Origin of the sequence: Ensifer sp. ENS11 (assembly GCF_014851895.1) — a bacterium.
Taxonomy (GTDB): Bacteria; Pseudomonadota; Alphaproteobacteria; order Rhizobiales; family Rhizobiaceae; genus Ensifer; species Ensifer canadensis.
Map to the genome: position 1 here is coordinate 1 of NZ_JACVAN010000008.1, position 57,453 is coordinate 57,453.

The 57,453-nt window shown below is 62.4% G+C and carries 51 protein-coding genes, 1 tRNA gene and 1 pseudogene (1 of these 53 only partly in view); 33 read left to right on the forward strand and 20 right to left on the reverse strand.

From position 1 onward, the window contains the following. Positions 1 to 358: 358 nt before the first annotated feature. Entirely contained in the window at positions 359 to 1,303 is a 945-nt protein-coding gene (locus IB264_RS16775) for a LysR family transcriptional regulator (RefSeq protein WP_025424977.1), read from the reverse strand. A 236-nt stretch (positions 1,304 to 1,539) separates the two neighbouring features. On the opposite strand from IB264_RS16775, the gene IB264_RS16780 reads away from it, so the two are divergent. The 7 genes from IB264_RS16780 (at position 1,540) to IB264_RS16810 (ending at position 9,063) form a co-directional block, all read left to right on the forward strand. Next, positions 1,540 to 2,745: an ABC transporter substrate-binding protein gene (locus IB264_RS16780; RefSeq protein ID WP_025424978.1), complete on the forward strand. Its 1,206-nt coding sequence runs from the start codon at positions 1,540 to 1,542 to the stop codon at positions 2,743 to 2,745. A 14-nt stretch (positions 2,746 to 2,759) separates the two neighbouring features. After that, the gene (locus IB264_RS16785) at positions 2,760 to 3,542 is read left to right on the forward strand and encodes an ABC transporter ATP-binding protein (RefSeq protein WP_025424979.1); all 783 of its coding nucleotides are present in this window, start codon (positions 2,760 to 2,762) and stop codon (positions 3,540 to 3,542) included. 1 nt (position 3,543) lies between these two features. Continuing rightward, positions 3,544 to 4,245 (forward strand): ABC transporter ATP-binding protein, encoded by a 702-nt coding sequence (locus tag IB264_RS16790; RefSeq protein WP_025424980.1) that lies wholly within the window; start codon positions 3,544 to 3,546, stop codon positions 4,243 to 4,245. A gap of 3 nt (positions 4,246 to 4,248) precedes the next feature. Then, on the forward strand, positions 4,249 to 5,136 hold the full coding sequence (locus tag IB264_RS16795; protein WP_192433863.1) for a branched-chain amino acid ABC transporter permease: 888 nt from the start codon (positions 4,249 to 4,251) through the stop codon (positions 5,134 to 5,136). 1 nt (position 5,137) lies between these two features. Next, the gene (locus IB264_RS16800) at positions 5,138 to 6,124 is read left to right on the forward strand and encodes a branched-chain amino acid ABC transporter permease (RefSeq protein ID WP_107027569.1); all 987 of its coding nucleotides are present in this window, start codon (positions 5,138 to 5,140) and stop codon (positions 6,122 to 6,124) included. A gap of 161 nt (positions 6,125 to 6,285) precedes the next feature. Next, positions 6,286 to 7,881, forward strand: a complete 1,596-nt coding sequence (locus tag IB264_RS16805) for a GMC family oxidoreductase (protein ID WP_025424983.1) — start codon at positions 6,286 to 6,288, stop codon at positions 7,879 to 7,881. A gap of 141 nt (positions 7,882 to 8,022) precedes the next feature. Beyond that, positions 8,023 to 9,063, forward strand: a complete 1,041-nt coding sequence (locus IB264_RS16810) for a Tim44 domain-containing protein (RefSeq protein ID WP_025424984.1) — start codon at positions 8,023 to 8,025, stop codon at positions 9,061 to 9,063. A 153-nt stretch (positions 9,064 to 9,216) separates the two neighbouring features. On the opposite strand, the gene IB264_RS16815 is transcribed toward IB264_RS16810, so the two are convergent. Continuing rightward, entirely contained in the window at positions 9,217 to 10,134 is a 918-nt protein-coding gene (locus IB264_RS16815) for a LysR family transcriptional regulator (protein ID WP_025424985.1), read from the reverse strand. Between the two features lie 89 nt (positions 10,135 to 10,223). On the opposite strand from IB264_RS16815, the pseudogene IB264_RS16820 reads away from it, so the two are divergent. The 9 genes and pseudogenes from IB264_RS16820 (at position 10,224) to IB264_RS16860 (ending at position 19,536) form a co-directional block, all read left to right on the forward strand. Next, a pseudogene (locus tag IB264_RS16820) lies at positions 10,224 to 10,704 on the forward strand (DMT family transporter). 262 nt (positions 10,705 to 10,966) lie between these two features. Next, entirely contained in the window at positions 10,967 to 12,172 is a 1,206-nt protein-coding gene (locus tag IB264_RS16825; RefSeq protein WP_057218335.1) for an MFS transporter, read from the forward strand. Positions 12,173 to 12,277: 105 nt separating this feature from the next. After that, entirely contained in the window at positions 12,278 to 13,756 is a 1,479-nt protein-coding gene (locus IB264_RS16830) for an aldehyde dehydrogenase family protein (protein ID WP_025424987.1), read from the forward strand. A 135-nt stretch (positions 13,757 to 13,891) separates the two neighbouring features. Further along, positions 13,892 to 14,812 (forward strand): polyphosphate kinase 2, encoded by a 921-nt coding sequence (gene ppk2 / locus IB264_RS16835; RefSeq protein ID WP_025424988.1) that lies wholly within the window; start codon positions 13,892 to 13,894, stop codon positions 14,810 to 14,812. A gap of 109 nt (positions 14,813 to 14,921) precedes the next feature. Further along, on the forward strand, positions 14,922 to 15,764 hold the full coding sequence (locus tag IB264_RS16840; RefSeq protein WP_025424989.1) for a MurR/RpiR family transcriptional regulator: 843 nt from the start codon (positions 14,922 to 14,924) through the stop codon (positions 15,762 to 15,764). A 327-nt stretch (positions 15,765 to 16,091) separates the two neighbouring features. Then, on the forward strand, positions 16,092 to 17,555 hold the full coding sequence (locus IB264_RS16845; protein ID WP_057210807.1) for an MFS transporter: 1,464 nt from the start codon (positions 16,092 to 16,094) through the stop codon (positions 17,553 to 17,555). Then, positions 17,552 to 18,211, forward strand: coding sequence for an aspartate/glutamate racemase family protein (locus IB264_RS16850; protein ID WP_057210809.1), 660 nt, complete (start codon positions 17,552 to 17,554; stop codon positions 18,209 to 18,211). Before IB264_RS16845 ends, IB264_RS16850 begins: the two co-directional genes overlap by 4 nt. A 187-nt stretch (positions 18,212 to 18,398) precedes the next feature. Further along, positions 18,399 to 18,989: an ankyrin repeat domain-containing protein gene (locus IB264_RS16855; RefSeq protein WP_025424990.1), complete on the forward strand. Its 591-nt coding sequence runs from the start codon at positions 18,399 to 18,401 to the stop codon at positions 18,987 to 18,989. Between the two features lie 115 nt (positions 18,990 to 19,104). Continuing rightward, positions 19,105 to 19,536: a YHS domain-containing (seleno)protein gene (locus IB264_RS16860; RefSeq protein ID WP_107027573.1), complete on the forward strand. Its 432-nt coding sequence runs from the start codon at positions 19,105 to 19,107 to the stop codon at positions 19,534 to 19,536. A gap of 11 nt (positions 19,537 to 19,547) precedes the next feature. Here the strand turns inward: IB264_RS16860 and IB264_RS16865 are convergent, their stop codons facing one another. Further along, a complete protein-coding gene (locus tag IB264_RS16865; RefSeq protein ID WP_025424992.1) occupies positions 19,548 to 21,764 on the reverse strand; it encodes an adenylate/guanylate cyclase domain-containing protein in 2,217 nt (738 codons plus the stop codon). 39 nt (positions 21,765 to 21,803) lie between these two features. Continuing rightward, positions 21,804 to 21,938, reverse strand: coding sequence for a hypothetical protein (locus tag IB264_RS35155; protein WP_255569867.1), 135 nt, complete (start codon positions 21,936 to 21,938; stop codon positions 21,804 to 21,806). An 80-nt stretch (positions 21,939 to 22,018) separates the two neighbouring features. On the opposite strand from IB264_RS35155, the gene IB264_RS16870 reads away from it, so the two are divergent. After that, positions 22,019 to 23,413, forward strand: coding sequence for a DUF1254 domain-containing protein (locus IB264_RS16870; RefSeq protein ID WP_057210812.1), 1,395 nt, complete (start codon positions 22,019 to 22,021; stop codon positions 23,411 to 23,413). 18 nt (positions 23,414 to 23,431) lie between these two features. Further along, the gene (locus IB264_RS16875) at positions 23,432 to 24,457 is read left to right on the forward strand and encodes a DUF1254 domain-containing protein (protein WP_025424994.1); all 1,026 of its coding nucleotides are present in this window, start codon (positions 23,432 to 23,434) and stop codon (positions 24,455 to 24,457) included. Between the two features lie 147 nt (positions 24,458 to 24,604). Here the strand turns inward: IB264_RS16875 and IB264_RS16880 are convergent, their stop codons facing one another. The 8 genes from IB264_RS16880 to IB264_RS16915 form a co-directional block, all read right to left on the reverse strand. After that, entirely contained in the window at positions 24,605 to 24,829 is a 225-nt protein-coding gene (locus tag IB264_RS16880) for a hypothetical protein (protein WP_025424995.1), read from the reverse strand. Positions 24,830 to 24,886: 57 nt separating this feature from the next. Next, entirely contained in the window at positions 24,887 to 25,123 is a 237-nt protein-coding gene (gene rpsU / locus IB264_RS16885) for a 30S ribosomal protein S21 (protein WP_025424996.1), read from the reverse strand. Between the two features lie 55 nt (positions 25,124 to 25,178). Then, positions 25,179 to 25,463: a hypothetical protein gene (locus tag IB264_RS16890; protein ID WP_025424997.1), complete on the reverse strand. Its 285-nt coding sequence runs from the start codon at positions 25,461 to 25,463 to the stop codon at positions 25,179 to 25,181. A gap of 124 nt (positions 25,464 to 25,587) precedes the next feature. After that, on the reverse strand, positions 25,588 to 25,797 hold the full coding sequence (locus tag IB264_RS16895; protein WP_025424998.1) for a cold-shock protein: 210 nt from the start codon (positions 25,795 to 25,797) through the stop codon (positions 25,588 to 25,590). Between the two features lie 518 nt (positions 25,798 to 26,315). Continuing rightward, positions 26,316 to 30,089: a methionine synthase gene (metH, locus tag IB264_RS16900; protein ID WP_025424999.1), complete on the reverse strand. Its 3,774-nt coding sequence runs from the start codon at positions 30,087 to 30,089 to the stop codon at positions 26,316 to 26,318. A gap of 349 nt (positions 30,090 to 30,438) precedes the next feature. Further along, on the reverse strand, positions 30,439 to 31,602 hold the full coding sequence (locus tag IB264_RS16905) for an AGE family epimerase/isomerase (RefSeq protein ID WP_025425000.1): 1,164 nt from the start codon (positions 31,600 to 31,602) through the stop codon (positions 30,439 to 30,441). Positions 31,603 to 31,606: 4 nt separating this feature from the next. After that, complete coding sequence (locus IB264_RS16910) at positions 31,607 to 32,101, reverse strand: heme-degrading domain-containing protein (protein WP_025425001.1); 495 nt, start codon at positions 32,099 to 32,101, stop codon at positions 31,607 to 31,609. Positions 32,102 to 32,112: 11 nt separating this feature from the next. Next, positions 32,113 to 33,009: an ROK family protein gene (locus IB264_RS16915; protein ID WP_025425002.1), complete on the reverse strand. Its 897-nt coding sequence runs from the start codon at positions 33,007 to 33,009 to the stop codon at positions 32,113 to 32,115. A gap of 264 nt (positions 33,010 to 33,273) precedes the next feature. On the opposite strand from IB264_RS16915, the gene IB264_RS16920 reads away from it, so the two are divergent. The 8 genes from IB264_RS16920 (at position 33,274) to IB264_RS16955 (ending at position 39,999) form a co-directional block, all read left to right on the forward strand. Then, positions 33,274 to 33,350 (forward strand) — tRNA-Arg (locus tag IB264_RS16920). A 91-nt stretch (positions 33,351 to 33,441) separates the two neighbouring features. Next, positions 33,442 to 33,942 carry a GNAT family N-acetyltransferase gene (locus tag IB264_RS16925; protein WP_025425003.1) on the forward strand — a complete coding sequence of 167 codons (501 nt, stop codon included), beginning with the start codon at positions 33,442 to 33,444 and terminating at the stop codon, positions 33,940 to 33,942. A 103-nt stretch (positions 33,943 to 34,045) separates the two neighbouring features. Further along, complete coding sequence (locus IB264_RS16930) at positions 34,046 to 34,465, forward strand: BA14K family protein (RefSeq protein WP_038576546.1); 420 nt, start codon at positions 34,046 to 34,048, stop codon at positions 34,463 to 34,465. 328 nt (positions 34,466 to 34,793) lie between these two features. Beyond that, a complete protein-coding gene (locus tag IB264_RS16935) occupies positions 34,794 to 36,323 on the forward strand; it encodes an ABC transporter substrate-binding protein (protein WP_025425005.1) in 1,530 nt (509 codons plus the stop codon). 114 nt (positions 36,324 to 36,437) lie between these two features. After that, on the forward strand, positions 36,438 to 37,379 hold the full coding sequence (locus IB264_RS16940) for an ABC transporter permease (RefSeq protein ID WP_025425006.1): 942 nt from the start codon (positions 36,438 to 36,440) through the stop codon (positions 37,377 to 37,379). Continuing rightward, the gene (locus tag IB264_RS16945; RefSeq protein ID WP_025425007.1) at positions 37,379 to 38,248 is read left to right on the forward strand and encodes an ABC transporter permease; all 870 of its coding nucleotides are present in this window, start codon (positions 37,379 to 37,381) and stop codon (positions 38,246 to 38,248) included. The genes IB264_RS16940 and IB264_RS16945 overlap by 1 nt, the downstream gene beginning before the upstream one ends. Positions 38,249 to 38,251: 3 nt before the next feature. After that, on the forward strand, positions 38,252 to 39,463 hold the full coding sequence (locus tag IB264_RS16950) for an amidohydrolase/deacetylase family metallohydrolase (protein ID WP_025425008.1): 1,212 nt from the start codon (positions 38,252 to 38,254) through the stop codon (positions 39,461 to 39,463). Positions 39,464 to 39,507: 44 nt separating this feature from the next. After that, positions 39,508 to 39,999, forward strand: a complete 492-nt coding sequence (locus IB264_RS16955) for a RidA family protein (protein ID WP_025425009.1) — start codon at positions 39,508 to 39,510, stop codon at positions 39,997 to 39,999. Positions 40,000 to 40,018: 19 nt separating this feature from the next. Here IB264_RS16955 and IB264_RS16960 read toward each other — a convergent pair whose 3' ends face one another. Then, positions 40,019 to 40,798 (reverse strand): IclR family transcriptional regulator, encoded by a 780-nt coding sequence (locus IB264_RS16960; RefSeq protein ID WP_051509186.1) that lies wholly within the window; start codon positions 40,796 to 40,798, stop codon positions 40,019 to 40,021. A 230-nt stretch (positions 40,799 to 41,028) separates the two neighbouring features. On the opposite strand from IB264_RS16960, the gene IB264_RS16965 reads away from it, so the two are divergent. Together IB264_RS16965 and IB264_RS16970 are read left to right on the forward strand one after the other, a co-directional pair. After that, entirely contained in the window at positions 41,029 to 42,228 is a 1,200-nt protein-coding gene (locus IB264_RS16965) for an aminotransferase class V-fold PLP-dependent enzyme (protein ID WP_025425011.1), read from the forward strand. Between the two features lie 44 nt (positions 42,229 to 42,272). Next, on the forward strand, positions 42,273 to 44,102 hold the full coding sequence (locus tag IB264_RS16970; RefSeq protein WP_025425012.1) for an ABC transporter ATP-binding protein: 1,830 nt from the start codon (positions 42,273 to 42,275) through the stop codon (positions 44,100 to 44,102). A gap of 25 nt (positions 44,103 to 44,127) precedes the next feature. Here the strand turns inward: IB264_RS16970 and IB264_RS16975 are convergent, their stop codons facing one another. From IB264_RS16975 to IB264_RS16985, 3 genes are all read right to left on the reverse strand, one after another. Next, positions 44,128 to 44,496: a VOC family protein gene (locus IB264_RS16975; protein WP_025425013.1), complete on the reverse strand. Its 369-nt coding sequence runs from the start codon at positions 44,494 to 44,496 to the stop codon at positions 44,128 to 44,130. A gap of 158 nt (positions 44,497 to 44,654) precedes the next feature. Then, positions 44,655 to 44,816 (reverse strand): Thivi_2564 family membrane protein, encoded by a 162-nt coding sequence (locus IB264_RS16980; RefSeq protein WP_107027568.1) that lies wholly within the window; start codon positions 44,814 to 44,816, stop codon positions 44,655 to 44,657. 227 nt (positions 44,817 to 45,043) lie between these two features. Next, on the reverse strand, positions 45,044 to 45,769 hold the full coding sequence (locus IB264_RS16985) for an META domain-containing protein (RefSeq protein ID WP_025425014.1): 726 nt from the start codon (positions 45,767 to 45,769) through the stop codon (positions 45,044 to 45,046). A gap of 252 nt (positions 45,770 to 46,021) precedes the next feature. On the opposite strand from IB264_RS16985, the gene dxr reads away from it, so the two are divergent. Further along, on the forward strand, positions 46,022 to 47,197 hold the full coding sequence (gene dxr / locus IB264_RS16990) for a 1-deoxy-D-xylulose-5-phosphate reductoisomerase (protein WP_025425015.1): 1,176 nt from the start codon (positions 46,022 to 46,024) through the stop codon (positions 47,195 to 47,197). Positions 47,198 to 47,299: 102 nt separating this feature from the next. Here dxr and hemA read toward each other — a convergent pair whose 3' ends face one another. The 4 genes from hemA to IB264_RS17010 all read right to left on the reverse strand — a co-directional run bounded on the left by hemA (position 47,300) and on the right by IB264_RS17010 (position 52,473). Further along, on the reverse strand, positions 47,300 to 48,514 hold the full coding sequence (gene hemA / locus IB264_RS16995) for a 5-aminolevulinate synthase (protein ID WP_025425016.1): 1,215 nt from the start codon (positions 48,512 to 48,514) through the stop codon (positions 47,300 to 47,302). Between the two features lie 225 nt (positions 48,515 to 48,739). Beyond that, positions 48,740 to 49,537: a xanthine dehydrogenase family protein subunit M gene (locus tag IB264_RS17000; protein ID WP_025425017.1), complete on the reverse strand. Its 798-nt coding sequence runs from the start codon at positions 49,535 to 49,537 to the stop codon at positions 48,740 to 48,742. 15 nt (positions 49,538 to 49,552) lie between these two features. Beyond that, positions 49,553 to 51,901: a xanthine dehydrogenase family protein molybdopterin-binding subunit gene (locus tag IB264_RS17005; protein ID WP_025425018.1), complete on the reverse strand. Its 2,349-nt coding sequence runs from the start codon at positions 51,899 to 51,901 to the stop codon at positions 49,553 to 49,555. Between the two features lie 83 nt (positions 51,902 to 51,984). Further along, the gene (locus IB264_RS17010; RefSeq protein ID WP_025425019.1) at positions 51,985 to 52,473 is read right to left on the reverse strand and encodes a (2Fe-2S)-binding protein; all 489 of its coding nucleotides are present in this window, start codon (positions 52,471 to 52,473) and stop codon (positions 51,985 to 51,987) included. 432 nt (positions 52,474 to 52,905) lie between these two features. On the opposite strand from IB264_RS17010, the gene IB264_RS17015 reads away from it, so the two are divergent. From IB264_RS17015 to IB264_RS17030, 4 genes are all read left to right on the forward strand, one after another. Then, entirely contained in the window at positions 52,906 to 53,163 is a 258-nt protein-coding gene (locus IB264_RS17015) for a glycine zipper domain-containing protein (RefSeq protein ID WP_025425020.1), read from the forward strand. Positions 53,164 to 53,399: 236 nt separating this feature from the next. Next, positions 53,400 to 54,629, forward strand: a complete 1,230-nt coding sequence (locus IB264_RS17020; RefSeq protein ID WP_025425021.1) for an MFS transporter — start codon at positions 53,400 to 53,402, stop codon at positions 54,627 to 54,629. Between the two features lie 278 nt (positions 54,630 to 54,907). Further along, positions 54,908 to 56,821 carry an autotransporter assembly complex family protein gene (locus IB264_RS17025; protein ID WP_025425022.1) on the forward strand — a complete coding sequence of 638 codons (1,914 nt, stop codon included), beginning with the start codon at positions 54,908 to 54,910 and terminating at the stop codon, positions 56,819 to 56,821. Positions 56,822 to 56,934: 113 nt separating this feature from the next. Continuing rightward, on the forward strand, positions 56,935 to 57,453 hold the 5' end (the start) of the coding sequence (locus IB264_RS17030; protein ID WP_025425023.1) for a translocation/assembly module TamB domain-containing protein. 3,657 nt of this gene lie beyond the right edge of the window; only the first 519 of its 4,176 coding nucleotides appear in the window; its start codon is at positions 56,935 to 56,937; its stop codon lies beyond the right edge, outside the window.

Consider the following 57,453-nt stretch of genomic DNA (forward strand, 5'->3'; position numbering starts at 1 on the left):
GTCAAAAAACAGACGGTCAAACCGTCAAAACTTCCCGCCGAAACTCGCGTCCCGACCAATCAGCATCCGCCAATCAAGGAAACCTTAAAACGAAGGACATCGTCGCCAGCAGCGCCGCCGCCCTCGTTCAGTGATCGGGCTTATAGACCCCACTCACCGAACACGTCAACAGGCATTCGCAAAAAATCGACAAGATCGAACAACACATTGAAAATACAAACGAATTGGAAGCGAGAGTTATCAACAGCCCGCTCCGCATCACCAGACCAGCAAAACCAAAACCAGAATCATTGGCCAATCGGTCAAAAAGCGTTGCCAAGAGCCAGGGAACCGCGGAAGGGATCTGGCCGGCAGCCGATTATGGCCGCAGCGCCAGACCACCTGGCACCACCGCCAACACTCGCTCGCGGCTGAAACACCCCCGGTTCTCCCGCACGATCTGCGTCAGAAACTCGCGCACCGCCCTCACCCGCGGCACGGCAATCAAGTCGCGGTGGCAGATCATCCAATAGGTCCGCTTCAACTCGATCTCGTCGGGCAGCACGATCTCAATGTCCTTTTCGTCGCGCGCCATAAAATGCGGCAGCACACAGAGGCCAAGCCCTTGGCGTACGGCCTTCAGCTGCGTGAGGATGCTGGAACTCTGAAAATGCGCCCTGAGGCCCGGCTGGATCTCGCCGAGATAATCGAGCCCGGGCGCGAAGATCATGTCTTCGATGTAACCCACGAAACGATGGGCAGCGAGATCGTTGCGGCTCCTGATCGGCGGATGACTGGCGAGATAGCTGCGGGAACCATAGACATGCAGCGTATAGGGTGTCAGCACCTCTGAATGGTAAGGGCCGGCCTTTGGCGCCGTCAGCGCCACCGACAGATCCGCCTCCTTGCGCGACAGCGACATGATCTGCTGGATCGCCACCAGCTCCAGCGAAATGTTGGGGTAGGTCGCGGCGAAGCTCGAAAGCCTGTCCGACAGGAAGAAGTTACCGAAACCTTCGAGTGTGCTCAGCCTGACGACGCCGCGCTGCGCCGTCAGGCCGTCGCTGATATCGAGCTGCAGCTGCTCGGTCTCGCGCTCGATGCGCTCGGCGGTCTCGACGAACCGCTGGCCGATCGCCGTCAGCACGTAGCCGCGCGGATTGCGCTCGAACAGCTTGACCTTGAGCGCAAATTCCAGCCGGTCGATCCGACGGGAAACCGTCGCGTGGCTGGTGCGCAACCGCCTTGCCGCGGTCGACAATTGCCCGGTGCGGGCGACCGCCAGAAAGAACTGCAGGTCGTCCCAGGTGAAGTTCGGATTCATCTCGCTGCCCCCATCTGTTCGAAAATGAACAGACCCTGTTTGCAATTTACGGGCAGCAGCGCTTGCGTCCAAGCGAATTTTTCCGGATTGTATCGTCGGAGCCGACATCTGAGGAGCATGTCTGGCCAAATTTGAACAGAACGGGACCGATGGTCCGGCAACGCCATGCGCTTGCCGGAGCCGAGCGGGATTTCGCATGGTTTGTGCCGGACTGATGACCCTTGGAGGAGGACACGATGACGAAGAAACTGCTTACCGCATTTGCCATGATGCTTGCCAGCAGCACCGCGGCGCTCGCCGATGCATCCGACGGCAAGGTCAAGATCGGCATCTTGAACGACCAGTCCGGCGTCTATGCCGATTTCGGCGGCAAATCCTCCTACGAGGCAGCGCTGATGGCGGTCGAGGATTTCGGCGGCAAGGTTCTGGGTGTGCCGGTGGAAGTGATTACCGCCGACCACCAGAACAAGGCCGACATCGCCTCCAACATCGCCCGGCAATGGTACGACACCGAGCAGGTCGACAGCATCATGGAGCTGACGAGTTCTTCGGTCGGCCTCGCCGTCCAGGCACTGTCGAAGGAAAAGAAGAAGATCACCATCAATACCGGCGCTGCCACCACAGAGCTTACCGGCAAGCAATGCTCGCCCTATGGTTTCCACTGGGCCTATGACACCCATGCGCTTGCGGTCGGCACCGGTGGCGCGCTGGTCAAGCAGGGCGGCGACAGCTGGTTCTTCCTGACCGCCGACTACGCCTTCGGTTACTCGCTCGAGGAAAACACCGGCAACTACGTCAAGGAAAACGGCGGCACCGTCGTCGGCTCGGTTCGCCATCCGCTGGCGACCACCGACTTCTCATCCTTCCTGTTGCAGGCGCAGTCTTCCGGCGCCAAGGTCATCGGCCTCGCCAATGCCGGCCTCGATACCTCCAACGCCATCAAGCAGGCCGCCGAATTCGGCATCGTCCAGGGCGGCCAGCGCCTGGCGGCCTTGCTCTTCACGCTCGCGGAAGTCCATGGCCTCGGCCTTGAAGCGGCACAGGGGTTGACGCTGACCGAAGGCTTCTACTGGAACCGCAACGAGGAAACGGCAAAATTCGGCAAGCGCTTCATGGAGCGCACCGGCAAGATGCCGAACATGGTCCATGCCGGCACCTATTCCGCCGTGCTTTCCTATCTGAAGGCGATCGAAAAGGCCGGCAGCGATGACGGCGATGCCGTTTCGAAGGAACTGCGTGCGCTGCCCGTCAACGACGTCTTTGCCGAAAACGGCAAGGTCGCCGAGAACGGCCGCATGATCCACGACATGTATCTCTTGGAAGTGAAAAAGCCGGACGAAAGCAAGGAGCCCTGGGACTATTTCAAAGTGCTCGCCACCATCCCCGGTTCCGACGCCTTCATCGATCCGGCCAAGAGCGGCTGCGACCTCGTGAAGTCGTGAGCGGTCGGATCGCGATGACCGCTGTCTTGCCAGAACAGAATGGAGCGCCGCGGGTGGTTTTGTCCGCCCGCGGTCTCCGTCGCGATTTCGGCGGTTTCACCGCCGTCAACAACGTCAACCTCGACGTCCACGATGCACGGGTCCACGCACTGATCGGTCCGAACGGCGCCGGCAAGACGACCGTCTTCAACCTTCTGACCAAGTTCCTGCAGCCGACCGACGGCACGATCACGCTGCTCGGCGAAGACATCACCCGCATGGCGCCGGACAAGGTGGCGCGCATGGGGCTGGTGCGCTCGTTCCAGATCTCGGCGGTGTTTCCGCATATGAGCGTGCTCGAAAATGTGCGGGTGGCGCTGCAGCGGCCGAACGGACTTGCCACCCAGTTCTGGAAGCCGATGTCGGCGCTCGACGGGCTGACGGCAAAGGCCGATCATCTCATCCGCTCCGTTGGTCTCGATAAGGAAAGAAACGCGGTTGCCGCCGATCTTTCCTATGGCCGCAAGCGGGTGCTGGAGATCGCCACCACGCTGGCGCTCGACCCGAAGGTTCTCTTGCTCGACGAGCCGATGGCCGGCATGGGCCACGAGGATGTCGGCATGGTGGCCGAGATCATCCGCGAGGTGGCGCGCGAACGCGCCGTGCTGATGGTCGAGCACAATCTTTCCGTCGTCTCGACCCTTTGCCACCACGTCACCGTGCTGCAGCGGGGAGAAATCCTCGCCGAGGGCGACTATGCAGAAGTGTCGGCCGACCCGCGGGTGCGCACCGCCTACATGGGCACCGAGGAGGCTTGAGATGAAACCGCTGCTGAAAGTCTCCGGCCTCAACGCCTGGTACGGCGAAAGCCACATCCTGCACGGCGTCGACATGACGGTCGGCGAAGGCGAGATGGTCACCCTGCTCGGGCGCAACGGCGTCGGCAAGACCACCACCCTGCGCTCGATCATGGGAATCGTGCGCAATCGCAAGGGCGCGATCGATTTTTCTGGCGAGGACCTGATCAAGGTTCCGCTGCACCGGGTCGCCCATCGCGGCCTCGGCTTCATCCCCGAGGAGCGCGGCATCTTCTCGACGCTCTCGGTCTATGAAAACCTGCTGCTGCCGCCGGCCGTGGCCAAGGGCGGCATGACGGTCGACGAAATCTTCGAGCTTTTTCCCAATCTGCACGAGCGCCGCAACAGCCCGGGCACCAAGCTTTCCGGCGGCGAACAGCAGATGCTGGCGATTGCCCGGATCTTGAGAACCGGCGTGCGCATGATGCTGCTCGACGAACCGACCGAGGGACTCGCCCCGGTCATCGTCCAGCGCATCGGCGACGTGCTCAAGACATTGAAGGAGCGCGGCATGACCGTTCTTCTGGTCGAACAGAACTTCCGCTTCGCCAGCAAGGTTGCCGACCGTTTCTACCTGATGGATCATGGCCGCATGGTCGGCGAGTTTCCGGTCTCGGAGCTCTCCGATCGCATGGGCATGCTGCATGACGTGCTGGGGGTCTGAGCCATGACCATGATCTTTGGAATTCCACTGCAAGCCTTCCTCGGCCAACTGCTGATCGGCCTGATCAACGGCTCGTTCTATGCACTCCTGAGCCTCGGCCTTGCGATCATCTTCGGCCTCTTGCGCGTCATCAACTTCGCTCACGGCGCGCAATACATGCTCGGCGCCTTCTTCGCCTGGATGCTGCTTTCCTATTTCGGCATCGGCTACTGGCCGGCGCTGATCGTGGCACCGCTTGCCGTCGGGCTTGTCGGCGCCGTCATCGAGCGCACGATGCTGAGAAGGCTCTACGCGCTCGATCCGCTTTATGGCCTGCTCTTCACCTTCGGCCTGGCGCTGACGATCGAAGGCACCTTTCGCTATCTCTATGGCGCTTCGGGCCAGCCCTATGCCACGCCGGCAGCCCTTGCCGGCGGCACCAATCTCGGCTTCATGTTCCTGCCCGTCTATCGCGGCTGGGTGATCGCCTTCTCGCTCGTCGTCTGCATCGGCACCTGGCTGGTGATCGAAAAGACCAAGCTCGGCTCCTATCTGCGGGCGGCGACAGAAAACCCTATTCTCGTCCAGTCCTTCGGCATCAACGTGCCGTTCCTGTTGACGCTCACCTACGCGCTGGGGGCTGCACTTGCCGCCCTTGCCGGGGTGCTTGCGGCGCCGATCTACCAGGTCTCGCCGTTGATGGGATCGAACATCATTATCGTCGTCTTCGCCGTGGTGGTGGTCGGCGGTATGGGCTCGATCATGGGAGCAATCATCACCGGCTATCTGCTTGGCGTTGCCGAGGGGTTGACCAAGGTGTTCTACCCCGAAGCCTCCAACATCGTGATCTTCGTGATCATGGCCATCGTTCTCCTGATACGGCCGGCAGGCCTCTTCGGCCGGGATGTTTGATATGACACTGACACTCGATATCGATAAGCCCAGGGAAAAGAAGCCGGTCGTCGCACAAACGATCTTCCTGGCGGCGGGTCTTGCGCTGCTGGTGCTCGCCCCTCTGTTCTTCTATCCCGTATTCCTGATGAAGCTGCTGTGCTTCGCGCTCTTTGCCTGCGCCTTCAACCTGCTGCTCGGTTACACCGGCCTCTTGTCCTTCGGACACGCGGCCTTCTTCGGCGGCGCCGCCTATTTCACCGCCCATGCGGTGAAGGAATGGGGGCTGCCGCCGGAACTCGGCATTCTCGTCGGTGTCGCAGGAGCCGCGTTTCTTGGCGCGATCATCGGTTTCCTCGCTATCCGCAGGCAGGGCATCTACTTCGCCATGATCACGCTGGCGCTGGCGCAGATGTTCTATTTCTTCTGCCTGCAGGCCGAGTTTACCAAGGGCGAGGACGGCATCCAGTCCGTGCCGCGCGGCCATCTCTTCGGCTTCATCGATCTCAGCCAGTCGGCGAACATGTATTACTTCGTGCTCGGAGTCTTCATCATCGGCGTGGCGATCATCTGGCGGATCATTCACTCGCCCTTCGGCATGATCCTGAAATCGATCAGGGAGAACGAGACGCGCGCCGTGTCGCTCGGCTACTCCGTGCGCAACTACAAGCTTGCGGCCTTCGTCATGTCGGCGGCACTCACCGGCCTTGCCGGCGGCGTGAAGGCGCTGGTCTTCCAGTTCGCGACGCTGACCGACGTCAGCTGGCAGATGTCCGGTGAGGTCATCCTCATGACGCTGCTCGGCGGTATCGGCACGCTGATCGGACCGCTGTTCGGCGCCGGCCTGGTCGTGACCTTGCAGAACTATCTCGCGACCTCCGAATTCCCGGTCACCATCATTACCGGCCTGGTCTTCATGGTCTGCGTGCTGCTCTTCCGGCGCGGTATCGTCGGCGAGTTCTATAATTCGAGGCTCGGCCGCAAGCTCGGCTTTGAACATCGACACTGAGCATTTCCAGGAAAAGTGCGAAGCGGTTTTCCGTCAGGAAATGCGTAAAAACAGAGAGCTAGAGCGTTTCCGCGACGCCGTTTAACCGGAAACGCTCTCTAGACAGGTCGGAGACATTGGCTCACGGCCGGACCGGGCATCGACAAGAGAGTGATGAGCCCATGGACACGTTCGACTATATCGTCGTCGGAGCGGGTAGCGCCGGTTGCGTTCTGGCCAACCGCCTTTCCGAAAACCCGGATCGCCGCGTCCTGCTGCTCGAGGCCGGCGGCAGCGACAACTATCACTGGATCCACATTCCGGTCGGCTATCTCTATTGCATCAACAACCCCCGCACCGACTGGTGTTTCACCACAGCTGCAGAGGAAGGGTTGAACGGTCGTGCTCTCGGCTACCCGCGTGGCAAGGTGCTCGGCGGCTGCTCGTCGATCAACGGCATGATCTACATGCGTGGCCAGGCGCGCGACTACGATCACTGGCGCCAGCTCCGGTGCACCGGTTGGGGCTGGGATGACGTCCTTCCGCACTTCCGCAAATCGGAAGACCACTATCGCGGCGCCGACGAAATGCATGGCGCCGGCGGCGAGTGGCGGGTAGAGAAGGCGCGCGTTCGCTGGGCCGTGCTTGACGCTTTCCAGAAGGCAGCGACCGAGGCCGGCATCCCGGAAACGCCCGATTTCAACCGCGGCAATAATGAAGGCTCCGGCTATTTCGACGTCAACCAGCGTTCCGGCATCCGCTGGAACACGGCAAAGGCGTTTCTGCGGCCCGCACGCGGCCGGAGCAATCTCACCATTCTGACCAAGGCGCATGTCCGGCGGCTGGTGATCGAGGAAGGTCGCATCGCCGGCGTCGAATTCCAGCACGATGGTTTGGTCAAGCGTGTTCGTTGTCGCCGCGAAACCGTTCTTTCGGCGGGCGCCATCGGCTCGCCGCAGATCTTGGAGCTTTCCGGTGTTGGCCGGGGCAATGTCCTGAGGGATAATGGGATCGAGGTCCGGCACGAGTTGGCCGGCGTCGGCGAAAACCTGCAGGATCATCTGCAACTGCGCCTCGCCTACAAGGTGACCGGGGTGCCGACCCTGAACGAGAAGGCAAGCACGTTTCTCGGCAAGGCGGCGATCGGCCTCGAATATCTCGCCAGGCGCTCAGGCCCGATGGCCATGGCACCGAGCCAGCTCGGCATCTTCACCCGTTCCGGCCCCGAGAAGGAAACGCCGGACCTGCAATATCACGTCCAGCCGGTGACGCTCGAAAAGTTCGGCGAGCCGGTTCATCCCTTTCCGGCGATTACCGCCAGCGTCTGCAATCTTCGCCCCGAAAGCCGGGGGTCGGTGCATCTCAAAGGGCCCGATTTCGCCGCAGCACCCGACATTCGCCCGCGCTATCTGACGGCAGAGGCCGACCGCGATGTCGCGGTCCGTTCCATTCGCCTGACGCGTCGCATCGTCAGCCAGCCATCCTTCGCCCGTTTCAACCCGACCGAGTTCAAGCCGGGACCTTCCTATGAGAGCGACGAGGATCTGCGGCGTGCTGCCGGCGATATCGGCACGACGATCTTCCACCCGGTCGGCACCTGCCGGATGGGCGCAGATCCGGAAAGCGTCGTCGACCCGGAATTGCGGCTGCGTGGCCTGCAAGGCCTGCGGATTGCCGATGCCTCGATCATGCCGACAATCACCTCGGGCAACACCAATTCGCCGACGATCATGATCGCCGAAAAAGCGGCGACGATGATCCTGGAAGCCAACCGCTGAGGGCTTTTCCGGGCCGATTTCACCGTCGGGATTACGGTAAACCAGGCCAAAAGCGACTCGAAAACCTTAAATTCCGGGACCGGAACCTCTATATGAGCCCGTGAAGGCCTCATGGGCCCAAGCACAATACAAGGGGTTTGAATGGCAATGCAGCGTTTTGGACGAGCTCTGGCGATGATGGCGATCGGTCTCACTGTCGCGCTCACGGTTGTGGATGTCGCCGAGGCCCGGCGCTCGGGCGGCGGCTTCGGCAGCCGTGGCACGCGCACCTTTTCGCAGCCGCCAGCCACCCGCACCGCGCCGACAAACGCGGCACCGATCGACCGCACGATGACGCCGCGCCAGGACGCCGGCCCAACGACGACCAATCCCGGGGCAGCTCAGACGCGCCCCGCCGGCGCCAACACGCCCAACGCACGGCCCGGCTTCTTCAGCGGCTTCGGTGGTTCGCTCCTCGGTGGCCTCATGGTCGGCGGCCTGATCGGCATGCTGATGGGCGGCGGCTTCGGCGGTGCTGCCGGCTTCCTCGGCCTGATCGTGCAGATGCTGTTGATCGGTGGCGTGATCATGCTCGCTATGCGCTTCTTCGGCCGCAACCGCCAGCCGGCCTATGCCGGTCCGTCCGAGCGTTCGTCGGCCCACTCGCCTTCGACTGGCGTACCGTCGTTCAAGATCCCGAGCATCGGCGGTGGCCAGGCAGGCGGCCAATCGAATGCACGCCCGACCGTCGTACCGACACCAGCCCCCGTCACCGACGGCCCGGCCGATGAAATCGGTGTCGGCCAGTCCGATCTCGAACAGTTCGAGAAGATGCTGAAGGACGTTCAAGCAGCCTATGCGGCAGAGGACTACGGCACCCTGCGTCGTTTGACGACGCCGGAAGCCATGTCCTACCTGGCCGAAGAACTCAGCGACAACGCCACCAGCGGCGTCAAGAACGACGTCACCGAAGTCCATCTCGTCCAGGGCGATGTCGCCGAGGCCTGGTCGGAAAACGGCACCGACTTCGCGACCGTCGCCATGCGCTACGAGAGCATCGACGTCATGCGCGACCGTACGACCGGCAAGGTGATCAGCGGCGATCCGGACAACCTGACCGAAGCCGTCGAGCTTTGGACCTTCGTACGCAAGCCCGAAGGCGAATGGCAGGTGTCGGCGATCCAGGGCGTCGGGCACGCCTGATAGCGCCAACAATCCAAAACCTTTGAGACCCGGCCGGCCCATCCGACCGGGTCTTTTTTTGCGCTTGCGACACCGCCCGACTCTAGCGCGCGACGGGGTGAAGCGCAGGCCCACCTGGTTCGTGCAAGGACGCAGACGAGTGATAACTCCGCATCAGCCCGCAACCGGCTCCTCATCGCCGAGAAGGCGCTCGATCAGCGTCCGCAACCAGCGATGCCCCAGATCGCCGTCGCGACGACGATGCCAGATCTGCTCGAAGTCGAACAGCGGAATGGCAAAGGGCGGCTCGAAGACGACCAGCCCGTGACCGTCCCCCTGTGGAAGGATGCGGCGCGCCACGGTCAGGACAAGATCCGTGCCGCGCACCAAGCCCGGTGCGACGCTCCAATGCGGAACCGCAAGACAGATGCGGCGCGTCTTGCCGGTCGCCGCGAGCGCAAGATCGATCTCGTTGCCGGCGTCGCCACGCAATGACACCAGCACATGCGGTCGGGCGAGATAGTCACCAAGATCGATGGCCAGCGATCCGCCAAGCTGTGACGCGTCGGCAAGGCAGGCAAAGCTTTCCCGAAAGAGCAACGATGATCGGATGCCTCCGCCGTGCGTCGGGAACACGCCCAGCGCCAGATCGATCTCGCCGTCCACCACCTGCGACGCCATGACCTCGCGGCTCGCCTGGCTGACGATCAGATCGATATATGGTGCCTCGGCCCGCAGGGTCGCCATCAGCTTCGGCAGCAGAACGGCAGCCCCGTAATCCGACATTGCCAATCGGAACACATGCCGCTCCGTTGCGGGATCAAAACCTGCGGGCGCAAGCAACGACCGCACGCGACCCATGGCCTCCACGAGCCGTGGCGCGAGCTCAAGCGCCCGTATGGTCGGCTCCAGCCGCCCGCCGTGGCGCACCAGCAGGGGATCATCGAAGAGTTCGCGCAAGCGCGCCAGCGCATGGCTGACCGCAGGCTGGCTCTTGTTCAGACGGACTGCCGCACGCGAGACATGGCGCTCAGTCAGCAACGCATCGAGCACGACCAGCAGGTTCAGATCGATTCCAGTCAGATTATTCATTCAACGAATATAGATCGTGCGAACTGCGAATTTCCATTCTTCATTTGGATGATGAACCATCGGGCGGTCAAACAGATCGGAATATTGTCATGCCAAATGCCGGATCACTCCTCCTCATCCTCGCCGCTGTCTTCGCCGGAGCCGTCGTGCCGTTCCAGCCCGGCGCCAACGCCATGCTTGGCCGGTTAATCGGTCATCCCCTCTGGGCGACGGTCGTTTCGCTCGGCGCCAGCCTCGCCCTCATCATTCCCATCATGATCGCCGTTCGCGTACCGATGCCAACGCTCGGTGAGACACTGAAGGGTCCCTGGTGGATCTGGATCGGCGGCCGTCATCTACATCACTGCCGCACTGCTGCTCGCCCCAAAACTCGGCGCCGCCAGTTTCATTGTCGCGGTGATCGCCGGACAGATGGCGGTCTCTGTCGTCATCGATCATTTCGGCCTGATGGGCTTTCCGGAAAAGCCGGTCAGCCTCGCCCGCCTCGTCGGCGTTGCGCTGATCATCGGCGGTATGGTCATCACGCAAATTGCAAGCACCATGCCCGCGCTGGCAAGCCAGGCCCGGTGAGCATGCACGCCTCCAACCACAATTCTTGTCGCTGACCCCGCAAGCATGTTAACACACGGTCATGTCGACCGAACCACACCTGATGGCGTGACGAGCCCCGCAAGGCGGGGCTTGCAGCAGCGAGCCCAAAGTCGCCCGTGTCTCACGGGCTGGTCTTCGTTGATTCGATTGATCTCCTTCTCCTAGATCGACGGCACGGCCCAACGACAGGTCGCCACGATGATCGGGAGCGCGAGGCAATCGACTGCCATTCGGGCTCGTTATGACATCGCCATCCCCCTGGAAATCGGCCGACTTCCGGCGCGTCGGGTTCGCTCTCGCCTTTTATTCCTTCTGCTCGTGGATGCTGGTCGCAGCACTGCCACTTCTCGTCGCCCAACGGTTCGGCACCGGCACAGACCTTGTCGGCAGCCTTGCGCTGCGGCTCGCACCGCGCATCCTGTTTGCCCCGGCTGCCGCCAGCCTGATCCGCCGCGCGGGCTCTCGGCTGCCCGTTGGTGCGGGGCTGATCGTCACTGCATTGTGCCTCTTCGCCCTTGCCGGCGTCGAACACGCAGGCACGCTTCAGATGGTGGTTCTGACAATCGGCTTTGCAGACACGATTGTCGTTCCAGGCCTGCTGGCGTTGCGCGCCGCCGCCGTGCCTTCCGGCCGCAATATGGAAGCCAACACGACGTTTCAGACGATCGATCGTCTCGCCAAAATCTTTGGCCCGCCGACGGCAGGTCTCATGCTGACGGTTATATCCCCTGCCCTCACCTTCCTTGCGCTTGCAGCCGGCCACCTCGTGGCCGCGTTCGCCCTTTGCCGGGGCGTTGCAACACCGGAGCAGATGCGGGTCAAACGGGAGCCAGCCGCTCGATCCGGTCTTTTCCGAGAGGCCGCGGCGACCATGCGCGAGAACCCGGTTCTTTGGGTACTCGTCCTGCCTGCTCTCGGCTACATGATTTCTCTCGGCGCGCTGCAGCCCTTCCTGTTCTGGCTCAATCACGACCAGTTCGGGCTTGGCGCCGCCACGTGGACCGTGCTGCTTGCAGCGCAAGGGACGGGTGCCGTCATCGGCGCGCTGGTCTCAAACCGCCTGGCGCGAACGCTGATCGATACACACTCGCTGCTGATGGCCTATCTCGTCGCAAGCCTTCTCGAAGGCGTGACGACGCTTGCGCTGGTCTTCGCCCCGACCCATGCGTTGGCGACGGTGGTGCTGATCATCGGCGGCATACCGGAGATGGTGGCTTTTGCCGCCTATTTCACGCTGCTCCAGCAGCGGCTGAACCTTGAGCGCCAGGCCGTCTTCTATGCGCTGAGCCTGCCGTTGATGGATCTGTTCATGGTGGCGGGCGTCCTCGCCGGCACCTTGCACAGCGGCGGCTGGATGACGCTTCGGCAGTTCTGGTTCGTCGCCAGTGCCGGCGCTATCCTTCCCGTTCTTCCGTTTCTTGCCTTCAGACCTTGCCGAAGATCGTAAGGGCCTGAACCGAAAGCGACATGGCCCAGAAAAAGTATGGCCGGCGGCTGGCGCGATCGCCACCGTGCGGGTCATACTCTCCCGGGCTGAAATGAGGGCACGGGCATGCGAGACAAACTATTCATTGACGGAAAATGGGAGAAACCCCGCCGCGGCGGTATGCTCGACGTGATCGATCCGGCAACGGAGGAGGTCATCCACCGCGTGCCGGCCGCCACCTACGACGATATCGACCGCGCCGTCAAAGCTGCCCGCATCGCCTTCGACAGCGGCCCATGGCCGAAGCTTACCGGCACGGAGCGGGCCGTCTATCTCCGCGCGATTGCCGAGAAGATCGAGGAAAGACGCCATGCGCTGGCGCATCTCGAAGTCACCGATAACGGCAAGCCGCTGCCGGAAGCACTGTGGGATATCGACGATGCCGCCGGGTGCTTCCGCTACTATGCCGGGCTTGCCGAGGAACTCGACGCCAACCCGGAGGAAACGATCGCCGTCGGCGACACCAGGTTCAGAGCCCGTGCCATCCGCGAACCCCTCGGCATCGTCGGCGCGATCACGCCCTGGAACTATCCGTTGCTGATGGTTTCCTGGAAGGTGGCGCCGGCGCTTGCCGCCGGCTGCACCATGGTGCTGAAACCGTCCGAGCTGACGCCGCTGACGGCTCTGGAACTGGGCGCAATCGCCGAGGAGGTCGAGCTTCCGCCCGGCGTGCTCAACATCGTCACCGGCACCGGCCAGGATGCCGGCCAGCCGCTGACCGAGCACCCGCTGGTCGACAAACTCGCCTTTACCGGCTCGGTACCGACAGGGCGAAAGGTGATGATGGCCGGCGCCCAGGACATCAAGAACATCAGCCTCGAGCTTGGCGGCAAGTCGCCCTTCGTGGTCTTTGCCGACAGCGATATCGAAAAGGCCGTCGAATGGATCATGTTCGGCATCTTTTGGAACCAGGGGCAGGTCTGCTCGGCAACCTCGCGCGTGCTCATCGAGGAACCGATCTACGATACCGTCGTCAAAAGGCTCTGCGAAGAGGCGGGCAAGATCACCATCGGCAACGGCCTCGACGAGGGCACATTGCTCGGGCCAATCGTTTCCAAGGGACAATATGACAAGATCCTGACCGCGATCGACCGCGCCCGCCAGGACGGCGCCACCATCGCGGCGGGCGGCGGCAGGCCCGCCGGTTTCAACAGCGGTTACTTCATCGAGCCGACCGTTTTGACCGACATGAGCGAAGACAGCTATGTCTGGCGCGAGGAGATCTTCGGGCCTGTCGTCTGCGTCAAGCCGTTCGCGGACGAGGCCGATGCGGTGCGCATGGCCAACGACAGCCGCTTCGGCCTTGCCGCGGCGGTCATGTCGGAGGACAAGGAGCGCTGCGAACGCGTCGCCCGGGCGCTACGCGCTGGCATCATCTGGATCAACTGCTCGCAACCGACCTTCCCCGAGGCGCCCTGGGGCGGCTACAAGCAATCGGGTATCGGTCGCGAACTCGGTCGCTGGGGCCTTTCCAACTATCTGGAGACCAAGCAGATCACCAGCTTCGATACCGACGAGCCGTGGGGCTGGTACATCAAGGCGTAGAGCGCCCCGCAGCACGGCGTCGGCCGCCAAGGACAGCGTCAAATTCCCTTCATGCGGCTATGGAATAAGCCAGATGACGGCAGCATCATGCCGCGGGGCTGCCGCATTGCGCGATTTGCGCGCTGGAGGGATGCGATGAACAGATCAACTGGCGACTTCGAAGGACAGGATTGGCTCGAGGCGGAACTCGCCGATACGCTCGATGAAGACTATGAACTCGAGCTTTCCGAGCCGGCGCTTTCGGAAGAGATCCGCAAGATCTACCGCAAGAGCCACCCGCCGTCGCTGCCACGCATCGACTATTTCCGCGCTCTGATCGCGCTGCAGTCCGAGCTGATCAAGCTGCAGGACTGGGTCGTGCACCACAAGGAAAAGGTCGTGGTGATCTTCGAGGGGCGCGATTCCGCCGGCAAGGGCGGCGTGATCAAGCGCATCACCCAGCGGCTCAATCCGCGTGTCGTCAGGGTCGCGGCCTTGCCCGCCCCATCGGACCGCGAAAAGACCCAGTGGTATTTCCAGCGCTACGTGCCGCATCTACCGGCCGGCGGCGAGATCGTGCTGTTCGACCGCTCCTGGTACAATCGCTCCGGCGTCGAGCGCGTCATGGGCTTTGCCAGCGAAGACCAGGTCGAGCAGTTCTTCAACGACGTGCCGGAGTTCGAGCGCATGCTGGTGCGCTCCGGCATCCGGCTGGTCAAATACTGGTTCTCGATCACCGACGAGGAGCAGCAGATGCGCTTCCTGGTGCGCATCCACGACCCGCTGAAGCAGTGGAAGCTGTCACCGATGGATCTGCAATCGCGCGTGCGCTGGGAGGCCTATACCAAGGCCAAGGAAGAGACCTTCGCCAGAACGAACATCCCCGAGGCGCCGTGGCACATCGTCGAAGGCAACGACAAGAAGCGGGCGCGGCTGAACTGTATGGACCACCTGCTGCAGCAGATCCCCTATGAGGATGTGCCGCACGAGGAGATCACCCTGCCGGAGCGGGTGTTCAACCCGGACTACGAACGCAAGGTGCTGCCGCCTGAACTCTACGTGCCGTCAAAATACTAAGGCGACGTCAACGCGAAATGGCGCAGGCCTGGCTTTCCGGGCCTGCGCACTTGCAAACACCCCGTGGAAATCGGACAGTCCGTGAAACGACAGTTTCATGGAATTGGCAATGAGTCCCAAAGAGCGATCCTTCCTCACTCGCGTTCGTCAGGTCCTGCCGGAACTCCATCCGGCAGAGCGACGCCTTGGAGACTTTCTCTGCGACTTTCCCGGCGAGGTCGCCAGCTATTCCGCCCAGGAGCTGGCGGCACTGGCGCATGTGTCGAAGGCCACCGTATCGCGTTTCATCCAGCGGCTCGGCTATGAAAACTACGAAGAGGCGCGCCGCCATGCGCGCGCCGACAAGCAGACGGGATCACGGCTCTTCCTGGCGACAAGCGCCGATACGGCCGGCGAGCAATCCGTTACCGCCCATGTGGCCCAAGGGGTCGCCAATATCGAGGCGACCTTCCTTGCGATATCGGAAACACAGATCAACGCTGCGTCGGCAGCGCTGTTGAAGGCACGCAAGGTCTGGGTCATCGGCTTTCGTGCCAGCCACTCCTTCGCCACCTATCTGCAATGGCAGCTGACGCAGGTGATCGAGAACATCTCGGCCATTCCCGGAGGCGGCCAGACGCTGGGCGAACATCTCGTCAGCTTCACGCCCGACGACGTCGTCATCGTCTTCGGCCTGCGCCGCCGCATCGCCCTGATGGATGCGCTCATCAACCAGGTGGAAAAATCCGGTGCCCGCCTGCTTTATATCACCGACGAGGGCGTGCCCTTCCTCAGCCAGGCCGAGTGGCATTTCCGCTGCCAGACGCTGGCACCCGGGCCGCTCTTCAACCACGTCTCGGTCATGGCGCTCTGCCATCTGCTGACGACGCGTTGCATCGAAACGGCAGGCATCAGCGGCCGCAACCGTCTGCGCGGCATCGAAGCGTTAAACGACGCGCTCGAAGAGCTGTGATCGTTGTTTGGGCATCTGCCTGAAACAGCAGTGCATTATTCGATCACAAGAAACCACAGTTTCAAGTCGTAGATACCGACCAACGGCGCTCCATATCTTTGATTGAAAAGGAGAAACTGTAGTTTCTAACCTTTTGGCATGAAACCTGCATTCCTCAATGGCGTTGTTTCGAAGGTGAATTGTGCTGTCCGGCAAGAGCGCCCGTCAGGCGCGAAACGTCCGGCTCATCCGTTTCGGAGCAAGATTCTTGTATGAAACTGTGATTTCTTGATATAGCATCATGAAACTAAGTTTTCACGCCAGTTAAGCCATAAAGGGGAACAAACCATGGCAGCGGAAAATATGGTGCCGTCCGGCAAGTCTTCGCCGGTCATTCGACAATTGGAATCAGCCTTCACCAAGATCGGCGTCACCGGCGCCCACAAACAGATCATCGCCCTGGTTCTGATCGGCTGCCTGTTCGACAGTTTCGAGCAGAACACCATCGGCGTCGCCGGCCCGATCCTCAAGGAACATTGGGGCCTGACCGGCACGGATATCGGCTTCCTCAACACCATCACCTTCGGCAGCGCCGCTCTCGGCCGGTTGCTGTCGGGCATTCTCGGCGATCGCTACGGCCGCCGCGTGATGCTGACGATCAACCTTCTGCTCTTCACCATCGGCTCGGCCGCCTGCGCACTCGCGCCGAATTTCGCAGCGCTGTGCTTTGCCCGCGCCATTGTCGGCTTCGGCGTCGGCGGCGAAATCTCGACCGCGGTGACGATGCTGTCGGAATTCTGCTCGCCGAAATTCCGCGGGACGGCGGCCGGCCTCGTCAATGTTGGCGCCGGCGGCTTCGGCAACTTCCTTGCCCCCGCCTTCGGCCTGTTGATCTTCACGCTCTTTCCCGGTGAAAACAGCTGGCGCTGGCTTTTCGCCTCGCTGGCATTGCCCGCGCTGCTCGTGGTCTTCTATCGCCGGTTTGTGCCGGAGACACCGCGCTTCCTTGCTTCGCAGGGAAAGATCGACGAGGCCAACAAGGTGCTGTCGATTCTGGCCTCCGGATCACTGCGGCCCCGCAATCTGAAGGTTCAGGAATACCTGACCAAGGATCATCTCCAGGACGAAGCACCTGCCAAGAGCGACTGGAAGGAGCTTTTCCGGGCACCGTTCATCGGCAGAACCATTCCCGTCGCAATCGCCATCCTGATGAGCTACGGCGCCCAGCTATCGGTGCTCACATTGATGCCGATCATCTTCGTGTCGATGGGCTACACCCTGCAGGGCAGCCTGCTCTACAGCATGATCATCCAGAGCGGCAGCGTGCTCGGCGCCATCGCCGCCTCGATGTTCGGCTATTATTTCCCGCGCAAGAAAGTGCTGACGTTCGGTGCGGTCTTCGCGTGCCTGGCGGCCATTTCGATCGCCTATCTCGGAACCAACATCTACCTCGTCCTGATGTTTGGAGCGATCTTCCAGTTCTTCGTGCTTTTGCTCAACACCTCGATCTGGATCTACGCGCCGGAGCTCTTCCCGACACGCATTCGCGCCTTCGGCGTAGCACTTATCCTGGCGACAGGGTCGGCCGCGGGCTCCTTCGTGCCAACGATCTCCGGCATGCTGTTCGACACCTATGGCATGGTCGGGGTGTTCGGGCTGGCAGCCGGCATGTACGCAGTCTTCGCATTCTGCATCCAGCTCGGTCCCGAGACCTATGGCATGTCGATGGAAGATCTGGACCAGCCGGCGGACGCCGACCTCGCCAAGGCTGAGCCCAAACAGGTCAATGTCGGCATGGAAGTCAGAACGTGACCGCACATATCCTGTTGATCAACCCGAACAGCTCGCAGGCAACAAGCAGCATGATGCTCGCCATCGCTGAGCGGGCTGTAACCGGACGCACGGCCGTGGCAGTCGCCACGGCCGTGCGGAACCCGCAGATGATCGTCACGCCGCAGCAGCTGACCGCTGCGGCCGGCGAGGTCATCGAGATCGGCGCGGCCCATGGCGCCGGTTGCCTCGGCATCATCGTCAGTGCCTTCGGCGATCCCGGCCTTGCTACCCTCAGGGACCGTGTCGACATCCCCGTCGTCGGCATCTGCGAGGCATCGATGATCGAAGCCGCGCTGAGCGGCCGCAAGTTCGGCGTCGCAACCACGACGCCGGACCTGATCGAGGCCATCGACGACCGCGCCCGCGACCTCGGCCTTGCCGGCCAATATACCGGCATCCGCTGTACGCCCGGCGATCCGCTCGCGCTTGCCGGCGACGAAAAGCTGCTGCGGGAAGCACTCGACGAGGCGGTGCGGCAATGCATCGAGCTTGATGGCGCCGAGGCCGTCATCATCGGCGGCGGCCCGCTCGGCCAGGCGGCCGAACAGTTGCAGCCGCATTTCACCACGCCGATCATCGCCCCCATCCCTTGTGCGGTGGAGCGCGTGCTCGATCTGATGCGGGTCAACGCCTGACCCGCATCAGATCGATATATCGACCGTCAGAACTGGAAAACCGCTTCGCGCTTTTCCTGGTAGTGCTCTAAGCAAACGCCTCGCCCCCCGCTCCTTGCCGGGCGATTGACCTTGTTGACGGCAAGGACTCTGTGATATTTTCGAACATTCTTACATGCAAAACCGAAGCTGGGGCGGAGGTGGCGCTATGAACTATGTTTGTGCTTCGGTCGCCGGGCTAGCGTTTTTCACCTCGGCGGCTTTTGCGGGTCCCTTGCATGACGCGGCAAGAGACGGCGACGTCAAGCGCGTCACGCTGTTGCTGGATCAGGGTACCGACATCACCGAGCCGGATACGGCCGGCGAGCCGGCATTGCTGGTCGCGTCCCTTGCCGGACGGCCGGATGTCGTCGCCCTGCTGCTCGATCGCGGCTGCGACATCGAGATCCGCAACAAGGGCGGGCTGACCGCCCTGCACGCCGCGGCCTATGGCGGCAATCTCGACACCGTCAAGCTGCTGCTCGCCAAGGGCGCCGACGTCAACGACACCAAGAACTTCTACAAGATGTCGCCGCTTCATGCCGCAGCCGAGGAGGGTCACGCCGATGTCGTGGCTGTGCTGCTTACCCAAAAGGCCGAGGTCGAGGCGAAGGAACGCAACGGCTACACGCCACTGACACAGGCCGGCTGGCGCTCGCACTGGGACGCCGCCGAGCTTCTGCTGAAAGCGGGCGCCACCTGCCAGAAGGCCGACCTCGTCGGCGACTGGCTTTATACCGAATGCACGAAGCGGAAGTGACGCCAGAGCGTGCGCCAGCCGCATCCGGAATCGGAGAAGAGGAATGTTTTACAATCGATACGCATGCGCCGTCGGCCTCGCTGCGACGGCGTTTCTGGCACTGTCCGGGCCGATAATGGCGGAAGACCTCGTCAACACCGGCTACTTCGGCGATGTCGCCATCAAGGGCTACGACCCGGTCGCCTATTTCACCGAGAGCAAGGCGCTCGAAGGCTCGCCGCAATTTTCCTACCGCTGGCTCGGAGCGAACTGGCAGTTTGCCAGCGCCGAGAACCGTGAGCTTTTCATCCGCGAACCCACCCGCTACGCCCCGCAATATGGCGGCTACTGCGCCGACGGTGTGTCGTTTGGCACGGTGACCACCAATATCGATCCGAAGGCCTGGCGCATCATCGAGGGCAAGCTGTTCCTGAGCTACGATCCGGGTGCGGCAGAAGGCTTCGAGAAGAACCCGAACAAGCTGGTCGATTCGAAGAAGCACTGGTCTGAAGTGGAGAACACGCTCATTTCGGAAAAGCTCGGCACGACCTGGCAGGCGGCGCGCTGACCGGATAGCGATCACTGCTCGATCGAGAAGAATTTTAGCGCCTGCGGCGTCACGTGGATGAAGTCTGCGCCGCGCTCGCCCTTGGCCGTGTTGCGATAGACATAGCCGCAGACCATGCGGTCGAGGAAATATCCGTCGAATTTCTCGCAGAGCTGGTTGCCCTTCACCTCGGCGCGCCCGGTGATGTTTGTGTTGGCGCTGCGATAGGCGGTGTTGCCGGCCTTATCGAAGAATTGCACGAAGCTCGTGCCATTCTTGTGCTGCCCGGCCCAGGTCTTGTCTTGGGTCAGCGTGCCAAGTTCCGCCGGCCCGAGCCTGTCCGCCGCCGCCCCGACGAAGCCGAAGGGCCACTCCGGAATGCCGGCAGTGCGCAGTCCGTAGAGGTGGCGATTGAGGTCCTCTTCGCGCCAGTAATCATAGAGGTAGCTGTAATAGGTGAGGTTGGTGTCGGGAAAGAGCTGAAGCAGCTTTGCGCCCTCTGCCACCGCGCGCGCCCGATCGCCGCGCTGGGCATAGGCCGAGGCCAGATACTCCCGTGCAGCCTCCGCATTCGGTAGGGCCTCGCCGGCTGCTTCGATCAGCGGGATCGCCCGGTCGGTGTCGCGTGCGGTGTAGTAGACGATGCCCGCCAGCAGCCGGAAACTCGGAGACGGTGACGGATCGAGCCTCAATGCCCGTTCCAGATCGGCGATTGCCTGTTCGTGTTCGCCGGTTTGCGCCAGGATCAGCGCCAGGTTGGCAAAGGCCTCTGGATCGCTCGGCTGCGCCGTGACCGCCCTGGCGGCAGATTCCCGCGCCTCCGTTTCGCGACCGTCGACGAGCTGCAGCAATGCCAGCACTGTGTGCGCGCGCGCATTGTTGGCGTCGAGCTTCAGGGCCTGGCCGGCAGCGTCATAAGCGATCTTGCGGGCAACGGCCGCCGACCAGAGATAATTGTAGTCATTGCGCCAGACGTCGACGGCGACCCGCGCGATCCCCGCATGGGCATCGGCGAAACGCGGATCGAGATCGATCGCCTTCTGATAGAAGGCCAGCGTCTGGCGATAGGTATCGACATCGCTATAGATGAGCCCCTGCTGCTCGGCCCGCATGTAGTAGTCGTAGGCTTCGAGATTGTCGGTCGGGATGCGCGCCAGCTGGTCGCGTTCGCCTTCGCTGAGTTTGACCTCCAGCGCCGCGATGATCTTGCCGATGACGTCGTCCTGGACCGCGAAGAGATCGGCATATTGCCGGTCATAGCGCTCCGCCCAGAGCGATAGACCGCTCATCGCATCGATCAGCTTGACGTTGATGCGCAGCCGCTGGTCGGCCCGTTGCAACGTGCCCTCCAGAATGTAGTGAACGCCAAGCTCCGCTGCCACGTCCTGGATCTTCGAAGCGTTGTCCTTCATCGCGAACACCGAATGGCGAGCGATTACGAACAGGCCGGACACCTTCGAAAGCTCGGTGATCAGGTCGTCGGTCAACCCTTCGGCCAGATGGTCATGATCCCGGTCGCCGCTGACATTGATGAACGGCAGGACTGCGACGGATGGCTGGTCCGGCAGGGGATAGGCAAAGCGCTCGGTCGGCGTCTCCGGCAGGATGAGCGTCCACGGCTGCCACCAGGCGGCGACAAATGCGAGGAGCAACATGAGGGCGCCGGCAATGAGCATGCTCCTTCGCGCAAAATGCTGCTGCGTATCCTTGACGATGGTCTTGCCAGCGTCATCAGGGTCGAGAAGCACGTGATAGACGCGGATCGGTTCGGCCATCCCCCGGACCGTCTGCTCGCCGAGCGAGGCGTAGCCGACACTAAGCTTCAATCGAACCTGGTCGTAGGCCGTACCCGATATCGCGATGCCACCGGGCTCGGCCAGCCCCTGCACCCGATCGGCGGTGTTGACGCCATCGCCGTGAATGTCGTCGCCTTCAACGATGATGTCGCCGAGATTGATGCCGATGCGGAAATCGAGCCGCCGGTCAGTTGTGACCTTGTCGGCCTGTTCGGCCTTGCGCTGTTGGATCTCCACCGCGCAGCGGAGTGCATCGACGACGCTGCGGAATTCCACCAGCAGCCCGTCACCCATGGTCTTGACCAGCCGGCCGTGATGTTCGGCAAACTGCGGCTCCAGAATGTCATGCAGGTCGCTCTGGAAATTGGCGCGCGTTCCCTCCTCGTCGAGCCGGCTCAGGCGACTGTATCCGGCGACGTCGGCGATCAGGACGGCTGCGAGGCGGCGCTCCATCGACGGTCTCTTCACGTGCGATGTATTCCAGCGACGATGTTACCGCAGGTCGTCAGGCGCCGCCATCGCGTCGGCAGCGAACGGCACCAGCACCGTAGTAACTGTTACGTACTTGCGGTTTTCCGCCCATCGCGCACCATCGAAGCATTGCTGGCCCCGCACGGCTTTGCGCATGCCGTCGGATTGTCCTTCGGTTATCTGCTTTGCGCGCTCATCCGGAGGATTTTGCCATGATTAAACGACGGACCATTCTGATGTACGGCGCGCTTGCTACCGCGCTTCCCCATGTGACAGCCTTGCCGTCCTTCGCCGCAGATGCGGCCCTCACGCCTGATGACGCGCGGGCGATCGCCAAGGAGGCAACGATCTACGGATTTCCGCTGGTCGACAATTACCGCGTGCAACATTCCTATTTCGTCGACGCCGGCGGGCCGGAGTTCAAGGCGCCGTGGAACACGCTGTTCAACAATGCCCGGGTCTATACGCCGGACGACAAGGCGATCCAGACGCCGAATTCAGACACGCCCTACTCCTATGTCGGCGCGGATCTCAGGGCCGAACCGTTGGTGTTCACCGTGCCGGCAATCGAGAAGGAACGGTACTACTCGCTTCAGTTCATCGAACAGTACACCTTCAACTTCGCCTATGTCGGCAGCCGCGCGACAGGCAACGATGCCGGCAGCTACCTGCTTGCCGGGCCGAACTGGAAGGGCGAAACCCCTCCCGGCATCAAGGACGTCATCCGCTCGGAAACGGAGTTTGCCTTCGTGCTCTACCGCACGCAGCTCTTCAATCCTGGCGATATCGAGAACGTCAAGAAGATCCAGGCCGGCTACAAGGTCGAGCCCTTGTCGGCATTTCTCGGAAAGCCGGCGCCTGCGCCCGCCCCCGCCGTCGACTTCTTCACGCCGCTCAGTGCGGAGGAGGAAAAGACGTCGCCCGAGGTCTTCAGCGAACTCAACTTCATTCTGCAGTTCTGCCCGACCGATCCTTCGGAAAAGGAGCTGATGGCACGCTTTTCCGAGCTCAACATCGGTGCTGGCAAGACATTCGACTTCACGGCCTTCCCGCCGGATATCCAGAAGGCGATCACCGACGGCATGGCCGACGGCTGGGCGGCCTTTAAGGAACACAAGGAAACCATGATCGATACCGGCAAGCTCTCGAGCGCCGACTGCTTCGGAACCCGAGCCTTCCTGAAGAACGACTACATGCAGCGCATGTCCGGTGCTGTGCTCGGCATCTACGGCAACTCCAAGGAAGAGGCGATCTATCCTGCCTATTTCATCGACGATCAGAAGCAACCGCTCTCCGGCGCGAGCAAATATGCGTTGCGCTTCGAACACGGCCAACTGCCCCCCGTCAATGCCTTCTGGTCGCTGACGCTCTACGAACTGCCGGCAAGCCTGCTCTACGCCAATCCGCTCAACCGTTATCTCATCAATTCGCCGATGCTCCCGAGCCTGAAGCAGGATGCCGACGGCGGCCTGACGCTTCATGTCCAGAACGAGAGCCCAGGCGCAGATCGGGAGAGCAATTGGCTACCGGCTCCCAAGGGCCCGTTCTTCGTGGTGATGCGCCTCTACTGGCCAAAACCCGATGCCCTCGACGGCAAATGGAAAGCCCCGCCACTGAAATCTGCGACATGAGCAGAGAGGATGACCAGCATGAATACATTTCGAACCACTGTTGCTCTCGCGGCGACCCTTGCCTTGATCGGCATCCTGCCGGCCACCGCCGCAGATCCTGTAATCGTCGGAGTCGACAATTTCATCCGCGCCGAGAGCGACATGTATGCCGCGGCCATGGTCAAGGACGGGGCGCTGGGCAAGTTCCTGCACCGCCGCGAGCCCGCCTCGATCGACAACCAGACGGTCATACGCCTCAACCGCGACACGCTCTATTCCTCGGCGGTGTTCGACCTTGATGCCGGTCCTGTCACCATCACGCTGCCCGATGCAGGAAAGCGCTTCATGTCGATGCAGGTGATCAACGAGGATCACTACGTGCCCGAGGTCGTCTACGATGCCGGAGAGCACACGCTGACGAAGGAGGGTGTCGGCACGCGCTATGTCGTCGTGGCAATTCGCACGCTCGTCGACCCGGCCGACGCCAAGGATATCGAAGCGGTCCATGCCTTGCAGGACGCGATCAAGGCCAGTCAGGCGAAGAGCGGCAGCTTCGAGGTCCCCGCCTGGGATCCGGCGAGCCAGAAGACGGTGCGCGAGGCATTGCTCGTGCTCGGCGCGACGATGCCCGACTTCAAGAAAGCCTTCGGGACCAAGGAGCAAGTCGATCCCGTTCGCCATCTGATCGGCACGGCGTCGGGCTGGGGCGGGAATCCGGATAAGGATGCGGTTTATCTCAACATCACGCCGACCAAAAATGACGGCGCGACTGTGTACAAGCTCGATGTGAAAGACGTGCCCGTCGACGCATTCTGGTCGGTGAGCGTCTACAATGCTGCCGGGTATTTCGAGAAGAACAAGTATGATGCCTACACGGTCAACGATATCACCGCGAAGAAGGGCGATGATGGCACGGTGGCGATCCAGTTCGGCGGTTGCGACGGCAAGATCGCCAACTGCCTGCCGACAACCAAGGGCTGGAACTACGCGGTGCGTCTCTATCGGCCGCGGCAGGAAATACTGGATGGAAAGTGGCAGTTTCCTGAGCCGAGCGCGGTCAACTAGCCCGGCGTTGGAACCAACTGCACAAACATTGCCTAGCCGCGCGTCGAGTGGGATGCGCGGCGGGCGGACGATCTATCAAGGAGGTTATGTCGGGCTTGGTTGGCAGAACATTGCCGGGCAATGGCTGCGCCCGGCCGATGAGCGCAATCAGGCGCTCGTGCGCTTGCGTGCCGGCTGGCGCTTGGGCGCCGGGGCCACGGGTTCGGCGTCAGCCTCCTGCAACAACCGCTGAGCCTTGAGCTTTTCGGTCTTCTTCTCGCGCGCCAGCTTTTCCGCCGCAACGATACCGCGGGCCGTATGGTCGGTCGCCGCAGCCTTGTCGGCTGCCGACAAACGCTCAGGCTTGAAAAGATCTTTCTTCGTCGACGTCATGCGTACCTCCTCGCTCGGGCGTGGACCGATGCCGAAATCGGCATCGGTACCTCAGATTTAGCGGGTGCGGACAGCCTTCTTCGGTGCCGGCAGCAGGCCTTCGCGCTGAAGCTTCTTGCGCGCGAGCTTGCGCTGGCGACGAACGGCTTCGGCCTTTTCGCGAACGCGCTTTTCCGACGGCTTTTCATAGGCGCTGCGCGCCTTGAATTCGCGGAACAGTCCCTCGCGCTGCATTTTCTTCTTCAGAATGCGGAGTGCCTGGTCGACGTTGTTGTCTCTGACGAGTACCTGCAAGATGTATCCTTCCCTTTGGTTGGGGCCGCACATCGGCGGACCGAGATTGCTGTAGCTATCTTCCGATCCGGATGCGCGACGGTTTCAGCCAGGGTTCACCCTTGGCAATGATGCGCGACGGTCCCTCTTCGATGGGAGAGGCCGCCTCAGTGGTCTCGACGTCGCTTGCAACGATGCGACGTTCGAAGTTCTCGCCGTCGAAACGGACGCGATATTGGGTCTCGCCGTGGTCGGCGGGCAGAACACCGATGATCCGGCACGTCCTGACGGCGGGTGCCAGCTTGGTGAAATCGGCCCTTACGGTCACCGTGTCGCCAACGGCACAAATTCTGCGGGTCATGATAGTTTCCTTCCCCGGAATGTGCAGGGTCCGGACGCAAAAAGGCCGGGCTTCACCCGACCTCTTCCCGTCAATCAAACGTCCCCAGCCAGTACATCCGTGGTCGGGGGAGGCAGATGACGATTCATTCCGCCCGGAGATTGTCGGCAGAGTTCTTGCCGGTCTTGCGGTCGCGGACGATGTCGTAGGTGACCTTCTGGCCTTCCGCCAGCGAGCCCATGCCTGCACGCTCTACAGCGGAAACATGAACAAACACGTCGGTCGTACCGTCATCCGGCTGGATGAAGCCAAAACCCTTGGTGCCATTGAACCACTTTACAGTGCCTGAATTCATAACGATCTCCTTTCAATCGTTGATTTCGCTCGACGGGTATTCGCCGAGCCGTGTCGATGTTGAGAGGAAATCTGACAACGCTTTTCAGCGCTTTGACAAAGGTCGCAAGCAATATTCGATTGCACCCATATAATTCTTTTTTCGGGATTTTCAATGTTTCATTTGGAATACGGCCCGAAATGCAGCGGCACTGCCGAAAAACAACGTTGAATCACGTTCGTTTCGATTGGAATCCTTTCGGAATTTCCATCCCATTATTTTTGGGCGCCTCAAGAAATATATTGGCGCTACCGACCATAAACGACGAATACAGAGCAATAGCCCAGTTCAGGAAAGCATAGAGGCTTCAAGAAATCGGCAAGTGCCGGCATCGCCAAGCGCTCGGCGCAGTTTCATCTTGGATTGAGGCAAGTGGGAAAGACGGTTTCGCCGCATGGCCGGCCTTGCAGACCGCCTCGCTTCAAGCGCGAGACTGACGGGCATGATTGCCCGCCAGCACTATTGTTGGATTCCCGAGATTACTCGGCTGCCTCTGCTTCGGGCATCGGCACGTAGTTGAGGATCGGGGACAGCCAGCGTTCGACCTCGCGCACCGGCATACGCTTGCGCCCCGCATAATCCTCCACCTGATCCCGCTCGACCTTGGCGACACCGAAATAATAGGCCTCGGGATGGCCGACATAGAGACCGGAGACGGACGAACCGGGCCACATCGCAAAGCTCTCGGTCAAGGTCACGCCGATCGCCTTTTCGGCGTCGAGCAACCGGAACAGCGTTTCCTTTTCCGTATGGTCGGGCTGAGCCGGATAGCCAGGTGCCGGGCGAATACCGGCATAGGGCTCACCGACCAGGTCCTGCGGCGAGAATGTCTCGTCCGCAGCATAACCCCAGAGTTCCTTGCGCACGTATTCATGCATGCGCTCGGCAAAGGCTTCGGCGAACCGGTCGGCCAGTGCTTTGACCATGATCGACGAATAGTCGTCGTTGGCGCGCTCGAAGCGCTCGGCGATCGCCACTTCCTCGATACCGGCCGTGACGACGAAGCCGCCGAGATAATCTCTGCTGCCGCTGTCGACAGGTGCGACGAAATCCGACAGCGCCACGTTCGGTCGCCCGTCGCGCTTGCTCAGCTGCTGACGCAGCGTGAAGAAGGTGCCGAGCGTCTCGCCGCGCGTTTCCTCGGTAAACAGCCGGATGTCGTCGCCGACGGTTCCGGCCGGCCAGAAGCCGACGACCGCCTTCGGGGCAAACCATTTCTCGGCGATGATCTTGGCAAGCATGGCCTGCGCATCCTCGAACAGCTGACGTGCGGCCTGCCCTTGCTTCTCGTCATCGAGGATTTTGGGATAGACGCCCTTCAGTTCCCAGGTCTGGAAGAACGGCGTCCAGTCGATGTAGCGCGCCAGCTCGTCCAGCTCCCACCCCTGAAACACCCGCGTACCGAGAAACGAGGGAGCCTTGGCCTGATAGCCGCTCCAGTCGATCTTGTGAGCATTGGCGCGCGCCTGCGATAGCGGCAGGCGGCGCTTTTCCGCCTCGTTGCGAGCATGGGCGTCGGCAACCTTGCGATATTCAGCGCGGATCGTCTCGACGTAAGAGCCCTTGGCTTCCGACGACAACAGGCTGGAGACGACCCCGACCGCACGGCTCGCATCGGTGACGTAGACCGTCTGGCCGCGGTCGTAGCGCGGATTGATCTTGACCGCCGTATGCACCCGGCTCGTCGTCGCGCCGCCGATCAACAGCGGGATATCAAAACCTTCGCGCTCGAGCTCCGAGGCAACATGCACCATCTCGTCGAGCGATGGCGTGATCAGGCCGGAAAGGCCGATGATGTCGACCTTCTGCGCCTTGGCCACCTCGAGGATCTTGGCGGATGGCACCATGACGCCGAGATCGATGATCTCGTAATTGTTGCAGGCAAGCACGACGCCGACGATGTTCTTGCCGATGTCGTGCACGTCGCCCTTGACCGTCGCCATCAGGATCTTGCCGGCGCTCTGGCGCTCGCCTTCGCCACCGGCGGCCAGCCGCTCGGCTTCCATGTGCGGAAGCAGAACGGCAACCGCCTGCTTCATCACGCGCGCCGATTTCACCACCTGCGGCAGGAACATCTTGCCCGAGCCGAAAAGATCGCCGACGACATTCATGCCGGCCATCAACGGACCTTCGATGACATGCAGCGGCCGGGCGCTCGAAAGCCGCGCCTCGTCGGTATCGGCCTCGATATATTCGGTGATGCCGTTGACCAGCGCGTGCTCGAGTCGCTTTTCGACCGGCCATTCACGCCAGGAAAGATCTTTCTCCTTGGCCTGGGCGCCGCCCTGTCCGCGATAGCGCTCGGCAATCTCCAGCATGCGTTCGGTCGAATCGGCGCGGCGGTTCAGGACCACGTCTTCGCAGGCCTCGCGCAGCTCGGCATCGATGCCGTCATAGACGGCAAGCTGGCCGGCATTGACGATGCCCATGTCCATGCCCGCCTGGATGGCATGGTAGAGGAACACGGCGTGCATCGCCTCGCGCACCGGTTCGTTGCCGCGGAAGGAGAACGACAGGTTGGAGACCCCGCCGGAGATGTGCACATGCGGCAGCGTCGCAATGATTTCGCGCGTTGCTTCGATGAAGTCGACGCCGTAGTTGTTGTGTTCCTCGATGCCGGTCGCGACGGCAAAGATGTTCGGGTCGAAGATGATGTCTTCGGGCGGGAAGCCGGCTTCTTCGGTCAGCAGTTTGTAGGCGCGGGTGCAGATCTCGACCTTGCGCGCCTTGGTATCTGCCTGCCCAACCTCGTCGAAGGCCATGATGACGACGGCAGCGCCATAGGCGCGGCAAAGCCTGGCGTGATGCAGAAACGCCTCTTCGCCTTCCTTCATCGAGATCGAGTTGACCAGCGGCTTGCCCTGGACACATTTCAATCCGGCCTCGATCACCTCCCACTTCGACGAATCGATCATGACGGGCACGCGGGCGATATCAGGTTCGGAAGCGATAAGGTTGAGGAACTCGACCATCGCCTGCTTCGAATCGATCAGGCCCTCGTCCATGTTGATGTCGATGATCTGCGCGCCGTTGGCGACCTGATCGCGGGCGACATCGAGCGCTGCGGAATAGTCGCCGGCGGTGATCAGCTTGCGGAACTTGGCCGAGCCGGTGACGTTGGTGCGCTCGCCGACATTGACGAAGGGAATGTCTGAGGTGAGCGTGAAGGGCTCGAGGCCCGAGAGCCGCATCAGCGGCGCGACATCGGGGATCAGGCGTGGCGGGTGTTTGGCAACCGCCTTGGCGATCGCGCTGATATGGGCGGGCGTCGAGCCGCAGCAGCCGCCGACGATGTTGAGGAGACCGTCGCGGGCAAAGGCTTCGACCTGGGCTGCCATCTGGTCCGGGGTCTCGTCATATCGCCCGAATTCGTTTGGCAGGCCGGCGTTCGGATAGGCGCAGACGAAGGTGTCGGCGACACTCGAAAGTTCGTCGATGTGCGCGCGCATGGCATTGGCGCCGAGCGCACAGTTGAGCCCGATGGTGAAAGGCTCGGCATGGCGCACGGAATGCCAGAACGCCGTCGGCGTCTGGCCCGACAGCGTACGGCCGGAAAGATCGGTGATCGTGCCGGAGATCATCACCGGCAGTTCGATACCCTTCTCTGCGAACACTTCCTTGGTGGCGAAGATCGCCGCCTTGGCGTTGAGCGTATCGAAGATCGTCTCGATCAGGATGATATCGGCGCCGCCGTCGATCAGGCCGCGGATCTGTTCGGCATAGGCGATCCTGAGATCGTCGAAGGTCACCGCCCGGTAGCCCGGATTGTTGACGTCAGGCGAAATCGACGCGGTCCTATTCGTCGGGCCGAGCGCTCCGGCGACGAACCGGCGACGGCCGTCATGCGCTTCGGCGCGCCTTGCCGCCCGGCGCGCCAGGCGGGCGCCGTCACGATTGAGGTCGTAGACCATGTCTTCCATGCCGTAGTCGGCCTGGGCAATGCGGGTCGAGGAGAACGTGTTCGTTTCCAGGATGTCGGCGCCGGCGATGGCGTAGGAATAGTGGATGTCCTCGATCGCCTTCGGCTGCGTCAGGGTCAACAGGTCGTTGTTGCCCTGCTGATGGCAGGCACAACCGCCGAAGCGATCGCCACGGAAGTGATCCTCGACGAAACCCAGCTGCTGGATTTCCGTGCCCATTGCACCATCCATGATCAGGATGCGCTCGCTGGCCGCCTGCTTCAGCGCCCGCATGACTTCGGAGCCATCCGGCTTGGAGGAAAGGTCGCCGAAAAGGGCGTCGATGGCGGACATGGGAAATCTCCCGTTCTGAAAACGACAAGCAATAGTCAAGTCAATCACATAAAGACATCTTTATGTCAACATATGAACGGATTTAATTTGCCGCAATGACGTTGGCTTGGTAGCCTTGGCGCATGCGGTTTCAGTCTGCGCACAGGAGCGACAGAAAGGCGATTCCGCCTTTTGGGTGAACGCCACGGCAAAGAAAATGGCCCGCCGCGACCGCAGCGAGCCATGCGAATGCCATCAGAAGACAAACTCAGAGCGTTTCTGGCTTAAATTGAGCCGCGGAAACGCTCTGTCGCTTCGTTTTTCCGCATTTCCTGACGGAAAACCGCTTCGCACTTTTCCTGGAAATGCTCTAAAGACGGCCGAGGCAATCCTGCGTTTCATAGATGGCGCAGAGAATATGGTAGAAACTGCTCGCCGGCACCGGTTCGTCGACGAAACTGCCATCTGGTTTCTGCTTGTCGCGCCACAGCCCGGCCACCGGTGTCTCCAGGAACAGGTTGAGTGCCGAAGCCGCCCGCGCCGCCGAGGCGAGATAGCGCTCACGCTCCGCGCCTTCTGTGAGGGCTGCAAAACGAACCGAAGCCTTCAGCCATTCCGTCTGCGGCCAAAGCCGTGCGATCGGGTCGGCGACCGAGAAATCGTCGAAGAGCGTCATGACCGCGACATTGCGGGTCGGGCAGATGCCGTGCGCCTCGCCGATCGCAAACAGCCGCCGCGCCTTGACGATCGCCTCGGCATTGCCGCGCCGCTCGGCCCAGCGCAGCAACAGCCACGCCCATTCGAACAGATGGCCGGGCTCGACGATACGCCCCTTGTCACCCGGGAACGGCGCCCAGTCGTGGTCGAAGAACTCCCGCAACGCGCCGGTACCGCCGTCGATGAAATGATCCATCGCCAGATGCGCGATCTCGTCTGCAAGGTTGAACCAGGCGACGCGATCAAAGCCGACGACCTCCTCGCTCGCCAGGCACGCTTCGAACAGATGCATGTGCGGATTGGAGCAGAGCGGCAGCCGCGACGGATCGTCCTCTTCAAAGCCGATGAGCGGGTGCTTGCAGTGGGCCTCGATGCGTTGGCGCAAACCGTTGCTGCGCTCGATCATTTCCGGCCTGCGCTCGGGGAAGACCTCGGCCAGATAGGCAAAGGCCAGCAACGCGAAAGCCTGATTGTAGAGGTCGAAGGCGGCATCGATGAGGTTGCCGTCGGCATCCGCAAGCGCGCCGTAAAAGCCCGTCGGCTGCAGATAGACCCGATCGAAATAGGCAAGCCCGCCCTCGGCGGCACTCTTCCAGTCGCCCGCCCAGCCGCGCCTGCCGGCCTCGGCGAAACAGTAGACCTGACGCGGCTGCACCCGCGCCCGGCGATTGGCCCGCGTTGGCTCGCCGGCCATGTCGATGGTTTCGGCGAAACCGCCGCCCGTGGCATCGACGCCCTTTTCGCGCCAGAGCGGCAGGGCCCTTTCGGCCAGCCACGCCGACAAGATAGCGGATTGCGAGAAAATATCCTGCGGCAACGGTTCAGCCCTCGAGCTTCAGTTCATCATGGTTCTTGCCGAGCAGCTCGGCCAGCGCCTCGACCACCATGTTGTGGTCCTCGCGCTGCGGCAGGCCGGACACGGTCACCGCACCGATGCAGCCCGTGCCCTTGACGACGATCGGGAAACTGCCGCCATGGGCCGCATATTCGGCATCCGGAAGCCCGAGCTTCGCCTGCAGATTGGTCTGCTGCTTCAACAGCCCGAGGCCGGTCGAGTAGCTGCTCTTGAACAGGCGAAAAACGGTGTTGCGCTTGCGGCGCACCCAGTTCGGATTGTCAGGCGTCGCGCCCTCAAGCGCGGTATAAAACACCTGCATCGAAAACAGCGTGACATCGATGACGACGCCGAGCTTGCGTTCGGCGGCCATGCGGCGCAACGTCGTGCCCAGTTGCCATGCCATTTCCAGGTCGAAACTGTCGAATTGCAGCTCGCGCTCCTGTTGGCCGATGCGCTTGAGATCATTGTCGATATTCATGAAGCCTCCGCTCAATCCTTCCAGAGCCAAGCCGCGCCGCGCACGCCGGAACTGTCCCCGTGCATCGCCTTGCGAACAGGCGTTTCGAAACTGTCGCCAAAGAGGTAGTTGACCACCCGCGGCGGCACATCCTCATAGATCTCGTCGACATTCGACATGCCCCCGCCGAGCACGAAGACATCCGGGTCGACGATGTTGGTCAAAAGCGCAAGGCTGCGCGCCAGCCGGTCGACGAAACGATTGTAGACGCCTGTTGACGCCGGATCGCCGGCCCGCTTCGCCTCGATGATATCGCGACCACGCTTTTCGACGCCGGTGGTCAGGCGATAGTCGAGCTCGACCCCGGTGCCGCAGGCGTACATGTCGAGGCAGCCGTGTTTGCCGCACCAGCATTTGTGGCCGGGATACTCGTCCTTGGTCATCCATGGCAGCGGATAGTGGCCGATTTCGGCGGCGACGCCCTGGTAGCCGGCATGCACCTTCTTGCCGATCGCCAGCCCGCCGCCATGGCCGGTGCCGACAATCACGCCGAACACTGTCTGCGCGTCCTTGCCGGCACCGTCGACTGCCTCCGACACCGCCAGGCAATTGGCGTCGTTGGCGAGCCGCACCTTGCGGCCGAGCGCCTGTTCGAGGTCGCGCCCGAGCGGCTTGCCGTTGATCAGCACAGCGTTGGAGTTGCGCACGATACCGGTGCGCGGATTGGGACTGCCGGGAATGCCGATGCCGATCGATCCTTGTTCGCCCGCCGTCTTTTCGGCGGCGGCAACAAGGCCGTGAACGGCCAGAATGCAGTCGTCATAGCCGCTGGTCGGGGTCGCGACGCGGTGGCGGGCGCGCGTTTCACCATCGCGATCAAGCGCGATGACTTCCATTTTCGTGCCGCCCCAATCAATTCCGATGAACATGTCTGGATCAGGTCTCTGGGTGAAGGTCGCATGAAGGAGCGCCAGCCTCCTCAAGCCGGCGCTGATCACTGCTTAGCATCCGAAAGACGGGAAACACCAGCCCCCGATTTCGGCACGCCTCGGTAGAGGAGGAAACCGGATTGGACAGGCGCCTTCCGCAATCCCCTGCATTCCCGGCACCGCACGCCATGCCCTATTTCGCGAAGGCACCGCGCAAAAACACTTGGCGAAGAGGCCTTGCTTTTGTATGGGTGCTATCCGAGTGGTCCCGTAGCTCAGCAGGATAGAGCACCAGATTCCTAATCTGGGGGTCGCGCGTTCGAATCGCGCCGGGATCACCATCCTTCTCGTCAGCAGGACAAATCACAGGCGCGACGCTCCGCCGAGCCGGCTCTTGCGATGCCGATGCACCCGATGCCGATGTAAGCGATCATGGTTCAGCTGCTTGTGACCTACATGGAAATGCGCACTCGGCCGACTGGCGAGCCTTTGCTGCCGCCTGTCGAGGGCACGGCGTTTGCGCCTGAGCGCTTGGCAGCAGAGGAATTCCTCTCGCTCTACCGCGCAGTCGCCGAACCTTTGCGCTGGGATCAGCGACTGCGCATGCCTGCCGATGAGCTCGATGCCTTTTTGCGCAGCCCGTCGACCGCGCTCTATATCCTGCGGGTGGAAGGCAGTGCCGTCGGGCTCTGCGAATTCGAGCGCGCTGACACTTCCGATGTCGAACTCACCCATTTCGGCCTGATCCCGCAAGCGCAGGGAAGAAGGCTGGGGCCGTTTCTTCTCGATGGCTCACTGCGTGCCATCTGGGATCGGGCACCGGATCGCGTCTGGCTGCACACGGATACCTGGGATCACGCCAAGGCACAGGACACCTATCGCCGCGCCGGCTTCGGCATTTTCATGCAGAGGCTCGAAGAGTTCAGCGTCTAGCCAACCGATTGCCGCGCATTCACGAAGCCGTGAGTTTCTGCCCGTTCTCCGGCACAAAACATGCCCTCATCCATTTCCCCAATGAAAGGAAATGGTGAAGCCAATGAAAAAGCTGGCAATTGTTGCGCTTTCGCTGGCAACGGCCTTCTCCAGCGCAGCCCCGGTACAGGCATTCCCGTCGGTAACACCCATGAAGGCAGGCATCTCCGACGTCGAGACCGTGCAGTACTATCACCGCCGCTGGTATCGCGGATACGATGGCTACCGATGGCGGGGCGATCGGCGCTATTACCGTCACCGCCACTGGGATGACGACGACGACGATGACAATGTAGGCGCGATCATCGGCGGCCTTGCCGCCGGCGCCATCATCGGCGGGCTGATGGCCCAGCCGAGACGGTACTATGGCGGCAACGCCCATACGAGCTGGTGCTACAGTCGATACAGCTCCTACCGGGCATGGGACAATACCTTCCAGCCCTATTATGGCGCCCGCCGCGCCTGCTACTCGCCTTATCGGTAAACCTGCGATGAAGGCCCTGCCGCCCGTCTGGGCGGCGGGTGAAAGCATAACCTGATGTAAGGCAAGCACTTTCCTGAGCGCAGGACAGCCGATTTCGTCGTGTTCAAGCGTCGAGCAGCGCGCTCCGCTTGATCAATGCGTGCCCGCCCAAAGCGAAAAGTGCTCCCTCATCGATCCCTCCCCTGACTGATCAGCGTCGCCGGCCCCGCTGCCATGATGACCGTCGGTTTTGGCTGCGGCTTGACATTTCCGTAAGGCTGACCTTATCATTCCAATATAAAGTATCTTAATACATAACTATGATATAACTATAAGAGAGGAACATAAGATGAAATCAGCAAGGATTGCACTGCTTCTGGGAACGGCACTCATCGCCTCCTCGTCCTTCGCCTTCGCGCAGGAAAAGGGCGGCGTCATCAACGTCGCCACGGTCGGCGAGCCGCCGACGCTCGACCCTATGGCTTCGACGGCCGACCTGGTCGGCATCGTCTCGCAGCATATGTTCGAGACGCTCTACACCTTCGACAAGGATTGGAAGCCGACGCCGCTTCTGGCTGTGGCCATGCCGGAAATCAGCGCCGACGGCAAAACCTACACGATCAAGCTGCGCTCCGGCGTCAAGTTCCATGACGGCACCGACATGGATGCGACCGACGTCGTCGCCTCGCTCGAGCGCTGGACGAAGACCGCCTCGCGCGGCAAGCAGACGGCAACGACGATCGCCGGCATCGAGGCCGTCGACCCGACCACGGTCAAGATCTCGCTCAACACCCCCTATGCGCCGCTGGTCTCGCTGCTCGCCTTCAACAATTCCGCGGCAATCGTACTGCCTTCGGAAAAGCAGGCTGAGCCGATGGTCGATTTCGTCGGCACCGGCCCCTACAAGCTCAAGGAGCGCAAGGCCGACCAGTACATCCAGCTTGAGCGTTACGACGGCTATGTCTCGCCCGAGGGCGAAAGCAACGGTTATGGCGGCGCGCGTCACCAGTATGCCGACGAGATCCGCTTCGTGCCGGTTCCCGACCCGAACACCCGTGTCGAGGCCGCCGTCTCCGGTCAGTACGACTACGTCGATTCGCTGCCGGTCGAATCCTTCGAACGGGTGAAAGGCTCGAGCGCTTCCGAACCTGTGATGCTGCAGCCTTTCGGCTGGCCTGTCTTTGTCCTCAACTCAGGCAACGGCATGACCAAGAATCTGGAACTGCGCAAGGCGATCCGCGCCGCACTCAGCATGGAAGACATGATGGCGGCCGCCTTCGGCAGCACCGACTTCTACGCGCTCGATGCCGCCCTCTACCCGGCGCAGTATGTCTGGCGCACCGAAGCCGGCACGGAAGGCGGCTACAATGTCGCCGATCCGGAAAAGGCAGGCGAACTCTTGAAGGCTACCGGCTACAAGGGTGAGCCGCTGCGCATCCTGACCAGCCGCCAGTACGAGTTCCACTACAAAATGGCACAGGTCGCCGCCGAGTATCTGAAGCTCGCGGGCTTCACCGTCGATCTGCAGGTGGTCGACTGGGCAACGCTCACCCAGCGCCGCGCCGACCCGACACTCTGGGATATCTATATCACCCACAGCCCGTTCCTGCCGGAACCGGCGCTGATCGGCATGATGTCGACCAAGGCGCCCGGAAACTGGGATACGCCGGCCCGCGCCAAGGCCGTCGATGCCTTCAACGCCGAATCGGATGCTGGCAAGCGCGTCACACTCTGGGCCGACGTCCAGAAGGTGATCTACGAGGAAGTGCCGTTCATCAAGATCGGCGACTTCAACGCCCTGTCGGCAAAGACCAAGACGCTTGACGGCGTCTCCCCCGCGCCGTGGCCCTACTTCTGGAACGCTTCGATCAAGAAGTAAGCTTTCATCCACTTGAAGCCTTCGGCGGGCGGTCTTTCCCTTCACGGATTGCTGCCCGCCGGATAGCCCGGCGCTGCCTTGCCAGTGCCCGTGCGGAAGAAGTTCGAGGCACCCATGATACGCTATATTCTCCAGCGCCTGTTCGGCATGATCGTGGTCATGGCGCTCGTCGTCACCATTGTCTTCGTCATCGTCCGCGTGACACCCGGCGATCCCGCCGCCGTCATGCTCGGACCGGAAGCGACGCAGCAAGACATCGCCGAATTGCGCACCAAGCTTGGTCTCGACCAGTCGCTCGGCCTGCAATATGTCTACTATATCGGGCAGCTGCTGCAGGGCGATCTCGGCCAGTCGATCTTCCTCAACCAGCCGGTCACTTCGGCGCTTGCCGAGCGTGCCGAGCCGACCTTCTTCCTGACCCTGTTCTCGATTCTGATCGCCAGCGGCATTGCGCTGCCGATCGGCATCTACGCCGCCTACCGCCGCGGCTCCTTCGTCGACCAGGCGGCCACCACGCTGGCGATGCTTGCCGCCAGCATTCCGAGCTTCTGGCTCGGCCTGATCCTCATCCAGTTCCTCGCGGTCCGCCTCGGCTGGTTCCCGGTTTCGGGTTACGGCGGGCCGGGTTCATCCTTCGCAGAGCGCATGTACCATCTGACCTTGCCGGCCATTGCGCTCGGGGTCGTCTCCTCGGCGCTGATCCTGCGCTTTACCCGCGCCTCGATGCTCGATGTGCTCGGCGACGACTTCATCCGCACCGCCCGCGCCAAGGGTCTCGGCGAACGCAAGGTGGTAATGAAACACGCGCTGAAGAATGCCCTCATCCCGATCCTGACCATCATCGGTCTCACCGCCGCGGTTCTGATCTCCGGCGCCGTCGTCACAGAAACCGTCTTCGGCCTTCCGGGCGTCGGCAATCTCGTCGTCTCCGCCGTGCTCAGGCGCGACTACCCTGTGATCCAGGGCGCGCTGCTCGTCATCGCCGCTCTTTACGTGCTGATCAATTTCGCGATCGACATGCTCTATCTCCTCGTTGATCCAAGGGTTCGCTACTGATGACCGCCACCGTATCAACCCCTGTCGCAAGCGAGCGTGCCAAGTTCCTGCGCCGCCTGCTCAAGCGCAAGACCGTTGCCTTCGGTCTCTTCGTTCTCGTCGTCTTCGTGCTCCTGGCCGTCTTCGCGCCGCTGATCGCGCCCTATGCGCCCGGCAAGCTGTCGATCGTCAACCGCCTGTCGCCGCCGAGCCTGCAATGGTTCTTCGGCACTGACGAATTCGGGCGCGACGTGTTTTCGCGCACGCTCTATGCCGGCCGGCTTTCGCTGCTCGTCGGCGCCGCCGTCGTCACGCTCGCAACGATCGTCGGTGTCGTCATGGGCCTCGTCGCCGGCTTCTTTCCGAAGCTCGACGCGCCGATCGCCCGCCTGATCGACGCGATGATGGCCTTTCCCGATATCCTGCTGGCGATCGCGCTCGTCGCCGCCCTCGGCCCGTCGCTGACGACGGTGATCGTCGCGCTCAGCGTCGTCTACGCGCCGCGGCTGGCGCGGGTGGTGCGCGCCTCGACGCTGGTGATCCGCGAGCTGCCCTATGTCGAGGCGGCTCGCGCGCTCGGCATCTCGACGCCGCACATCATGACGCGGCATGTGCTGCGCAACCTGCTCTCGCCGATCCTGGTGCAGGGCACGTTCCTGTTTGCCCATGCCATGCTGGCCGAAGCCGGGCTTTCCTTCCTCGGCGTCGGCGTCAGTCCTGAGATCCCGACCTGGGGCACGATGATCGCCTCGGGCCGGCAATATATCGGACAGGCCGATTGGGTGACGCTGTTTCCCGGCATCGCCATCGTGCTTTCGGTTCTGTCCCTGCAGATGGTTGGCGATGGTTTGCGCGACATGCTCGACCCCCGCCTCAGAAAGGACCTGTGATCCATGCCCACCGCAACCCGTAGCACCAGCCCCGTGCTGATCAGCAACGTGAAGCCCGTCGCCTTCGGCATGGCGGCACCGAGCGAAACCGTCGACATCCTGATCGGTGGCGACGGCACCATTGCCCGCATCGGCAGCCAGTTGTCGGCGCCTGAAGGCACCCAGCGCATCGACGGCAAGGGTGCCTGGATTTCGCCCGGCTGGATCGATCTGCACGCCCATGTCTGGCATGGCGGCACCGACATTTCGGTCCGGCCGCAACTCTGCGGCATGGAGCGCGGCGTCACCACCATCGTCGACGCCGGTTCGGCCGGCGAAGCCAACTTCCATGGTTTTCGCGAATACATCATCGAGCCGGCGCGCGAGCGCATCAAGGCCTTCCTCAATCTCGGCTCGATCGGCCTCGTCGCCTGCAACCGCGTCAGCGAGCTCAGCGACATCCGCTCGATTGACATCGACCGCATCATCGCCTGCTACCAGGAAAACCGCGAGCATATCGTCGGCCTGAAAGTGCGCGCCAGCCACGTGATCACCGGCTCCTGGGGCGTAACCCCGGTCAAGCTCGGCAAGAAGATCGCCAAGATCCTCAAGATCCCGATGATGGTGCATGTTGGCGAACCGCCGGCGCTCTATGACGAAGTGCTTGAAATCCTCGGCCCCGGCGACATCGTCACCCATTGCTTCAACGGCAAGGCCGGCAGTAGCATCATCGAGGACGAAGACCTGTTCGAGCTTGCCGAGCGCTGCGCCGGCGAAGGCATCCGGCTCGACATCGGCCATGGCGGCGCGTCGTTTTCGTTCCGCGTCGCGGAAGTCGCCATTGCCCGCGGCCTGCTGCCCTTCTCGATCTCCACCGATGTGCACCTGCGCAGCATGAACCAGTCAGTCTGGGACCTCGGCACCACCATGTCGAAGCTCTTGAGCGTCGGCATGCAGTTCGAAAAGGTCGTCGAGGCCGTGACGCAGGCTCCGGCCTCGGTCATTCGCCTGCCGATGGACGGGCTTCTGACCGTCGGCGCGCGCGCCGAGTTCACCCTCTTCGATCTCGTCGATTCCGAACTGCGCGTCTTCGATTCACTTGGAGCCGAAGCGCATCTCAACCGCCTCTTCGAGCCGCGATATGCGCTCATGGGCACGGACGTCGTGGCGGCAAACAGATACCAGCCGCAGCATGTCGAATGCCCCGACCACAGCCACGGCTTCAGCTACCGTTGAACCATCACAGAACACAGAAACTGGCAGGATATCGCGTGAACAGTTTGGACCATAAGACCAAGGGCCGTGTGCCGGCTTCGCCCTACCAGAGGCTTGCAGCCCTCGGCATCGACCTGCCCCCGGCACCGCCGCCGATCGCCAACTTCGTCACCCATGTTCAGGAGGGCAACATTCTCTACCTCTCCGGACAGGGCCCGCGCGAGGTCGACGGCCACCTGCATGCCGGCAAGGTCGGCGCCGACGTCGACGTTGAAAGCGCCTATGAGCACGCGCGGCTGACGGGCATCAATCTGCTGGCGGTGATGCATGATGCGCTCGGCGATCTCGGCCGCGTCAAGCGCATCGTCAAGCTCCTCGGCATGGTCAACGCCGTACCGGACTTCGCCGATCATCCGCAGGTGATCAATGGTTGCTCCGACCTGCTGATCGACGTCTTCGGCGAAGCGGGGCAGCATGCCCGCTCGGCCGTCGGTTTCGGATCGCTTCCCGGCAACATCACCGTCGAGATCGAAGCGATCGTCTCGCTTCACGAGTGACGGTTTAAGGGAGGTCGGATCAATGGCTGCGCCAGCCCATCATCTTCTCGATCCGCTCGGCGGAAACCCTGACGTGATCGGCGTAGAAGTTGCGATCGTCGACGATCTTCTGTTCGGGCAGAACGATGGAGATGGTCGCGACGCAACTGCCCTTGTCGTCGAGGATCGGGGCGGCGACGCAGGCGACCGCATAGTCGGATTCACCGGCCTGGATCGAAAGCTTGGCGGCAAGCGCCGTCTCGGCCTGGCTCGACAGTGCGGCCGGATCTACATCGGCCCGGCCCGTCGGCGATGTGCGGGCGCAACGGCGGAACAGCTCCAACCTCTCGTCGGAGGGCAGATGGCCGACCAGCAATCGTCCGGAGGCCGTCCAGTTAAGCGGCACCCGGGTGCCGACCCTGGATGTCACCTGGAAATGGCCGGGGCCGTCCGCCATGGCGAGCACCTGCATGTAGTCGCCGTCGCGACCGCAGAGCTGGATGGTTTCGGCAACCTCGCGACCGAGATCATGCATCTCCCGCGTCGCCACGCCGAGGAAATCGAGCGAGCGCGCATAGGCGAGACCGTAATGGTAGAGCCTGTCACCGAGCCAGACCTGGCCGTCGGCATCGCGGCTGAGCAGGTTCTTTTCCACCATGTCGTCGACGATGACATAGGCCGTCGACAGCGGCGCGCCGACCGCTTTGGCAATCGCGTAGACGCCGCTCGGAGAACCGGTCTCGTAGAGGAAGTCGAGCACCTGCAATGCCCGATCCATGCCGCTTACGCGCGAACGGCGGGTCTTGCCGGTCGGCTCCATGTCGTCGCCGGCTTCGGCGGCAATCGTCGTCTTGTCCAAGGGTCTACTCCCATGCAATTCGAAATTCGCATCAGATGGGCGGTCAGCAACGGCTTTCCGTCTCACCCGCGACAACGGCCGGTTCGGCGATCCGAAACGGCCCGTTCATATCTCATTACTATGGTAGATATTCCGCGAAAACGGAATAGCTTAACCTGTTCCGACTGCCAGAAAATCATATGGAGACCACCATGCCTGACCGCGACATCCGCGAAGCTCTCGGACTTCGGCCCGTTATCAACGTATCCGGCACGATGACCAGCCTCGGCGCATCGATCGTGGTTCCGGAAGCGATCGCCGCGATGACAGGCATACTGCCGCAATTCGTCGAGATCAACGACCTGCAGCGCAAGATCAGCCCGGTGATTGCCCGGCTGACGGGCGCCGAGGCCGGCTTCATCACCGCCTCCTGCTCCGCCGGCATCAGCCTTGCAGTCGCCGGCACCATGACCGGCAACGACCTCGCCGCGATCGAGCGCCTGCCCGATGCCACGGGCTTGAAGAACGAAGTCATCATCCAGATGGGCCATGTCGTCAGCTATGGTGCGCCGGTCGACCAGGCGATCCGCATTGCCGGCGGCAAGCCGGTGCTCGTCGGCCAGGCGACGTCGGCCTATCGCTATCACATCGAAGGCGCCATCAACGAGCGCACGGCGGCTGCCATCTATGTCGTCTCCCACCATGTGGTTCAGTACGGCCTTATCGGGCTCAAGGAATTCGCCGAGGCCTGCCATGCCAAGGGCGTGCCGGTCATCGTCGATGCCGCATCCGAATATGATCTGAAGATCTTCCTCGAACAGGGCGCGGACATCGTCCTCTATTCCGGTCACAAATTCCTGGGCGGCCCGACCTCCGGCATCGTCGCCGGCGAAAAGACGCTGGTGCGCAACGCCTTCCTGCAGAACCTCGGCATCGGCCGCGGCATGAAGGTCGGCAAGGAAAGCATGCTCGGCGTGATGGCAGCCCTCATCGCCTGGGAAACGCGCGACCACCAGGGGATCCGCGACCGCGAGGCCGGCTATCTCCATCTCTGGCGCGACACGCTCGACGGCCGCCCGGGCGTCAAGCACGTGATCGAAGCTGACCCGACCGGCAATCCGCTCGACCGCCTGCGCGTCACCATCGATCCGCAGGAAGCCCACATCACCGCCTGGGATCTCGCCGATGCGCTGGCGCGCGGTCAGCCGCCGATCATCGTGCGCGACCACGAGGTCGAGCACAATTACTTCTATCTCGACCCCTGCAACCTGCACCCCGGCCAGGAAACCATCGTGGCAGACCGCCTTTCCGAGGAGCTGACAAAGGCGCGCAGCTCCAACGAGATCATCGCCACGCCGCTTCATGAGCGCAATGCCCGCCGCTTCGCCGGCCTGTTGCGCTGGCCCGACTGAGACCGATCCGCCCACCCCGTGCAGAACGACAAGGAATGTGAGACATGACCCGCACCGACGCTGCCACCGATCCGTCGAAAGCTGTGCTTTCGGTCGAGAACCTGACAACCTCGTTTCTGGTCGACGGCGCCTGGAAGCCTGTGGTGCGGGACATCTCGTTCTCGGTCATGCCGGGAGAGACGGTGGCGATCGTCGGTGAATCCGGCTCGGGCAAGAGCGTGACGTCCCTTTCGATCATGCGCCTGCTGCAGAAGGACATGAGCCGAACCGAAGGGCGAGTCATGCTCGGCGGCTGCAACATCCTCGATCTGCCGGAAAGCGACATGCGTCGCGTGCGCGGCAACGAAGTGGCGATGATCTTCCAGGAGCCGATGACCAGCCTGAACCCGCTGTTCACCATCGGCGACCAGATTTCCGAAGCGCTGCTCTGCCATCGACCGATGAGCAAGGCGGAAGCGAAGGCCGAGACCATTCGCCTGCTCGACAAGGTCAGGATCCCGTCGGCCGCTTCCCGTTTCGACGAATACCCGCACCGCTTCTCCGGCGGCATGCGCCAGCGCGTCATGATCGCCATGGCGCTTGCCAGCCGTCCGAAGCTCCTGATCGCCGACGAGCCGACGACCGCCCTCGACGTGACGATCCAGGGACAGATCCTCGACCTCATCAAGGTGCTGCAGGAGGAGGAAGGAACGTCCGTCCTGTTCATCACCCACGACATGGGCGTGGTTGCGGAGATCGCCGACCGCACCGTGGTGATGTTCCGCGGCGAAGCGGTGGAAACCGGCCGGACGGACGACATCTTCCTGCGCGCCAAACATCCCTATACCCGCGCACTTCTCTCGGCCGTACCGATGCTCGGCTCGATGAAGGGCAAGCCGCAGCCGCTGCGTTTTCCTGTTATCGACAGCGTCACTGGCCTGCCGGATACGCCGGCCGAGGGAACGAGCACGGTCGCTCAGACCCGCCCGATCCTTGAGGTGAAAAACCTCGTCAAGCGCTTCGACATTCATGCCGGGCTGCTCGGCAAGCTGCAGGGCCGCGTGCACGCCATCGAAAACGTCTCCTTCAGCCTGCAGCCGGGCGAAACGCTGTCGCTCGTCGGCGAATCCGGCTGCGGCAAGTCGACCACCGGTCGCGCCATCATGCGGCTGATCGAACCGCAGAGCGGGTCGGTCGTTCTCAACGGCCAGGACGTGCTGGCCATGGATCGCAAACGCTTGCGCGAAATGCGCCGGACCATGCAGATGATCTTCCAGGATCCCTTCGCCAGCCTCAATCCTCGCATGACCGTGGGGGCTGCGATCGCCGAACCCTATCTCGAGCACAAGCTCGGCACCGCGAGCCAGGCCCGCGACAAGGTCGCCGACCTGCTGGAGCGCGTCGGCCTGCAGGCCGACATGGCCGCGCGCTACCCGCATGAATTCTCCGGCGGACAGCGCCAGCGTGTCTGCATTGCGCGGGCGCTGGCGCTCGATCCGAAGGTCATCGTTGCCGACGAATCGGTCTCGGCCCTCGACGTCTCGATCAAGGCGCAGGTCATCAACCTTCTGCTCGACCTGCAGGCGAGCCTCGGCCTTGCCTATCTCTTCATCTCGCACGACATGGCCGTCGTCGAACGCGTCAGCCACCGTGTCGCGGTAATGTATCTCGGCGAGATCGTCGAGATCGGCCCGCGCACCGATATCTTCGAAAACCCGCAGCACCCCTACACCCGCAAGCTGATGGCAGCCGTGCCGATCGCCGATCCGACCCGGCGGCACACCAGGCGCAATGTCGCCAGCGACGAGATCAAGAGCCCGATGCGCGCGCCCGACTATGTCGTGGGCGAGCGGCAGTACCGCCAGATTTCGGCGGAGCACTTCGTGCAAGTGTAGAAAGCGGGCGCTTAAAACCGCGCCGTCACTTGTCTGGCGTGCAGACGCGCAGGCGATGGCCATCGGGATCGAGCGCGACAAAGGTGCGGCCGAAGACGGCGGTCATCAGGTCCTGCTCGATCGGGATCCCAGCCTTGCGCCATTCCGCGTAAAGCCGCTCGACCTCGGCGTCGTCCTTGACCATGAAGGCGATCTCCATCCGGTGGCCCGAACCGGAGGAGACGAAGTTCGCGGCCTTGGTGGACCAGAGGCTGAAGTTCAGGCCGTTATCGAGGGCATAGGCGACGTAGGCCGGAAAGGCCGCAACCGGCCCACGGCCAAGCAGCCGTGTGTAGAAGGCGGCGCTCTGTTCAGGATCTTCCACGTAAAGCAGGATGAGGTTCGGGGTCAGCATCGTCGATCATCTCCGTTGTTCGATGGTCGCAAGCTAGCGCGTGCCACTGTCAGCTTTTGTCAGCATCGAAATCATGCCCGGCGCAAAAAAGCCGCCGCTCCGAGGATGGAGCCGGCGGCCTTGTCGGACCATGCTAACCACTGAGGTCGGCGTCTGCGTCAGAAGACGGCCAGATATTTCAACAGCGAGATGATACCGATAACGAGCACGATAGCCTGCACGATCTGTTTCGCCCGGCCGTCCAGCGGCAGGCGCTGAACCAGATAAAGCACGAGCACGATGACGAGGAACGTGATCAGAATGCTGATAAGAAGCCCCATAGACAAACTCCCTTTTCAAGGCGACGCGAAGTCGTCTGAGTTGTAACTATGAGGCGAGCCGAAAAGTTCCAATACTGGCAAATACTTATTTAGATAAGGCTGGGTTCCGGCCTCCGTCCCTGCCGACTGGCAGCAGTTCCGCGCACACGAAATCAGAGCTCGCGGCGATCATGCCGCGCACGACTGGCTCATCAGCGTTGATTGCATGGAAGATCGGGAGAAGGGTGTCAGCCGGCCGCCTTGCAGGCGATCCCGGCATCATTCTCGCCCTTCGTCGCATCGTAGAGCGTTGCCTCGTCACCTTTCGTCCACCAGATATACTGGCCGCCGGCATACTTGGCACCCGATGCGGAAATCACGTTAGAGGCGACGGTGAAGTTGCCGTCGAGGGTGAAGGTCACCAATGAGGCCGGGCCGGCATTGATGTATTCGGCTTCGACCGTCTTGCCGCCGCAGTCATAGCGCGCCGACTGGCGATCGACGGTCTCTGCCCCCGGAACCGAAATCGTGACATCGACACTGCCCGATCCGCCCGCTGCCATCGACGCCAGCGTCAGCGCCGGCGCGCCGGCCGACTTGCCGAGGATCAGTTTCGACCCTTCGACATCCCAGGAAAGCTCGGTGCGCAGTGCCGCCAGGAATTTCTGTTCCTGATCCATCACCGCCGGCACGCACATCTTGCGGGTCGAGGCCGCCGGGCCGAAGGTGATCTTCGCACCGGAAAGGCTGAAAGTACCGGTAAAGTGGTTGCAGCCGGCCATGCCGCCATAGGTTCCATCGTCGCGGATCTCCAGCGTCGACTGAAGATTGTCGATCACCCCGCGGCCGGCGATATCTTCGGCAAGCCAGATGCCGACAAGCTGTTGCGGCACGTTTTCGGCAGCGACCGTCTGCATTGAGGCCATTTCGATCAGCACGCAGGCGCAGGAAAGGGCGGTGGCGACTTTCAGCATCGGGAACTCCTTCGCGCTTCGACTCGTCGTCCGATTCTTAGCCCGATCACACGCCGGATTGAAGACCGCGCCCTTGTTGCACGTCGATTTCGCCTGTAGAGCCTAGCGCATACAATGAAGATCGGCATCGGTTTTCGGCAAAACCAAAACGCGGCTTCCCTCTGTCGGAGCGAGCGTTAGGCGCTCGGCCGGGCGCTTGCGCCCCCGCCCCGCTGTAAGGCTGGAAGAACGAACAAGAACATGGGAATTGGCATGGCATCCCGCGAAAACGCGAAGCGCCGACTGACGATCCTGGGCTCGACCGGCTCCATCGGCACCAATACGCTCGATGTCGTCGAGCGGCTGGGCGGTCGCGACAGTTTCGAGATCGTCGCTCTGACCGGAAACGGCAACATTCCGCTGCTGGCGCAGCAGGCGATTGTCCACGGCGCAGAGCTTGCCGTTACCGCCGACGACAGCCATTACGCCAGCCTGAAGACAGCGCTCTCCGGCACCGGCATTGAGGTTGCGTCAGGCAGGAGCGGCCTGATCGAGGCGGCGGAGCGCGACGCCGGCTGGGTGATGGCGGCAATCGTCGGCAATGCCGGACTTGCCCCGACGCTGGCCGCCGCAAGCCGCGGCGCCGACATCGCGCTTGCCAACAAGGAATGCCTGGTTTCCGCCGGCAGCCTGTTCATCGAAGCGGTCAGGAAGGGCGGCGGCCGCCTCTTGCCGGTCGATAGCGAACACAACGCCATCTTCCAGGTGCTGGAAGAGCACCAGCGCCATGCCGTCGAGCGCATCATCCTCACAGCCTCCGGCGGCCCCTTCCGCACCAAGACACTCGAAGAGATGCGCCACGTGACGGCCGACGTCGCCCGCGCCCATCCGAACTGGTCGATGGGTCTGAAGATCTCGATCGACAGCGCCTCGATGTTCAACAAGGCGCTGGAGATGATCGAAGCCAAGCACCTGTTCGGCCTCAGGCCGGAGCAGATCGAGGTGATCGTGCATCCGCAGTCGGTCATCCACTCGATGGTCGGCTACACCGATGGCTCGGTGCTGGCGCAGCTCGGCTGCCCCGACATGCGCACCGCCATCGGCTATGCGCTCTCCTATCCCAGCCGCTGCGACCTGCCGATCGAACGGCTCGACTTCGCCAAGCTGTCGCGCCTCGATTTCGAAGCGCCCGATGAAATCAGGTTTCCGGCAATCCGCCTGGCGCGCCGCGCCATGGAACAGGGCGGCGTGCAGGGGGCCGTGCTGAACGGCGCCAAGGAGACGGCGCTGGAAGCCTTCATCGCCGGTCGGGCCGGGTTCCTGGACATGGCCGAAATTGTCGAGCAGGTAATGGACAAGCTCTCGGACCTGCCTGCGGCCGTCACCATGGACGATGTCTTTGCCGCCGACGAAAAAGCCCGACAACTGGCTGCCGGGCTGATCCGATAGTTTGCTGATCGGGCGTTCCCGCCCCTCATCCGGCTGCCGCCACTTTCTCCCCGCACGCGGAGAGAAGGTTAGGGGCAGATTTCTCGAAAGATAAGTGAAGCCTTACGCGACGGCCCGTGCCAGCGCGCAGCGCGACCACAGCGAATGCAGCGCGCCGACCAGATGGTCGATATCGGCATCCGAATGCAGCGGCGTCGGAGTGATGCGCAGGCGCTCGGTCTTCGTCGGCACCGTCGGGTAGTTGATCGGCTGCACATAGACGCCAAAATGGTCGAGCAGCAGGTCGGAGATCCACTTGCACTTGGCGGCGTCGCCGACCATGACCGGCACGATATGGCTCGGGTTCGGCATATGCGGAATGCCGCGCTGGTCGAGCAGCGAGCGCAGCCGGCGCACGCGCTCCTGATGGGCGAAGCGTTCGATCTGGCTTTCCTTCAGATGACGGATGGAGGCAAGCGCACCGGCCGCAAGCGTCGGTGGCAGCGCCGTCGTGAAGATGAAGCCCGAAGCAAAGGAGCGGATGAAATCGCAAAGCGCCGTCGAGCCGGTGATGTAGCCGCCCATGACGCCGAAGGCCTTGCCGAGCGTGCCTTCGATGACGGTGAGGCGATGCATCAGGCCTTCGCGCTCGGCGATACCGCCGCCACGCGGGCCGTATATGCCGACGGCGTGCACTTCGTCGAGATAGGTCATCGCGCCGTATTTGTCGGCGAGATCGCAGAGCTCCTTGATCGGGGCAATGTCGCCATCCATCGAATAGACGGATTCAAAGGCAATGATCTTCGGCGCGCGCGGATCGGCTGCGGCAAGCTTGGCTTCGAGGTCGGCCACCGAGTTGTGCTTGAAGATGACGCGTTCGCACTTGGAATGACGAATCCCCTCGATCATCGAAGCGTGGTTCCCGGCGTCTGAGAAGACGATGACACCGGGAATCTTCGAACAGAGCGTTCCAAGGGCGGCCCAGTTGGACACGTAACCCGAGGTGAACAGAAGCGCCGATTCCTTGCCATGCAGATCTGCGAGCTCGCGCTCGAGCAGCACATGGTAGTGGTTGGTTCCGGAAATGTTGCGGGTGCCGCCGGCACCGGCGCCGCATTCGTCGATGGCGCGTTTCATCGCCTCGGTGACGATGGTGTGCTGGCCCATGCCGAGATAGTCGTTGGAACACCAGACGGTGACTTCCTGAATGCCTTCAGCCGTGTGGCGCGCGGCCTTCGGAAAGTTGCCGCGATGGCGAGCGATATCGGCGAAAACCCGGTAGCGACCTTCCTGATGCAGCCCGTCCAGCTCGGTTTTAAAGAAATTCTCGAAATCCATCATCTTCTCCAGTGCCCTGCCGCTTTTTTTGATTCAAAGCGACCGGGGGTCAACCCCGCAATGCGACGCGGCCGCCGCCTGCGGCAAAAGGCCTCTAGTTTTGAACCGTTCCAAAGAAAGCCTTAGCGCATGTAAATCCCTCCAAGCTTGATCGAAGTCAAGCTTGGACGAAAAAAGGGCGGCCGAAACCGCCCTTTTTGACGCATCAAGACAGGCCCGCATTGCTCATGCTGCAGCCACCGCGCGTTTTGCCATCACCTTGACCAGATTGGCGCGATAGGCGGCATCCGCGTGGATGTCGGAAAGCAGGTCGGAAGCGTCGACCGGCACATTGGCAAGCGCATCCGGCGACCACTGCGACGAAAGCGCCGCCTCCATGTCCTTGTGCCGGAAGACGCCACTCGATCCGGCCCCCGTCACCGCGACGCGAACATCGCCATTGTCCCGGCGCACGACGAAGACGCCGGTCATGGCGTAGCGCGAGGCCGGGTTGGCGAACTTCTGGTAGGCTGCCTTTGCCGGAGCCTCGAAGGCGATCGCGGTCACCAGTTCGCCGTCTTCGAGCGCGGTCTCGAAAAGACCGGTGAAGAAATCGCCGGCGGCAATTTCCCGCCTATCGGTGACAATGGTCGCATCGAGCGCCAGCATCGCCGAAGGGTAGTCGGCAGCCGGATCGTTGTTGGCGATGGAGCCGCCGATCGTGCCCATGTGGCGCACATGCGGGTCGCCGATATGGCTGGCAAGCCCTGAGATCGCCGGGCACACGGCCGCCAGCTCGGCGGAGGACGCCACGTCGAAATGGGTGGCCGCAGCACCGATCCTCACGGTTCGCCCCGTCACCTTGATGCCCTTCATTTCCGCGACATGCCTGAGATCGATGAGGTCGGTCGGTGCGGCAAGCCGCTGCTTCATCGTCGGGATCAGCGTCATCCCGCCGGAGAGATATTTGCCCTCGCCTGCGGCCTGCTTGAGTTTGACGGCATCCTGGATAGAGGACGCCCGGTGATAATGGGTCTCGTACATGACACGTCCTCCCGCTCAGTTTGCGGCATGGGCGGCAGCCCACACCTTTTGCGGCGTCGCCGGCATCGTCAGCCGGTTGTTGCCGATGGCGTCGGTGATGGCGTTGATCAGCGCCGGCGGCGAGCCGATGGCGCCGGCCTCGCCGCAGCCCTTGATCCCGAGCGGATTGTTCGGGCAGGGCGTGTTCGAGGTCGAGACCGTGAATGACGGCAGGTCGTCGGCCCGCGGCATGGCATAATCCATGTAGCTTGCCGTCAAGAGCTGGCCGTTTGCCGGATCGTAGTGAACGCCCTCGAGCAGCGCCTGGCCGATGCCCTGCGCCAGGCCGCCATGCACCTGCCCCTCGACGATCATCGGGTTGATGATGTTGCCGAAATCGTCGGCGGCGACGAACTGGATGATCTTGGTCTGCCCCGTATCGGGATCGACCTCCACTTCGCAGATGTAGCAGCCGGCGGGGAAGGTGAAGTTGGCCGGATCGTAGAACGCGCCCTCTTTCAGCCCCGGCTCCATGCCCGGCGGCAGGTTGTGGGCGGTATAGGCGGCAAGCGCCATCTGGAACCACGGTACCGTCTTGTCGGTGCCGGCGACCTTGAGTTCGCCGTTCTCGATGACGATGTCGCTTTCATCCGCCTCCATCAGGTGGGCGGCGATCTTCTTCGCCTTGGCTTCAACCTTGTCGAGCGCCTTGACGACGGCCGACATGCCGACCGCCCCCGAGCGCGAGCCGTAGGTGCCCATGCCCATCTGCACCTTGTCGGTGTCGCCGTGGACGATGTTGACGCTGTCGATCGGCACGCCGAAGCGATCGGCGACCAGTTGGGCGAAGGTGGTTTCATGCCCCTGCCCGTGGCTGTGCGACCCGGTCAGAACCTCGATGGTGCCGACGGCATTGACTCGGACCTCGGCCGATTCCCAGAGACCGACGCCGGCACCGAGCGAGCCGACCGCCGCCGACGGCGCGATGCCGCAGGCCTCGATATAGCAGCTCATGCCAATGCCGCGCTTCATCCCGCGTTTAGCGGCTTCCGCCTTGCGGGCAGCAAACCCGTTCCAGTCGGAGGCCTGCATCGCGGCATTGAGCGAGGTTTCGTAATCGCCGGCATCGTAATTCATGATGACGGGCGTCTGGTGCGGGAAGGTGCGGATGAAGTTGATCCGCCGGAGTTCCGCCGGCGAAACTCCAAGCTCTCGCGCCGCCGTCTCCATGGTGCGCTCCAGGAGATAGGTCGCTTCCGGGCGGCCAGCGCCGCGATAGGCATCGACCGGGGCAGTGTTGGTGTAGACGGTGCGCACATTGGCGTGGATCGCCGGTATGTCGTACTGGCCCGACAGGAGCGTCGCATAGAGATAGGTCGGCACCGACGAGGAGAACAACGACATGTAGGCGCCGAGATTGGCAACCGTATCGACCTTCAGCCCGATGATCCGGTTGTTGGCATCGAACGCCATCTTCACCTTCGAGTGGTGGTCGCGGCCATGCGCATCGGTCAGGAAGGCTTCCGTGCGGTCGGAGGTCCATTTCACCGGCACGCCGGTACACTTGGAGGCCCAGAGACAGACGACCTCTTCCGGATAGATAAAGATCTTCGAGCCGAAGCCGCCGCCGACATCCGGCGCGATGACACGCAGCTTGTTTTCGGGCGCGACATTATAGAACGCGCTCATCACCAGCCGCGCCACATGCGGGTTCTGGCTGGTGGTGTAGCAGGTGTAGTGATCGTCGCCGCCATCATAGATCCCGAGCGTGGCGCGCGGCTCCATCGCGTTCGGCGACAGGCGGTTGTTGTGGATAGTGATCTCGGTCACATGCGCAGCCGAGGCGATCGCCTTGTCGGTGGCGGCGGCATCGCCGATCTGCCAGTCGAAGATCAAGTTGTTGGGTGCTTCCGGGTGAAGCTGCGGCTGCCCCTGCTCCAGCGCCTTGGTCGCATCGGTGACGACGGGCAGTTCCTGGTAATCGACGACGACGGCTTCGGCGGCATCCTTCGCTTCCGCAATGCTGTCGGCAACGACGATGGCGACGGCGTCACCGACGTAACGCACCGTCTCGTGCGCGAGCGGCCGCCAGGCGCCCATCTTCATCGGCGATCCGTCCTTGGAATGGATCATCCAGCCGCAGATGAGATTGCCGATACCGTCGGCGAGCAGTTGCTCGCCGTCGAGCACGCCGATCACGCCGGGCATGGCCTTGGCCGCCGCCGCGTCGATCGACTTGATCTTCGCATGCGCATAGGGACTGCGCACGAAGATCGCATATTTCATGCCCGGCACCGACATGTCGTCCGTATAGCGCCCCTTGCCGGTCAGGAACCGTTTGTCTTCCTTGCGCGCCACCCGCGCGCCAATACCTTCAACGCCCATTGCCGATCTCCTCCCGAGATATCCAGCGAAAGTCCTGCGGTGAAATGTGATCGCGGCGAAACGTCATCGCCGCGGGCCGGACTTCATTCGGCAGCGACGCGGGCGCCGCCCATCTCGGCTGCCGCCGCAAGGATCGCCTTGACGATGTTGTGGTAGCCGGTGCAACGACAGATATTGCCGTCGAGTTCGGCGCGCACGGTCGCCTCATCGAGCTGCCCGCCATGCCGGCGGATCATGTCGACCGCTGTCATCACCATGCCGGGTGTGCAGAAACCGCATTGCAGGCCATGATTGGCCTTGAAGGCGGCCTGCACCGGGTGCAGCTCGCCATTGGCGGCCAGTCCTTCGATGGTGGTGACCTGTGAGCCCGCCGCCTGCGCAGCGAGGGTGGAACAGCTCTTGACCGACATTCCGTCCATATGAACGACGCACGCGCCGCATTGCGACGTGTCGCAGCCGACATGGGTGCCGGACAGCCCAAGGTTCTCACGAATGAAATGCACCAGCAACGTCCGGTCATCACATTGACCGCTCACCTGACGGCCGTTGACCGTCATTGTAATTTTCGCCATTTCGCTCCTCCGGGTGGGTCAATGCCAACACGAGCGCGAACGGTAAGCCGGGTGATGATCTGTTCACGCGACCAGGTACGCGCCAACTGCTATCGATGCCCTTCGCCTCGATATCCCTCCTCCGGGTTCCCGCGGCTTGTTTGTATCATTGTCTTTTTTTGGAATGTCGCAACCGCCCAAGGGTCAGGCGCGATAAAAATTTTGCGTGATGGTTGTGTTAGCTGAAATCGGGCCTTCATGTCCCGTTCAGGAACGATATCATTATGTTGGCGGCGAAGAGAATCCGCCAGACCTCCTGTAGACTTTCACAGCGGCCGGTTTATTTTCTGAATTTGCAAGTTCAAGTGGAGAAAGACATCTCGTCTTTGCGCCAATCACTCAGGGACGGACGAGGCGACAGGCTGAAATCCGTAGAGATCGGAGAGAACAATAATGAAGAAAGCCATCGCACTTGTGCTGGTTGCGTTGTCGGTTGCGAGCTGCACCCAGACTGAAAAGGGTGCCGGCATCGGCGCCGTCTCGGGCGCGATCATCGGCGGCGCGATCACCGGTGACGTTCGTGGCGCAGCTGTGGGCGCTGCGATCGGCGGCGTTTCGGGCGCGGTCATCGGCCATGTCACCGAACAGCCGGGCCAGTGCTACTACCGCGACCGCTACGGCCGCCGCTACATCGACTCCTGCCCGCGCTAAGCCGCAAGGACGGTCGACAACATCGACACGACGTCCACCTGTCAAATGACGGACCGGACGAAACATCGCCCCTCATGGCCACCTGCCGTGAGGGGTTTTCGTTTTCCTGACTGTCTCGGCAATCTGCCGATCAGCCATCAGATCCCGGCAGCCGTATCGAGCGCGCAGGAATCGGGTGGCCCGCGACAACACAATCCTGTCAGCTGCCTCGAAATAGCTTGATCGAGGCCCACTCCATGCTGAAACCGCCTGCAACTACCTTGCCGCCAGCTTTCAAACACATCGCCTGGTCCAACCTGTTTGCGCAATTCTCCGAGCAAATCGCCTTGGCCGCAGCACCGCTTGCGGCAGTCCTTCTGCTTTCGGCTGGCCCCGCGGAATCGGGCTGGCTGCAGATGGCCCAGACGCTGCCGTTTCTGCTGCTCTCCATTCCGGCCGGCCTGCTCGTCGACCGCGCCTCGCGGCGAATGCTAATGGTCTTCTCGGAAATGCTGCGTGCCCTCTCCCTGGTCGCCACTCTGCTTTTGATTGCGAGCGGTATGCTCACCCTGCCGCTTCTGGCGATCATGGGTTTTGTCGGCGCAATCGGAACGGTCTGCTACAGTGTCGCCGCCCCGGCATTGATCCCGGCCATCGTTCCGCGCACGCAGCTCGCCGACGCCAATCGCTGGCTGGAGCTTGCCCGCAGCCTCGCCTATTCCGGTGGTCCGGCAATCGGCGGAGCAATCATCGCCTGGACCGGTGCCTCGCTCGCCTATGTTGCGGCCACCACGCTCTCCCTTCTCGCCGTCGTGCTGCTCGCCGGCCTTCGCGAACAGGAGCAAGCGGCCGGGCCGCAACGCAATCTGCTTGATGACCTGATCGAAGGCGCACGCTTCCTTGCCGGCCATGCACTCCTGCGGCCGATACTTGTCACCGCGGTCGTGTTCAACACATCCTGGTTCGTGCTGCAGGCGGTCTATGTCGCCTATGCTGTCCGCACACTCGGACTGACGGCAACGGGCGTCGGTGTCACGCTCGGCATCTATGGAGCCGGAATGATGATCGGAGCCTATGCCGCCCCGACACTTGCGCGCCGTATCCCCTTCGGCGTCATGATCGCGCTCGGTCCGCTCGGTGGTCTGCTCGCCGCCGTCGTCATGCTGCTGACGGTCTGGTTCCCCCTCGGCGCGCTTGCGGGAGTGAGCTTCTTTCTCTTCGGTGCGGGGCCGATTCTCTGGTCGATCGCCACCCTCACGCTCAGGCAGGCCATCACCCCAAACGCGATGCTGGGGCGGGTTTCAGCCTTCATTACCACGGCGACATTCGGCGCAAGGCCGATCGGCGCGGCGCTCGGCGCTCTCGTCGCCACCCACTTCGGCGTCAAGGCTTGCCTCGTGGTCGCGGCGACCGGGTTCCTCATCCAGTTCCTGGTGATCATCGCCTCCCAGGTTCCCCGTTTGCAGGGCCTGCCCGAACCGGCTTGACCCCATTCAACCGCATCAGCGCGACCATCTGACACCCCGCAAACGGCAATCCCGAGCACGGAGCCACCGCCGACGTTGTGGCGGCGGCGCCCGGTTTTTGTGCTGCGTTGACAACATTCCGGCTCTTTTTCAGGGAAATCGACCCGGAATCTGGGCCTCAGGGGTGGATGCGGCCGGCCGTCATCGTTAACAGATGGAAAACCTTAGGCATGCAATAGTGACCCCGCCGCATGAAGGCAGTTTGTATTGGGTCGCCTTAAGACGGGATGCGGAAGCGAATGTCCCCACCACGGTCGAGTATTGCGTACTGGAAGGCAGCGACTGCGCTCGCCGTTGCCGCCTCGTGCGCGCTCGGCCCGATGTCCGTCACCAAGGCCTATGCGTTCAAGATCTTCGGCATGAAGTTTTTCGAGGGTGACGAGGACGCGGCCCAGGTCATCGACCCCGTCAACTACACCCTCACCTTCGACGCCGGTACCGACGACAAGGAATTGAAAGAGGCGCTTGAGAACAGCTCGCAGCTGGTCCAGGGCCAGGAAAAACCGGTTTCAGGCAACCTTGGCCTTGCGATCCGCGCCCGCGACGACCGCGACCGCCTGCTGGCGGCACTCTATGAGAAGGCCCGATACGGCGGCACCGTCGCAATCCAGATCAATGGTCAGGACATCGACAGCCTGCCACCCGATCCATCTTTCCCTGACGGCAAGGCCATACCCGTCACCGTCAGGGTGACGCCGGGCCCGGTGTTTTCGCTAGGCTCGGTCAAGTTCGAAGGCGACGCCGCCGGCCTCAATCCCGCCGACTACGATCTCGCGCTCGGAACCCGGGCGGATTCGACGCGGATCATCAAGGCCGGCGAAAAGGTCGTCAACGATCTGCGCGAGCAGGGACGGCCGCTTGCCAAGCTGACCGAGCGCAGCGTCGTTGCCGATCATGCAGATTCGACCGTCGACGTGGTGATATCAGCCGAAAGCGGGCCGGTGGCGCCCGTTGGCGAAGTCAGCGTTTCCGGAACCAAGACCGTCGATCCGGGGTTTGTTCGCGATTATTCGCGGCTCAACGAGGGCCGCCCCTATTCGCCCGAGGACATCCGCAAGGCGTCCGAGCGGCTGCGTCAACTCGGCGTGTTCTCGAGCGTGACCATCAAGGAAGCCAACACGCTTTCGCCCGACGGCTCGATCCCGATGAAGATCGAGGTGTCCGAGGGCAAGCACAAGTATTTCGGCTTCGGCGCCCAGGTCTCGACCACGGACGGTCTCGGGCTTTCCGGCTACTGGGGACACCGCAATCTGTTCGGCCGTGCGGAATCGCTGCGTGTCGAGGGCTCGATCGACCGTATCGGCGAGACCCAGGAACTCGATAAGCTCGACTATTCCGCGGGCATCCTCTTTGCCAAGCCCGGCGCCTTCGGTCCGGCCTCGACCTTCACCGCAAGCCTCAAGGCCAACATCCAGGATCCCGATGCCTATCGCGCCAAGATCCTGACCGGTGCGGCCGGCGCCACATTCGAACTGTCGCCGACCGACACCTTTTCCGGTGGCGGCGAGCTGAGCTGGGCGAATATCGACGACGCCTTCGGCTCCAATTCCTACCTGACAGCTGCCATTCCGCTCGAATATGTGCGCGACACCCGCGATGACAAGCTGAACGCGACCGAGGGCTACCGGGCGTTGGTCAACGCCAAACCAAGCTACGAGATCAAGGGCCAGACCTTCTTCTCGTCCTTCGAAGCAGCGGCATCGGGTTACCAAGCGCTCGGCGACGAGAAGCGTTTCGTTCTTGCCGGCAGGATCGGTGCGGGCGTTCTGGTCGGCGGCGACGGCCTTGCCGACATACCGGCAAACCGCCGCTTCTATCTTGGCGGAGGCGGCTCGGTGCGCGGTTATTCCTACCAGGAGATCAGCCCGCGCAACAGCAACAACGACGAGACCGGCGGACGCTCCTATGTCAACACTTCGGTCGAGGCGCGCATCGCCATCACCGACACGATCGGCATCGTGCCCTTCATCGACGCCGGCACCGTGTCTGCCAGCACCACGCCCGATTTCTCCGACATTCGCGCCGGCGCCGGCATCGGCCTTCGCTATCAGACGCCGTTCGGACCGATCCGTCTCGATGTGGCGATGCCGCTCAACAAATATCCCGGCGGCACCAGCTACGGCATCTATGCCGGTATCGGCCAATCCTTCTGATCCGCGCCGGTTCCAGCCGATTTCTGCGCCGCAGCCGGCAAATTTCGCACGAGCGCCCGGAGTTTCTGCCTGCAAAGATTCCGCAGCGACACAAGTTGCGTTATGGGTAGATCATGAATCACGTCGTCCGCTTCCTTCGCGCGACGCTGCGCTATTGCCTTTATGTGCTTGGCGCGCTTGCGGTCGCAGCTCTTCTCCTCGTCGCCTTCGTCGGCTTCACGACTCCCGGCGCCCGCCTTGTCGCCTGGGCGATCGAGAAATATGCGGCGACCCCGGACCAGATCGTGCGGATTGCCGACCCGAGCCCGCTTCTGACCGGCCAGTTCACCGCCGGCAGCGTGACGCTGTTCGATGGCGAGGGCATCTATGCGGAGGTTCGCGATCTCTCGCTCAACTGGTCGCCCGCGGCCCTCTTGTCCTTCCGCTTCGACGCCGCGGCGATTTCGGCAGGCTCCATCCGCGTCGAGCGCCTGCCGGTGCCTTCGACCGAAACCAAGGAAGTGCGCTCGACCTTCGCGCTTCCGGTCGACGTCAAGATCGATGCGATCGACCTCAAGGAAATCGTCATCGGCAAGGCAATCGCCGGCGAGGACCAGTTCCTGACGGCGAGCGGCAAGGTAAACGCCACCAAC

Bases quoted from the DNA above. Each gene is read 5' to 3' on its own strand.
- IB264_RS16775 (WP_025424977.1), bottom strand. From the start codon at position 1,303: ATGAATCCGAACTTCACCTGGGACGACCTGCAGTTCTTTCTGGCGGTC.
- IB264_RS16780 (WP_025424978.1), top strand. From the start codon at position 1,540: ATGACGAAGAAACTGCTTACCGCATTTGCCATGATGCTTGCCAGCAGC.
- IB264_RS16785 (WP_025424979.1), top strand. From the start codon at position 2,760: ATGACCGCTGTCTTGCCAGAACAGAATGGAGCGCCGCGGGTGGTTTTG.
- IB264_RS16790 (WP_025424980.1), top strand. From the start codon at position 3,544: ATGAAACCGCTGCTGAAAGTCTCCGGCCTCAACGCCTGGTACGGCGAA.
- IB264_RS16795 (WP_192433863.1), top strand. From the start codon at position 4,249: ATGACCATGATCTTTGGAATTCCACTGCAAGCCTTCCTCGGCCAACTG.
- IB264_RS16800 (WP_107027569.1), top strand. From the start codon at position 5,138: ATGACACTGACACTCGATATCGATAAGCCCAGGGAAAAGAAGCCGGTC.
- IB264_RS16805 (WP_025424983.1), top strand. From the start codon at position 6,286: ATGGACACGTTCGACTATATCGTCGTCGGAGCGGGTAGCGCCGGTTGC.
- IB264_RS16810 (WP_025424984.1), top strand. From the start codon at position 8,023: ATGGCAATGCAGCGTTTTGGACGAGCTCTGGCGATGATGGCGATCGGT.
- IB264_RS16815 (WP_025424985.1), bottom strand. From the start codon at position 10,134: ATGAATAATCTGACTGGAATCGATCTGAACCTGCTGGTCGTGCTCGAT.
- IB264_RS16825 (WP_057218335.1), top strand. From the start codon at position 10,967: ATGACATCGCCATCCCCCTGGAAATCGGCCGACTTCCGGCGCGTCGGG.
- IB264_RS16830 (WP_025424987.1), top strand. From the start codon at position 12,278: ATGCGAGACAAACTATTCATTGACGGAAAATGGGAGAAACCCCGCCGC.
- ppk2 (WP_025424988.1), top strand. From the start codon at position 13,892: ATGAACAGATCAACTGGCGACTTCGAAGGACAGGATTGGCTCGAGGCG.
- IB264_RS16840 (WP_025424989.1), top strand. From the start codon at position 14,922: ATGAGTCCCAAAGAGCGATCCTTCCTCACTCGCGTTCGTCAGGTCCTG.
- IB264_RS16845 (WP_057210807.1), top strand. From the start codon at position 16,092: ATGGCAGCGGAAAATATGGTGCCGTCCGGCAAGTCTTCGCCGGTCATT.
- IB264_RS16855 (WP_025424990.1), top strand. From the start codon at position 18,399: ATGAACTATGTTTGTGCTTCGGTCGCCGGGCTAGCGTTTTTCACCTCG.
- IB264_RS16860 (WP_107027573.1), top strand. From the start codon at position 19,105: ATGGCGGAAGACCTCGTCAACACCGGCTACTTCGGCGATGTCGCCATC.
- IB264_RS16865 (WP_025424992.1), bottom strand. From the start codon at position 21,764: ATGGAGCGCCGCCTCGCAGCCGTCCTGATCGCCGACGTCGCCGGATAC.
- IB264_RS35155 (WP_255569867.1), bottom strand. From the start codon at position 21,938: ATGCGCAAAGCCGTGCGGGGCCAGCAATGCTTCGATGGTGCGCGATGG.
- IB264_RS16870 (WP_057210812.1), top strand. From the start codon at position 22,019: ATGTACGGCGCGCTTGCTACCGCGCTTCCCCATGTGACAGCCTTGCCG.
- IB264_RS16875 (WP_025424994.1), top strand. From the start codon at position 23,432: ATGAATACATTTCGAACCACTGTTGCTCTCGCGGCGACCCTTGCCTTG.
- IB264_RS16880 (WP_025424995.1), bottom strand. From the start codon at position 24,829: ATGACGTCGACGAAGAAAGATCTTTTCAAGCCTGAGCGTTTGTCGGCA.
- IB264_RS16890 (WP_025424997.1), bottom strand. From the start codon at position 25,463: ATGACCCGCAGAATTTGTGCCGTTGGCGACACGGTGACCGTAAGGGCC.
- IB264_RS16895 (WP_025424998.1), bottom strand. From the start codon at position 25,797: ATGAATTCAGGCACTGTAAAGTGGTTCAATGGCACCAAGGGTTTTGGC.
- metH (WP_025424999.1), bottom strand. From the start codon at position 30,089: ATGTCCGCCATCGACGCCCTTTTCGGCGACCTTTCCTCCAAGCCGGAT.
- IB264_RS16910 (WP_025425001.1), bottom strand. From the start codon at position 32,101: ATGAATATCGACAATGATCTCAAGCGCATCGGCCAACAGGAGCGCGAG.
- IB264_RS16915 (WP_025425002.1), bottom strand. From the start codon at position 33,009: ATGTTCATCGGAATTGATTGGGGCGGCACGAAAATGGAAGTCATCGCG.
- IB264_RS16925 (WP_025425003.1), top strand. From the start codon at position 33,442: ATGGTTCAGCTGCTTGTGACCTACATGGAAATGCGCACTCGGCCGACT.
- IB264_RS16930 (WP_038576546.1), top strand. From the start codon at position 34,046: ATGAAAAAGCTGGCAATTGTTGCGCTTTCGCTGGCAACGGCCTTCTCC.
- IB264_RS16935 (WP_025425005.1), top strand. From the start codon at position 34,794: ATGAAATCAGCAAGGATTGCACTGCTTCTGGGAACGGCACTCATCGCC.
- IB264_RS16940 (WP_025425006.1), top strand. From the start codon at position 36,438: ATGATACGCTATATTCTCCAGCGCCTGTTCGGCATGATCGTGGTCATG.
- IB264_RS16945 (WP_025425007.1), top strand. From the start codon at position 37,379: ATGACCGCCACCGTATCAACCCCTGTCGCAAGCGAGCGTGCCAAGTTC.
- IB264_RS16950 (WP_025425008.1), top strand. From the start codon at position 38,252: ATGCCCACCGCAACCCGTAGCACCAGCCCCGTGCTGATCAGCAACGTG.
- IB264_RS16960 (WP_051509186.1), bottom strand. From the start codon at position 40,798: ATGGAGCCGACCGGCAAGACCCGCCGTTCGCGCGTAAGCGGCATGGAT.
- IB264_RS16965 (WP_025425011.1), top strand. From the start codon at position 41,029: ATGCCTGACCGCGACATCCGCGAAGCTCTCGGACTTCGGCCCGTTATC.
- IB264_RS16970 (WP_025425012.1), top strand. From the start codon at position 42,273: ATGACCCGCACCGACGCTGCCACCGATCCGTCGAAAGCTGTGCTTTCG.
- IB264_RS16975 (WP_025425013.1), bottom strand. From the start codon at position 44,496: ATGCTGACCCCGAACCTCATCCTGCTTTACGTGGAAGATCCTGAACAG.
- IB264_RS16980 (WP_107027568.1), bottom strand. From the start codon at position 44,816: ATGGGGCTTCTTATCAGCATTCTGATCACGTTCCTCGTCATCGTGCTC.
- IB264_RS16985 (WP_025425014.1), bottom strand. From the start codon at position 45,769: ATGCTGAAAGTCGCCACCGCCCTTTCCTGCGCCTGCGTGCTGATCGAA.
- dxr (WP_025425015.1), top strand. From the start codon at position 46,022: ATGGCATCCCGCGAAAACGCGAAGCGCCGACTGACGATCCTGGGCTCG.
- hemA (WP_025425016.1), bottom strand. From the start codon at position 48,514: ATGGATTTCGAGAATTTCTTTAAAACCGAGCTGGACGGGCTGCATCAG.
- IB264_RS17000 (WP_025425017.1), bottom strand. From the start codon at position 49,537: ATGTACGAGACCCATTATCACCGGGCGTCCTCTATCCAGGATGCCGTC.
- IB264_RS17005 (WP_025425018.1), bottom strand. From the start codon at position 51,901: ATGGGCGTTGAAGGTATTGGCGCGCGGGTGGCGCGCAAGGAAGACAAA.
- IB264_RS17010 (WP_025425019.1), bottom strand. From the start codon at position 52,473: ATGGCGAAAATTACAATGACGGTCAACGGCCGTCAGGTGAGCGGTCAA.
- IB264_RS17015 (WP_025425020.1), top strand. From the start codon at position 52,906: ATGAAGAAAGCCATCGCACTTGTGCTGGTTGCGTTGTCGGTTGCGAGC.
- IB264_RS17020 (WP_025425021.1), top strand. From the start codon at position 53,400: ATGCTGAAACCGCCTGCAACTACCTTGCCGCCAGCTTTCAAACACATC.
- IB264_RS17025 (WP_025425022.1), top strand. From the start codon at position 54,908: ATGTCCCCACCACGGTCGAGTATTGCGTACTGGAAGGCAGCGACTGCG.